General features: G+C 53.8%; 60 protein-coding genes (1 of these 60 cut by a window edge). 39 read left to right on the top strand and 21 right to left on the bottom strand.

Features of this window, described 5'->3' with window-relative positions; genetic code table 11:
* The 3 genes from ACN0RL_RS12080 to ACN0RL_RS12070 all read left to right on the top strand — a co-directional run.
* Positions 1–682 carry the 3' portion of a fatty acyl-CoA reductase gene (locus ACN0RL_RS12080; RefSeq protein ID WP_417517069.1) on the top strand. It extends 866 nt beyond the left edge of the window, so the window shows 682 of its 1,548 coding nt (coding positions 867–1,548); the start codon falls outside the window, past its left edge; its stop codon occupies positions 680–682.
* A 155-nt stretch (positions 683–837) separates the two neighbouring features.
* Positions 838–2,787, top strand: coding sequence for an acetate--CoA ligase (gene acs, locus ACN0RL_RS12075; RefSeq protein ID WP_417517067.1), 1,950 nt, complete (start codon positions 838–840; stop codon positions 2,785–2,787).
* A 40-nt stretch (positions 2,788–2,827) separates the two neighbouring features.
* Positions 2,828–3,493 carry a LuxR C-terminal-related transcriptional regulator gene (locus ACN0RL_RS12070; RefSeq protein WP_417517065.1) on the top strand — a complete coding sequence of 222 codons (666 nt, stop codon included), beginning with the start codon at positions 2,828–2,830 and terminating at the stop codon, positions 3,491–3,493.
* Positions 3,494–3,576: 83 nt separating this feature from the next.
* On the opposite strand, the gene ACN0RL_RS12065 is transcribed toward ACN0RL_RS12070, so the two are convergent.
* The gene (locus tag ACN0RL_RS12065; RefSeq protein ID WP_417517063.1) at positions 3,577–4,560 is read right to left on the bottom strand and encodes a D-2-hydroxyacid dehydrogenase; all 984 of its coding nucleotides are present in this window, start codon (positions 4,558–4,560) and stop codon (positions 3,577–3,579) included.
* 268 nt (positions 4,561–4,828) lie between these two features.
* On the opposite strand from ACN0RL_RS12065, the gene ACN0RL_RS12060 reads away from it, so the two are divergent.
* Genes ACN0RL_RS12060 through ACN0RL_RS12050 form a run of 3 tightly spaced genes read left to right on the top strand, consistent with a single transcriptional unit; the run spans position 4,829 to position 6,878 of the window.
* Positions 4,829–6,055 (top strand): pyridoxal phosphate-dependent aminotransferase, encoded by a 1,227-nt coding sequence (locus tag ACN0RL_RS12060; protein ID WP_417517061.1) that lies wholly within the window; start codon positions 4,829–4,831, stop codon positions 6,053–6,055.
* A gap of 9 nt (positions 6,056–6,064) precedes the next feature.
* The gene (locus ACN0RL_RS12055; protein WP_417517059.1) at positions 6,065–6,256 is read left to right on the top strand and encodes a CPXCG motif-containing cysteine-rich protein; all 192 of its coding nucleotides are present in this window, start codon (positions 6,065–6,067) and stop codon (positions 6,254–6,256) included.
* A gap of 49 nt (positions 6,257–6,305) precedes the next feature.
* Positions 6,306–6,878 carry a DUF1439 domain-containing protein gene (locus ACN0RL_RS12050; RefSeq protein ID WP_417517163.1) on the top strand — a complete coding sequence of 191 codons (573 nt, stop codon included), beginning with the start codon at positions 6,306–6,308 and terminating at the stop codon, positions 6,876–6,878.
* 55 nt (positions 6,879–6,933) lie between these two features.
* Here the strand turns inward: ACN0RL_RS12050 and ACN0RL_RS12045 are convergent, their stop codons facing one another.
* The gene (locus ACN0RL_RS12045) at positions 6,934–8,100 is read right to left on the bottom strand and encodes an isocitrate/isopropylmalate dehydrogenase family protein (RefSeq protein ID WP_417517057.1); all 1,167 of its coding nucleotides are present in this window, start codon (positions 8,098–8,100) and stop codon (positions 6,934–6,936) included.
* 193 nt (positions 8,101–8,293) lie between these two features.
* Here ACN0RL_RS12045 and ACN0RL_RS12040 point away from each other — a divergent pair, with 193 nt between their 5' ends.
* Both ACN0RL_RS12040 and ACN0RL_RS12035 read left to right on the top strand, forming a co-directional pair.
* The gene (locus tag ACN0RL_RS12040) at positions 8,294–9,055 is read left to right on the top strand and encodes an EAL domain-containing protein (protein ID WP_417517161.1); all 762 of its coding nucleotides are present in this window, start codon (positions 8,294–8,296) and stop codon (positions 9,053–9,055) included.
* Between the two features lie 14 nt (positions 9,056–9,069).
* A complete protein-coding gene (locus ACN0RL_RS12035; RefSeq protein WP_417517055.1) occupies positions 9,070–9,426 on the top strand; it encodes a hypothetical protein in 357 nt (118 codons plus the stop codon).
* Here ACN0RL_RS12035 and ACN0RL_RS12030 read toward each other — a convergent pair.
* Positions 9,420–10,313, bottom strand: a complete 894-nt coding sequence (locus tag ACN0RL_RS12030; RefSeq protein ID WP_417517053.1) for a LysR family transcriptional regulator — start codon at positions 10,311–10,313, stop codon at positions 9,420–9,422. The two genes, ACN0RL_RS12035 and ACN0RL_RS12030, sit on opposite strands and share 7 nt — an antisense overlap.
* A 149-nt stretch (positions 10,314–10,462) precedes the next feature.
* On the opposite strand from ACN0RL_RS12030, the gene ACN0RL_RS12025 reads away from it, so the two are divergent.
* The 5 genes from ACN0RL_RS12025 to ACN0RL_RS12005 all read left to right on the top strand — a co-directional run bounded on the left by ACN0RL_RS12025 (position 10,463) and on the right by ACN0RL_RS12005 (position 15,256).
* Positions 10,463–11,674 carry an acyl-CoA dehydrogenase family protein gene (locus ACN0RL_RS12025; protein WP_417517051.1) on the top strand — a complete coding sequence of 404 codons (1,212 nt, stop codon included), beginning with the start codon at positions 10,463–10,465 and terminating at the stop codon, positions 11,672–11,674.
* A 187-nt stretch (positions 11,675–11,861) separates the two neighbouring features.
* Complete coding sequence (locus tag ACN0RL_RS12020; protein ID WP_417517049.1) at positions 11,862–12,683, top strand: SDR family oxidoreductase; 822 nt, start codon at positions 11,862–11,864, stop codon at positions 12,681–12,683.
* Between the two features lie 31 nt (positions 12,684–12,714).
* Complete coding sequence (locus ACN0RL_RS12015) at positions 12,715–13,779, top strand: phosphotransferase family protein (protein ID WP_417517048.1); 1,065 nt, start codon at positions 12,715–12,717, stop codon at positions 13,777–13,779.
* Entirely contained in the window at positions 13,779–14,468 is a 690-nt protein-coding gene (locus tag ACN0RL_RS12010) for a histidine phosphatase family protein (protein ID WP_417517046.1), read from the top strand. The genes ACN0RL_RS12015 and ACN0RL_RS12010 overlap by 1 nt, the downstream gene beginning before the upstream one ends.
* 17 nt (positions 14,469–14,485) lie before the next feature.
* Positions 14,486–15,256, top strand: a complete 771-nt coding sequence (locus tag ACN0RL_RS12005) for an SDR family oxidoreductase (RefSeq protein ID WP_417517044.1) — start codon at positions 14,486–14,488, stop codon at positions 15,254–15,256.
* Here the strand turns inward: ACN0RL_RS12005 and ACN0RL_RS12000 are convergent.
* Positions 15,253–16,167, bottom strand: coding sequence for a DUF6279 family lipoprotein (locus tag ACN0RL_RS12000; RefSeq protein WP_417517042.1), 915 nt, complete (start codon positions 16,165–16,167; stop codon positions 15,253–15,255). The two genes, ACN0RL_RS12005 and ACN0RL_RS12000, sit on opposite strands and share 4 nt — an antisense overlap.
* A 142-nt stretch (positions 16,168–16,309) precedes the next feature.
* Here ACN0RL_RS12000 and ACN0RL_RS11995 point away from each other — a divergent pair, with 142 nt between their 5' ends.
* Both ACN0RL_RS11995 and ACN0RL_RS11990 read left to right on the top strand, forming a co-directional pair.
* On the top strand, positions 16,310–16,576 hold the full coding sequence (locus ACN0RL_RS11995; protein ID WP_417517040.1) for a DUF2798 domain-containing protein: 267 nt from the start codon (positions 16,310–16,312) through the stop codon (positions 16,574–16,576).
* A gap of 135 nt (positions 16,577–16,711) precedes the next feature.
* Positions 16,712–18,130, top strand: coding sequence for a DUF4397 domain-containing protein (locus ACN0RL_RS11990; RefSeq protein WP_417517038.1), 1,419 nt, complete (start codon positions 16,712–16,714; stop codon positions 18,128–18,130).
* 121 nt (positions 18,131–18,251) lie between these two features.
* Here ACN0RL_RS11990 and ACN0RL_RS11985 read toward each other — a convergent pair whose 3' ends face one another.
* Both ACN0RL_RS11985 and dacB read right to left on the bottom strand, forming a co-directional pair.
* Positions 18,252–20,084, bottom strand: a complete 1,833-nt coding sequence (locus ACN0RL_RS11985) for a transposase (protein ID WP_417517036.1) — start codon at positions 20,082–20,084, stop codon at positions 18,252–18,254.
* A 111-nt stretch (positions 20,085–20,195) separates the two neighbouring features.
* Positions 20,196–21,764 carry a D-alanyl-D-alanine carboxypeptidase/D-alanyl-D-alanine-endopeptidase gene (gene dacB, locus ACN0RL_RS11980; RefSeq protein WP_417517034.1) on the bottom strand — a complete coding sequence of 523 codons (1,569 nt, stop codon included), beginning with the start codon at positions 21,762–21,764 and terminating at the stop codon, positions 20,196–20,198.
* A gap of 305 nt (positions 21,765–22,069) precedes the next feature.
* Here dacB and ACN0RL_RS11975 point away from each other — a divergent pair, with 305 nt between their 5' ends.
* Entirely contained in the window at positions 22,070–22,837 is a 768-nt protein-coding gene (locus ACN0RL_RS11975; protein WP_417517032.1) for a glutathione S-transferase N-terminal domain-containing protein, read from the top strand.
* 100 nt (positions 22,838–22,937) lie between these two features.
* Positions 22,938–23,351 (top strand): GFA family protein, encoded by a 414-nt coding sequence (locus ACN0RL_RS11970; RefSeq protein ID WP_417517030.1) that lies wholly within the window; start codon positions 22,938–22,940, stop codon positions 23,349–23,351.
* On the opposite strand, the gene ACN0RL_RS11965 is transcribed toward ACN0RL_RS11970, so the two are convergent.
* Positions 23,345–24,448, bottom strand: coding sequence for a PQQ-dependent sugar dehydrogenase (locus ACN0RL_RS11965; protein WP_417517159.1), 1,104 nt, complete (start codon positions 24,446–24,448; stop codon positions 23,345–23,347). The genes ACN0RL_RS11970 and ACN0RL_RS11965 overlap by 7 nt on opposite strands.
* Positions 24,449–24,657: 209 nt before the next feature.
* Complete coding sequence (locus ACN0RL_RS11960; protein ID WP_417517028.1) at positions 24,658–25,119, bottom strand: YaiI/YqxD family protein; 462 nt, start codon at positions 25,117–25,119, stop codon at positions 24,658–24,660.
* 147 nt (positions 25,120–25,266) lie between these two features.
* On the opposite strand from ACN0RL_RS11960, the gene ACN0RL_RS11955 reads away from it, so the two are divergent.
* The 4 genes from ACN0RL_RS11955 (at position 25,267) to ACN0RL_RS11940 (ending at position 27,432) form a co-directional block, all read left to right on the top strand.
* Positions 25,267–25,839, top strand: a complete 573-nt coding sequence (locus ACN0RL_RS11955) for a histidine phosphatase family protein (protein ID WP_417517026.1) — start codon at positions 25,267–25,269, stop codon at positions 25,837–25,839.
* A gap of 40 nt (positions 25,840–25,879) precedes the next feature.
* A complete protein-coding gene (locus ACN0RL_RS11950; RefSeq protein ID WP_417517024.1) occupies positions 25,880–26,218 on the top strand; it encodes a zinc ribbon domain-containing protein YjdM in 339 nt (112 codons plus the stop codon).
* Positions 26,219–26,260: 42 nt separating this feature from the next.
* Positions 26,261–26,776 (top strand): phosphate-starvation-inducible PsiE family protein, encoded by a 516-nt coding sequence (locus ACN0RL_RS11945; protein WP_417517022.1) that lies wholly within the window; start codon positions 26,261–26,263, stop codon positions 26,774–26,776.
* Positions 26,777–26,922: 146 nt separating this feature from the next.
* On the top strand, positions 26,923–27,432 hold the full coding sequence (locus ACN0RL_RS11940; RefSeq protein WP_417517020.1) for a copper chaperone PCu(A)C: 510 nt from the start codon (positions 26,923–26,925) through the stop codon (positions 27,430–27,432).
* A gap of 90 nt (positions 27,433–27,522) precedes the next feature.
* Here the strand turns inward: ACN0RL_RS11940 and ACN0RL_RS11935 are convergent, their stop codons facing one another.
* Positions 27,523–27,699, bottom strand: coding sequence for a CCGSCS motif protein (locus ACN0RL_RS11935; protein WP_417517018.1), 177 nt, complete (start codon positions 27,697–27,699; stop codon positions 27,523–27,525).
* 266 nt (positions 27,700–27,965) lie between these two features.
* Between ACN0RL_RS11935 and ACN0RL_RS11930 the strand changes: the two genes are divergently transcribed.
* Complete coding sequence (locus ACN0RL_RS11930; protein ID WP_417517016.1) at positions 27,966–29,039, top strand: GGDEF domain-containing protein; 1,074 nt, start codon at positions 27,966–27,968, stop codon at positions 29,037–29,039.
* A 70-nt stretch (positions 29,040–29,109) separates the two neighbouring features.
* Here ACN0RL_RS11930 and ACN0RL_RS11925 read toward each other — a convergent pair whose 3' ends face one another.
* Positions 29,110–29,316 carry a cold-shock protein gene (locus tag ACN0RL_RS11925; protein ID WP_071266268.1) on the bottom strand — a complete coding sequence of 69 codons (207 nt, stop codon included), beginning with the start codon at positions 29,314–29,316 and terminating at the stop codon, positions 29,110–29,112.
* Positions 29,317–29,609: 293 nt separating this feature from the next.
* Here ACN0RL_RS11925 and ACN0RL_RS11920 point away from each other — a divergent pair, with 293 nt between their 5' ends.
* Both ACN0RL_RS11920 and ACN0RL_RS11915 read left to right on the top strand, forming a co-directional pair.
* Positions 29,610–30,461, top strand: a complete 852-nt coding sequence (locus ACN0RL_RS11920; RefSeq protein WP_417517014.1) for a crotonase/enoyl-CoA hydratase family protein — start codon at positions 29,610–29,612, stop codon at positions 30,459–30,461.
* Between the two features lie 3 nt (positions 30,462–30,464).
* Entirely contained in the window at positions 30,465–31,067 is a 603-nt protein-coding gene (locus tag ACN0RL_RS11915; protein WP_417517012.1) for a CPBP family intramembrane glutamic endopeptidase, read from the top strand.
* Here the strand turns inward: ACN0RL_RS11915 and ACN0RL_RS11910 are convergent.
* Positions 31,064–31,930 (bottom strand): LysR family transcriptional regulator ArgP, encoded by an 867-nt coding sequence (locus ACN0RL_RS11910; RefSeq protein ID WP_417517010.1) that lies wholly within the window; start codon positions 31,928–31,930, stop codon positions 31,064–31,066. The genes ACN0RL_RS11915 and ACN0RL_RS11910 overlap by 4 nt on opposite strands.
* An 88-nt stretch (positions 31,931–32,018) precedes the next feature.
* Between ACN0RL_RS11910 and ACN0RL_RS11905 the strand changes: the two genes are divergently transcribed.
* On the top strand, positions 32,019–32,627 hold the full coding sequence (locus ACN0RL_RS11905) for a LysE/ArgO family amino acid transporter (RefSeq protein WP_417517008.1): 609 nt from the start codon (positions 32,019–32,021) through the stop codon (positions 32,625–32,627).
* A gap of 15 nt (positions 32,628–32,642) precedes the next feature.
* Here ACN0RL_RS11905 and ACN0RL_RS11900 read toward each other — a convergent pair whose 3' ends face one another.
* Positions 32,643–33,143 (bottom strand): C40 family peptidase, encoded by a 501-nt coding sequence (locus ACN0RL_RS11900; protein WP_417517006.1) that lies wholly within the window; start codon positions 33,141–33,143, stop codon positions 32,643–32,645.
* Positions 33,144–33,237: 94 nt separating this feature from the next.
* Here ACN0RL_RS11900 and arfB point away from each other — a divergent pair, with 94 nt between their 5' ends.
* On the top strand, positions 33,238–33,651 hold the full coding sequence (arfB, locus tag ACN0RL_RS11895) for an alternative ribosome rescue aminoacyl-tRNA hydrolase ArfB (protein ID WP_417517004.1): 414 nt from the start codon (positions 33,238–33,240) through the stop codon (positions 33,649–33,651).
* On the opposite strand, the gene ACN0RL_RS11890 is transcribed toward arfB, so the two are convergent.
* The gene (locus ACN0RL_RS11890; protein WP_417517002.1) at positions 33,642–34,718 is read right to left on the bottom strand and encodes an alpha/beta hydrolase; all 1,077 of its coding nucleotides are present in this window, start codon (positions 34,716–34,718) and stop codon (positions 33,642–33,644) included. The genes arfB and ACN0RL_RS11890 overlap by 10 nt on opposite strands.
* Positions 34,719–34,855: 137 nt before the next feature.
* Here ACN0RL_RS11890 and ACN0RL_RS11885 point away from each other — a divergent pair, with 137 nt between their 5' ends.
* Together ACN0RL_RS11885 and ACN0RL_RS11880 are read left to right on the top strand one after the other, a co-directional pair.
* Complete coding sequence (locus ACN0RL_RS11885; RefSeq protein ID WP_417517000.1) at positions 34,856–35,170, top strand: DUF2007 domain-containing protein; 315 nt, start codon at positions 34,856–34,858, stop codon at positions 35,168–35,170.
* Positions 35,171–35,217: 47 nt separating this feature from the next.
* Positions 35,218–35,919 carry an SDR family oxidoreductase gene (locus tag ACN0RL_RS11880; protein ID WP_417516998.1) on the top strand — a complete coding sequence of 234 codons (702 nt, stop codon included), beginning with the start codon at positions 35,218–35,220 and terminating at the stop codon, positions 35,917–35,919.
* A gap of 28 nt (positions 35,920–35,947) precedes the next feature.
* Here the strand turns inward: ACN0RL_RS11880 and rluF are convergent, their stop codons facing one another.
* Entirely contained in the window at positions 35,948–36,898 is a 951-nt protein-coding gene (rluF, locus tag ACN0RL_RS11875) for a 23S rRNA pseudouridine(2604) synthase RluF (protein WP_417516996.1), read from the bottom strand.
* Between the two features lie 137 nt (positions 36,899–37,035).
* Between rluF and ACN0RL_RS11870 the strand changes: the two genes are divergently transcribed.
* Together ACN0RL_RS11870 and ACN0RL_RS11865 are read left to right on the top strand one after the other, a co-directional pair.
* Positions 37,036–37,758, top strand: a complete 723-nt coding sequence (locus tag ACN0RL_RS11870) for a substrate-binding periplasmic protein (RefSeq protein WP_417516994.1) — start codon at positions 37,036–37,038, stop codon at positions 37,756–37,758.
* A 33-nt stretch (positions 37,759–37,791) separates the two neighbouring features.
* Positions 37,792–38,454, top strand: a complete 663-nt coding sequence (locus ACN0RL_RS11865; protein WP_417516992.1) for a class I SAM-dependent methyltransferase — start codon at positions 37,792–37,794, stop codon at positions 38,452–38,454.
* Between the two features lie 38 nt (positions 38,455–38,492).
* Here the strand turns inward: ACN0RL_RS11865 and ACN0RL_RS11860 are convergent, their stop codons facing one another.
* From ACN0RL_RS11860 to ACN0RL_RS11835, 6 genes are all read right to left on the bottom strand, one after another.
* Positions 38,493–39,938, bottom strand: a complete 1,446-nt coding sequence (locus ACN0RL_RS11860) for a phospholipase D-like domain-containing protein (protein WP_417516990.1) — start codon at positions 39,936–39,938, stop codon at positions 38,493–38,495.
* Between the two features lie 26 nt (positions 39,939–39,964).
* Positions 39,965–40,699 (bottom strand): glutamine amidotransferase, encoded by a 735-nt coding sequence (locus ACN0RL_RS11855; protein WP_417516988.1) that lies wholly within the window; start codon positions 40,697–40,699, stop codon positions 39,965–39,967.
* Positions 40,696–41,421, bottom strand: a complete 726-nt coding sequence (locus ACN0RL_RS11850; protein ID WP_417516986.1) for a YebC/PmpR family DNA-binding transcriptional regulator — start codon at positions 41,419–41,421, stop codon at positions 40,696–40,698. The genes ACN0RL_RS11855 and ACN0RL_RS11850 overlap by 4 nt, the downstream gene beginning before the upstream one ends.
* Before the next feature lie 94 nt (positions 41,422–41,515).
* A complete protein-coding gene (locus tag ACN0RL_RS11845) occupies positions 41,516–42,316 on the bottom strand; it encodes an MBL fold metallo-hydrolase (RefSeq protein ID WP_417516984.1) in 801 nt (266 codons plus the stop codon).
* A 147-nt stretch (positions 42,317–42,463) separates the two neighbouring features.
* Positions 42,464–42,892, bottom strand: a complete 429-nt coding sequence (locus ACN0RL_RS11840; RefSeq protein WP_417516982.1) for an SRPBCC family protein — start codon at positions 42,890–42,892, stop codon at positions 42,464–42,466.
* A 103-nt stretch (positions 42,893–42,995) separates the two neighbouring features.
* Entirely contained in the window at positions 42,996–43,871 is an 876-nt protein-coding gene (locus tag ACN0RL_RS11835; protein ID WP_417516980.1) for an AraC family transcriptional regulator, read from the bottom strand.
* A 165-nt stretch (positions 43,872–44,036) separates the two neighbouring features.
* On the opposite strand from ACN0RL_RS11835, the gene ACN0RL_RS11830 reads away from it, so the two are divergent.
* From ACN0RL_RS11830 to ACN0RL_RS11795, 8 genes are all read left to right on the top strand, one after another.
* A complete protein-coding gene (locus ACN0RL_RS11830) occupies positions 44,037–45,527 on the top strand; it encodes a CoA-acylating methylmalonate-semialdehyde dehydrogenase (RefSeq protein ID WP_417516978.1) in 1,491 nt (496 codons plus the stop codon).
* A 93-nt stretch (positions 45,528–45,620) separates the two neighbouring features.
* A complete protein-coding gene (locus ACN0RL_RS11825; RefSeq protein ID WP_417516976.1) occupies positions 45,621–46,787 on the top strand; it encodes an acyl-CoA dehydrogenase family protein in 1,167 nt (388 codons plus the stop codon).
* Between the two features lie 24 nt (positions 46,788–46,811).
* On the top strand, positions 46,812–47,591 hold the full coding sequence (locus ACN0RL_RS11820) for an enoyl-CoA hydratase (RefSeq protein ID WP_417516974.1): 780 nt from the start codon (positions 46,812–46,814) through the stop codon (positions 47,589–47,591).
* A 31-nt stretch (positions 47,592–47,622) separates the two neighbouring features.
* Positions 47,623–48,705 (top strand): enoyl-CoA hydratase/isomerase family protein, encoded by a 1,083-nt coding sequence (locus ACN0RL_RS11815; protein WP_417516972.1) that lies wholly within the window; start codon positions 47,623–47,625, stop codon positions 48,703–48,705.
* A 69-nt stretch (positions 48,706–48,774) separates the two neighbouring features.
* A complete protein-coding gene (mmsB, locus tag ACN0RL_RS11810) occupies positions 48,775–49,662 on the top strand; it encodes a 3-hydroxyisobutyrate dehydrogenase (protein WP_417516970.1) in 888 nt (295 codons plus the stop codon).
* A gap of 209 nt (positions 49,663–49,871) precedes the next feature.
* Positions 49,872–50,804, top strand: a complete 933-nt coding sequence (locus ACN0RL_RS11805; RefSeq protein WP_417516968.1) for a DMT family transporter — start codon at positions 49,872–49,874, stop codon at positions 50,802–50,804.
* Positions 50,805–50,932: 128 nt separating this feature from the next.
* Positions 50,933–53,140 carry an OsmC domain/YcaO domain-containing protein gene (locus ACN0RL_RS11800; RefSeq protein ID WP_417516966.1) on the top strand — a complete coding sequence of 736 codons (2,208 nt, stop codon included), beginning with the start codon at positions 50,933–50,935 and terminating at the stop codon, positions 53,138–53,140.
* 6 nt (positions 53,141–53,146) lie between these two features.
* The gene (locus tag ACN0RL_RS11795) at positions 53,147–53,443 is read left to right on the top strand and encodes a YkgJ family cysteine cluster protein (protein WP_417517157.1); all 297 of its coding nucleotides are present in this window, start codon (positions 53,147–53,149) and stop codon (positions 53,441–53,443) included.
* Between the two features lie 22 nt (positions 53,444–53,465).
* On the opposite strand, the gene ACN0RL_RS11790 is transcribed toward ACN0RL_RS11795, so the two are convergent.
* Positions 53,466–53,714 carry an RNA recognition motif domain-containing protein gene (locus ACN0RL_RS11790; RefSeq protein ID WP_417516964.1) on the bottom strand — a complete coding sequence of 83 codons (249 nt, stop codon included), beginning with the start codon at positions 53,712–53,714 and terminating at the stop codon, positions 53,466–53,468.
* Positions 53,715–53,900: 186 nt separating this feature from the next.
* Between ACN0RL_RS11790 and tssI the strand changes: the two genes are divergently transcribed.
* On the top strand, positions 53,901–55,117 hold a 1,217-nt coding region (gene tssI / locus ACN0RL_RS11785), incomplete at its 3' end, for a type VI secretion system tip protein TssI/VgrG (protein ID WP_417516962.1).

Below are 55,117 nucleotides of genomic sequence, written 5' to 3'. Positions count from 1 at the left end.
TGTTAAAGTTGCTGACGCCATCATTCTTGCTTACGCCAGAGAAAAAGTAACGGTATTCCCCGGAAAACGCTCCGGAACGATAGATGTCATTCCCGTTGACCTTGTTGCGAATTCGATTGTCCTGGCCGTTGCAGAGGCGCTTGGTGAGCCCCCCCGTCGGCGTTTCTATCAGTGCTGTAGCGGTAGCTCCAATCCGGTGTCTCTGGGTGAGTTTATTGATCACCTTATGGCTGAGGCCAAAACCAATTTTGCAGCCTATGAACGACTGTTCTATCGCCAGCCGGTCAAGCCCTTTATTGCTGTGAACCGTTCGGTGTTCGATGCTTTGGTAGGCGGTGCGCGAATTCCTCTGACTATGACGCAGCGTATGATGCGCAGGCTGGGTATGCTGGGAAACGAACGTGACCTTAAAGTATTGCGAAACCTTGATACTACCCGCTCGTTAGCTACTATTTTTGGGTTCTATACCGCGCCTGATTATATTTTCCATAATGATGATTTACTGGCTCTGGCGTCGCGCATGGGAGAGGTAGACGAGGTTTTGTTCCCGGTGGATGCGCGCCAGATCGACTGGGAAGTGTATCTGCGCAAGATCCATCTCGCAGGCCTGAATCGCTTCGCGCTCAAGCCCAGGAGCAAGGCTCGACTGCGCTCATCAAGAGCCCGGCAGCAAGCAGCATGATGATAAAGTTGGAGCATGTTAGGACGTTCGTCTAATTCATTGTTTAGTAGTACACATGGTGAACTACAGGCATGTGTCCGCGGGGCAGGCGTGCCCTGTCGCTTTGAATTAATGGTACCGACAAAAACAACAGACTCTGATCAAGGGGGAGCACAATGACTGATAAGCATCTTTATCCGGTAAGCCCGGAAGTGGCCAAACGCGCCTTGCTGAACCGGGAACAGTATGACGAAATGTATCGTCAATCGGTTGAGGATCCAGATACTTTCTGGGGCGAGCATGGCAAACGCCTTGACTGGATCAAACCGTATTCCAAGGTCAAGAACACCACTTTTGATTACAACAATCTTTCCATCAAGTGGTTTGAAGACGGGCAGCTGAATGCTTCAGCCAACTGCCTTGACCGTCACCTCGCGACGCGCGGCGACCAGACAGCCATTATTTTCGAAGGCGATGATCCCGCCGATTCCCGTCACGTTACCTATCGCGAATTGCATGAAGAGACCAGCAAGTTTGCCAACGTTCTGAAAGGCCTGGGTGTGAAGAAGGGTGACGTGGTCACTATCTACATGCCGATGATCGTTGAAACGGCCGTGGCGATGTTGGCGTGTACACGTATTGGCGCGATCCATTCGGTTGTTTTTGGTGGTTTCTCTCCAGAAGCTTTGGGCGCCCGGGTTGCCAACGGCAAATCCCGCTATGTAATTACGTCCGATGAAGGCCTGCGTGGAGGCCGCAAGATACCGCTGAAAAAGAATGTGGATGCTGCGCTGAAGAATGAAAGCGGCGCGAGCGTAGAGAAAGTCATCGTTGTCAGCCGCACCGGCAATAAGGATGTGCCCTGGAACGAAGGTCGCGACGAGCGTTATGAAGACCTGATGAAGTCTGCCTCTGCAGACTGTCCTCCAGAGCCCATGAACGCGGAAGATCCTCTGTTCATGCTCTATACGTCCGGTTCAACCGGCGCGCCCAAAGGCGTTTTGCATACGACTGGCGGTTACATGGTGTATGCCTCCATGACTCACCAGTACGTGTTCGATTATCACGACGGTGACGTTTACTGGTGTACTGCAGATTTTGGTTGGGTGACCGGCCATAGCTATATTCTCTATGGGCCGTTATGTAACGGTGCGATTTCCGTATTGTTCGAGGGTGTTCCGAACTACCCGGACAGCTCGCGAATGGGGCAGATTGTCGACAAACATCAGGTCAATATTCTGTACACGGCGCCTACTGCAATCCGGGCTCTGATGGCTGAAGGTGAAGCCTGCATGGATGGTACAAACCGGAAGAGCCTGAAATTGCTGGGCTCTGTCGGTGAACCTATCAACCCCGAGGCCTGGGAATGGTATCATCGTGTTATCGGCAACAGTGAGTGCCCCATCGTGGATACCTGGTGGCAAACTGAAACCGGCGGCATTCTGATTTCACCATTACCGGGCGCTATTGACTTGAAACCGGGCTCTGCGACAGTGCCGTTCTTCGGCGTTCAGCCGGGGTTGGTTGACAGCGAAGGCAATGTGTTGGAAGGCAAAGCCGACGGTAACCTCGTTATCCTGGACAGCTGGCCCGGGCAGATGCGCACCATTTACGGCGACCATGATCGTTTCATCCAGACTTATTTCAGCGCCTACAAGGGTATGTACTTTACCGGTGACGGCGCGCGTCGTGATGAAGATGGCTATTACTGGATTACCGGTCGCGTTGATGACGTACTCAACGTATCGGGCCATCGCCTGGGCACAGCTGAAGTTGAGAGCGCCCTGGTAGCCCATGACAAGGTTGCCGAAGCAGCGGTTGTTGGCTTCCCTCACGACATCAAGGGCCAGGGCATCTATGTCTATGTGACACTGATGCAGGGCGAAGAGCCTTCAGACGAGCTCAAAAAGGAACTGGTACAGTGGGTGCGTAAGGAAATCGGCCCGATCGCGTCTCCGGATGTGATTCAGTGGGCGCCGGGCTTGCCAAAAACACGATCAGGCAAGATTATGCGTCGGATATTGCGTAAGATTGCTGCAAATGAACACGACCAGCTGGGCGACACCTCTACACTTGCAGACCCGGGTGTGGTGGACGAGCTCATCGGCAGTCGCGAGTTCAAATAAGGTCTGAAAGCAGGCCATAAACCTGTGAGGAATCGTTTTAATGACACAAACAATTATCGTCGCTGATGATCACCCATTGTTTCGGGCTGCCCTGAAACAGGCGGTCAATCAAGCGGTGCCTGATGCTGAAACCGTAGAAGTTGAAAGCATCAAGGCGTTGCAGGCGTCGGTAGATTCGCACCCGGATGCAGACCTGGTTCTGCTTGATCTCAATATGCCGGGTGCCCATGGTTTTTCCGGATTGGTGTTCATGCGTGGGCAGTATCCCGGGTTACCGGTGGTGGTTGTGTCAGGATCGGAGCAGCTGCAGGTGATGCGGCGCTCCATTGATTATGGGGCGTCTGGCTTTATTCCGAAGTCGGCGCCGTTGCCTACTATCACAGAGGCAATTCGTGCCGTACTCGAGGGTGATGTCTGGCTGCCGGAAGGTGTGGCAGACAAGCTTGAGCGCATGCACTCCGATACCACTGATTTCTCCGAAAAACTTGCATCACTTACCCCGCAACAGTTCCGGGTTCTCGGTATGCTGGCGGAAGGGCTGCTGAACAAGCAGATTGCTTACGATCTGGATGTGTCCGAGGCTACCATCAAGGCACATATTACGGCTGTTTTCCGTAAGCTTGGGGTTCGTAACCGCACTCAGGCGGTTATTGCGATACAGCAAATGGAAATCGATCCTTCAGACCAGTCGTTGTCAGGAAGCTGAATATCAGCTTGATGGCCTGAATAAAAAAACGGGAACCCGCAGGTTCCCGTTTTTCTTTATATCTATACCTGCCTCGAGCCTGATTATTTACTTCCTGCGTAACCCAACTCCTTATTGACCAGATTGAATAGCTCTTCGCCTTTATGCCAGCGATCAAAGTTTTCAAGAAACTGATCGGTAAGGGCCCGCTTCCAGCCGATAAAGTCACCGGCCATGTGCGCCGTCATGGTAACGTTTTCCATGTCCCACAGAGGATGATCCTCGGGTAGAGGCTCCTCTTCAAATACATCAAGCCCTGCACCCGCAATCTCACCGCTTTCGAGGGCGGCAATCAGGTCGTCGGTTTTCACAATCGGCCCGCGCCCTATATTGATCAGGCGCGCCGTGTTTTTCATGGCTTTGAATGCTTTTTGGTCAAACAGGCCCTCGGTTTGCGGCGTAAGCGGTGCCGCGATAACCACATAGTCAGCATGCCCCAGCTGCTCGTAAAGATCGTCGTTACCGTGGACTGCAACAAAATCGGGATCATCTGTGCGGGCTGTTCGGGCAATGCCGTGAGGTCTCAGGCCTGCAGCCGCCACAAGGCGCCCGATCTGACGGCCTATGGAGCCTGCACCCACGACCAGAACTTTCTTACCTTCGGCTCTTTCGGTGTCCCGATGTTTCCACTGGTGCTTGAGTTGCAAACGGATAGACCCCGGGAAATCCTTGGCAAACATCAGAATGGTGCACAGCACGTATTCGGCGATGGTCCGGTCGAATATGCCTCTGGCGTTAGTGACCACAACCTTACCTTTGGTCAGGGCCGGGAACATCAGAGCGTCTACCCCGGCACTGGTCGCGTGGATCCATTGCAGCTTGTCAGCGCAACCCCACGCCGCCTCGAGAGCCTCGGTGCGGAAATCCGTCACCATCATTACATCGGTGCCCGGCAGGCTGCTTCTCAGAGTTGCCTCGTCACTGGCGAAGCGCACTTCTGCGCGCGCTCTGAGTGAATCCATTCCCGGCGGTTCCTGCTCACCGGGGGCGGTGAGAACCGTTACCACAGGCTTGCTGCGCTGAGTCATTGAACCTCCGCTTGGTCAGATGGCTGGTGATTGTATGTGTGTTTTCTGAGGCTTGTTATTCCCGCTGCCAGGCCCTCAACACAGTCTGGTAGGCAGATGCCATCGGGTCAACCCTGGCTTGAATTGGTTGGGGCCGGACAAAGCTGTATCGGCACGTACTTTTACCTACGCAATGTTTGTCTGTTTTTGTCTTGTATGCCCTGGTCTTACTGACTAACCTGCAGTGGTAGTTCTTTATTTGCCCCCGTTCCCGTTGCAGGAGGTTGTTATGGCAGACGCCGCCAACAGAGACACCGGCCAGGAAACACCGCGAAAAGTGAAGTACCGGAAGACCAAGGCCAGCTGGAATCCTGCCATGCAGGCAGTTCCGGTACCGGGAATCCGGCGCATGGTTAATATGGCGGCTACCATGAAAGATGTGATTCATCTCTCCATTGGTCAGCCGGATCTGCCGACACCCAGGCATATTGTTGATGCTTACATCGACGCTCTGAACGCAGGGCAAACCGGCTATACCATGGATGCAGGGCTGCCTGAGTTACTGGTAGCGCTGAGGGACTATTACAGCAAACGCTATAACCGCAAGCTGACCAGGGACAACATACTGGTTACCAGCGGTGCCACTGAGGCTATGTATCTGGCAATTGCAGCTACGGCGGCACCGGGGCGCCAGTTCATCGTAACGGACCCCTCCTTCCTGTTGTATGCACCTCTGATCCGTATGAACGGGGGCGAGGTGAAGTTCGTATCGACTCAGGCAGAGAACAATCATCAGCTTGATCCTGATGAGGTGATTCGTGCCATGGGACCACGTACCTTTGCGCTTATCCTCAACAACCCGAATAATCCGACCGGCGCTGTGTACCCCCGCAGTACCGTGGAAACTATTCTGGAAGAGTGCGCGTATCGGGGCATCCAGGTTTATGCCGACGAGGTTTATGACCACCTTATTTTTGATGACGACGATTTTGCCAGTGTTCTGAACTGTTCCATGGATCTGGACAACATCATGTGCATCAGCAGTTTTTCGAAAACCTATAGCATGGCGGGGCTGCGTGTAGGTTGGGTGATTGCCAGCCAGGCTGCGATCAAATCCTTGCGACGTTTCCATATGTTCACGACCTCGGTTGCCAATACGCCTTCTCAGTTTGCTGGTGTGGCGGCGTTGACGGGTGATCAGCAGTGCGTAAAAGATATGCTGGGTATCTACAGGGAGCGTCGGGATAAGGTTGTGGAACTGATCGAACAGACGCCCTACATGACCGGGTACAAGCCGGGCGGTGCATTCTTTGCATTTCCGGCTTTGCCGCCCAATGTTGATGGGTCAGATCTTGCGCTGCGCATGCTCAAGGAAACCGGAGTATGCCTGGTACCGGGAGATGCCTTTGGTGAGGGCTCTACCAACGCGGTTCGTATCAGTTTCTCCACGACCTGTGAGAAGCTTGATGCGGCGTTTGATCGAATTATTCCGTGGATGGCTAAACAACAGTTCTGAGGAGGGTCTATGTCAGCTCTGGATTCTTTGCTTATCCAATGCCCTTACTGCGGGGAGACGTTGGAGATCAGCGTTGATCCGTCAGTGGCGGAGCAGGAATACGTGGAAGACTGCCAGGTGTGTTGTCAGCCCATTCTATTGAAGGTTGTTTTTGATGATAATCTCATCCCTCACGTAGACGCCCGTGCCGAAAATGAATAAACAGCCCGGGTTTGCCGCTGGATAGTGGCTTAATCAATGGAGAGTGATGATGAATAAACTGCACCTGAGTCGCCTTTGGGGCATGGTGTTTCTGGTGCTTGCTTTATCCAGTGGCTGCGCCAGCATTTCACCTTATGCAATCTCGGAAGGAGAACTTGAGAGGCATCTGCAGGATGCGGTTCGTGATTACGACCGCTTGCAGTTGAAGAATGGTTCACCGCTCAGCCTCAGTCTTGATGGCGCCGACGTTACCCTGGGGCCGGACGGTCGGGATGTCGCGGTGATTGATTTGAAAGGGCAGGTTGCGCTGAATGCATTTCTGGCCAAACTCCCGGTTGATATTGCTTTTAAAATTGAGGGCGCACCGGTCTATGACAGCACGGAAAAGGCGATCTATATCCGCAGAATAAAACTGCTGGAAAGCAGTGTTGATGCGGGTTTCTTCAAAGGCGATCTGGCGCCGGTCACCGACAATGTGATGCGGGTAGTGGCCCAGATGCTTGAAACCATGCCTGTTTACCGTCTGGATGACACCAACCTCGCCCAGCGTATGTTTGGCATGGTGCCTATGGATATCCGGGTAGCGCCGGGCCGTCTGGAATTTGTGATGGCTGATAACTGAAGGCTTGTAAATGAATCAAAGCCAGAAAATTTTTTCTGGCTTTGATTCTTCTTTTTCAGGCTGACAGTCTTTGACAGATTGCATCGCCGATTTCCTTTGTTTCCCGCCTGGCTCCGGCGCTCTCCGCCAGATCTGCAGCTACCGCATCAAACAGCGCCTTGCCAGCCGCCGCGACAGCGGGATCTTTCCGCCCTAACCATTCCAGCATACGTGCTGTCGTAAATAGCATGGCTGTGGGATCTGCCAGGCCCTGGCCGGCAATATCCGGAGCACTGCCATGGGTAGGCTCGAACATGGAGGGCATGTCCGGATCTGTGGGGTTCAGGTTGCAGGATGGGGCAACGCCCATGCCGCCCGACAGCACGGCTGCAAGATCCGTAAGAATATCCCCCTGCAGGTTGCTGGCGACCACCACATCGAAGGCCCAGGGGCTCTGCACGAACTTCATACAGGCCGCATCTACCAGTTCGTGGTGCGTGGCGACATCCGGAAACTCCTTGCTGATTTCTTCGAATGCCTCGGTGTACATGTCACCCCAGTAGCGCAATGCATTCCGCTTGGTGATCAGGCATACCTGGCTTTCGCAGGCACGCCCATCCCGAGTGCCATCAAGGGATCGAAAGGTTCGGGTGCGGCCTTCCTTGACGCGGTCTGCGGCCCGGGTGCGGGCCTGCTCGAAACCGTAGCGAATAATTCGGTTGGTTGCCTTGCGGGTAAACACTTCCATTTGTGTCGCAATCTCATCTTCGGTGCCTTTGCGCAGGCGTCCGCCCTGGCTTACATACTCACCTTCGGAATTCTCCCGAATCACCAGCATATCAATGTCTTTAGCGCGCTCATCTGCAAGGTATTGGCGCGCACCCGGTAACAGGCGGGCAGGGCGCTCGCATACCCATTGGTCAAAGCCTTTACGCATGTCCAGTAAAGGTGCCAGTGAGACGCTGTCGGTCAACAGATAACGATTCGGATCATCCAGCGGGCCCGGATCACCCAAAGCACCAAGCAATATGGCGTCATAGGCTTTGAGCTGGGCGAGGGCGTCGTCGGGCATGGACTCCCCATGCGCCTCATGCCATGCGTGGGAAGGCCAGGGGAAATGGGTCCACTCAAGGGCGAGGCTATGCCGGGTACGCAGGGTTTCGAGGCAGCGTATTGCTTCACCCACGACTTCCGGACCAATACCGTCACCCGGGGTTACAGCGATGCGGATATTTTGGGCCATTCTGGAGACTCCTTTGATTGGCGGGCTCTTGGAAATTGAAACTCCAGTGTAGTTGGGTGTCCCGCGGATGCCAGTGAATGGGGCGCTTAGTCCTTATTCTGTTTTACCGACGAGCTGCTGGCGGTTATAGTAACTTGAGCCGACGCTGACCAATTGAGCGATAAGACCGACCTGTATTTCGGGAGAGAATTTTATTAAGCCGGACATTTTATTTGATGAGTCCCACTGTGCGGAATGTGCCTGTGGAGAAGGTCTCGATTTTGCCTTTACCTTTGCTTTCCAGCCTATTGTCGATGTGCTCAACAAGACTGTATTTGCGTACGAAGCTCTTGTAAGGGGCCCTGAAGGCGAGGGTGCTCTGAGCATCCTCAGCAAGGTGAACGAACGGAACCGCTACACCTTTGACCAGATCTGCCGGGTGAAGGCCGTGAAGCTGGCATCCAGGCTTGGGATGAGCACCAGGTTGAGTATCAATTTCATGCCCAACGCCGTCTATCAGGCGGAGTATTGCATCCGGACGACTCTGGCGGCTGCAAGGACGTATAATTTTGATACCAGCAAGATCATCTTCGAGCTTACGGAAGATGAGGATCTGACATCGGTTGATCACCTTGCTTCGATCATCGAAGCCTATCAGGAGATGGGGTTCAGCACGGCGATCGATGATTTTGGTGCGGGTTACTCGCGGTACAACATCATGATCGCAAGTCCGCCAGACCTGCTTAAACTCGATATGGCACTTGTACGCAACATCCACCAGGAGCCTAACAAACAGGCTGTGGTGTCCGGCATTATTACCATGATGACGCAATTGGGCGGCAAGATAGTGGCCGAGGGTGTGGAAACCGTCGAAGAGTATTTCTGGTTACGATCTCAGGGGATCAATCTGTATCAGGGCTACCTCTTTGCAAGGCCCGGTTTTGAATGTTTGCCCGAGCCCGTTTTCCCAACCTGACAGGAAATTGAAGCGTGCTTTATCGAGTTCTCACTATTATTGGCGGCCTGGTTTTTGTCATCGCTCTGTATGCTCTGGTCTGGTTTTTCTGCAAGAAGTTTCTTGAGCATCACGGCGTGACAGATCGGGTATCGGATCGTGCAACTGCGCTTGCGACCTGGACATTTGCGGGCATCAGCATCGGGCTCGTGTTTGCGGTGGTCGGCGCGTTTTTGCTCGGACCCTGGGCGTTTTATCGCACACTGCGCGGCCATGGTGTTGCGATTTCTGATGGCGCGGCCATCTGGTGGGGTTTTGGTATTGTAATGGCCTCGCTAGGCATTACGGCCATCGGCTTCTTCGGTTTTCTCGTCGCCGTCGGAGCTTATTGAATAGCCTTGAGCTGCTTCCTGAACCAGATTAACGCCGGCTCCTGACCATAAGCCCTGTGCCAGTATAGGTGCACGTCGAGAGAGGGCAGGTCTGCCGGTGGGTTCATTATGGTAATGCTGGCCCGTTCTGAAATGATTCTGGCGTAGGTTTCAGGCATTGTCAGCAGTAAATCAGTTGCTTCTACAACCCGGCAGGCCGCGTAATAATGCTGGCACCTAAGCCTGATGCTGCGCTGAACTCCGAGCCGCGATAGCTCAAAATCCTCAATTCCGGGCCCTTCCGTGCGTGATGAAACCAGTACGTGACGCGCTGAGAGGTATCCCTCCATATCCAGAGCCCGTGATGCCAGCGGGTGACCCTCCCGGGCCAGAACTACAAGCCTGTCCTGCCTTAGTAGCTCATGAGACGTCTGGCTGCTGATTGGTAGTAACACATCGACAGCGAAATCCAGCTTGCCCGCCGCGAGCTGGGTTTCCATATCCCGGCGGGGAATGCGCTTGCTGACAATCTCCAGTTCCGGATACGGATCCAGCCGTTGCATCAGTTGCGGCAGAAAAGTCGACTCCAGAACATCTCTCAAACCCAGTGAATAGGTTTTACGCTGGTTAGCCGGGTCAAACGCATGAAACTGATTAACCGCGCCCTGAATCTGGGTAAGCCCGGGTTTCATGGATTCCAGAAAGCGACGGGCAAGAGGTGTAGGCACCATCTGGTTACCCTGGCGCGTGAACAGCGGGTCGTCGAAATGATCCCGCAGGCGCGACAGAGAATGGCTCACGGCCGGCTGCGTAAGGTGCAAGGCCTTAGCAGCCCGGGTAAGGCTGCCTTCCCGGTAGATAGTGTCAAAAACGTGCAAAAGGTTGAGGTCGAGGCGAGTGCCGGCCATAACGTGCGTGCTCTTATTGAATAAATATTGTTGATAGTAAACGATAAGAATAATTCAGTCGTGTAATAGTTGGTGCAGCCTTAGACTGGTTTCATCGTGTGCGCATGTGACGCACATTTTTTGTGCCTAATGTTTGCGAGGATTCAGCAATGGATTTCAGTATCTCCGAGAAGGGTCAGGATTACCTCGAGCGTGTAAAAACGTTTATGGCTGAAGAGATTTTCCCGGTTGAAGCCCGGTATCACAAAGAACTGGCGTCCCTGGAAAATCGCTGGGTTGTCCTGCCAATCATCAAGGAATTGAAGGAGAAAGCCAAAGCGCAGGGCCTGTGGAATATGTTTTTTCCAGACGAGAAGCATGGCTGTGGTCTGCTTAACTCCGATTACGCTCTGATTGCGGAAGAGACAGGCCGTAGCTTTATTGCTCCTGAAATATTCAACTGCAATGCGCCGGATACCGGCAACATGGAAGTACTGATTCATTACGGTTCGGATGAGCAAAAAGCCGAGTGGCTGCCACGCCTGCTGAGTGGTGAAATCCGCTCTGCATTCTGCATGACCGAGCCTGCCGTGGCCTCTTCCGATGCCACCACCATGGAAGCAACCGCCGTGGTTGAGGGCGATGAAGTGGTGCTCAATGGCCGCAAATGGTGGAGCACTGGCATTGGCCACCCGGACTGTAAAGTAGCCATCTTTATGGGGCTGTCTGATCCCGACGCCCACAAACACCGCCGTCACTCCATGGTTCTGGTGCCACTGGATGCACCGGGTGTGAAAATTGAGCGTATGCTTCCTGTGTTCGGCGAATACGACGAACCTTATGGCCACGGCCAGGTGCTGTTCGAAAACGTTCGCTTGCCGAAGAGTGCTTTTATCGCAGGCCCCGGCCGTGGTTTTGAAATCGCCCAGGGCCGCCTTGGGCCGGGCCGTGTACACCACTGTATGCGTGCGATTGGTGCAGCAGAGCGCACTCTGGAACTGCTGGTCAAGCGGGCAATGAGCCGCGAAGCGTTTGGTCGCCCGCTGGCCAAGTTGGGTGGTAACCCGGATATTATTGCCAACGCCCGTATGTCCATCGAGCAGGCGCGTTTACTGACTCTTAAATGTGCCTGGGCTCTGGATACCAAAGGTATTGCCGGCGCGATTCAGGAAGTCGCAATGATCAAGGCGGTGATTCCCAATATGTTGCAAACCATTGTGGATCAGGCGATTCAGATTCACGGCGGTGCCGGCGTGAGCGATGATGACTTCCCGCTGACCCAGTTATTTGCCTATGCCCGTGTGCTGCGCTTGGCAGATGGCCCGGATGAAGTGCACCGCGCCACGGTTGCTCGCCTTGAGTTGCGCAAATATAAAAATTGATGATAGAGCGCCATTGATGAGAGGAGCCGGCGGGGTGGCGTATTCTGAAACTGTGCGGAGCCATGGATGGCGGAGCCAAGCGTACATGGACGTATTCACAGCGTGTTTCAGCATACGCCACCCCGCCGGCTCAGCCTTACTCCAAGGCTGAAGCATCCATTTTAAATAACAAACAACGGACAAACCCATGACACAAAGAGTATTCGTAACAGGCGGCGCAAGCGGCCTTGGTCGGGCCATAGCGCTGCGTTATGCCAGAGAGGGCGCCAGGGTCTGTATCGGTGACATCAATCCCGAACAGGGCGTTGGTGTTGAGCAGGAAATTAACAACGCGGGTGGCGAAGGCTACTTTGTGGAGTGCGATGTCCGGCGGCTGACGGATCTGGAAAAGGTCTGCGCGGATCTCACGGACAAGTGGGGTGGCGTGGATGTGGTGGTGAATAACGCCGGTGTGGCCTCTGCGGGCTCCATTGAAGATACCACCATGGGCGATTGGGAATGGATTCTCGATATTAACGTGCTGGGTGTTGTGCGTGGCTGTAAGGCATTTACGCCACAGTTCAAGAAGCAGGGCTCCGGAACGTTTGTGAACATTGCGTCTATGGCGGGCCTGATGCTGGCGCCGTTGATGGACAGCTACAACGTGTCCAAGGCCGGAGTGATCGCTCTGTCGGAGACCCTGAGTCAGGAGCTTCGCAGCGACGGTATCCATGTCAGCTGCGTGTGCCCGGCGTTTTTTCAGACCAATCTTACCAACAGCATGCGTTCAGACATTCCCGGCATTCAACAGAACGTGAACAAGCTGATGAAACGCTCCAATATTTCTGCAGATCACGTTGCAGACGATATTGTGCGTTCGGTCAAGAACAGGGATTTCTGGGTGTTGCCCCATGTGAAGGAACGCCGCATGTGGATACTCAAGCGTTACGCTCCCTGGGCTTTTGACAAACTTATGTTCGAAGAGAGCAAGCGCTGGATGAAAAAGATGGGCGGTAAGGCCAAGGCCTGACCGGAACGCTGGAATAAAAGGAGAGCCATGAATGACCCAGATTGATCAGGCGGAATTCATCCGCGAAGGCGAGGAGCTGGATCTCTCGGCAGTCGACCGGTTTATGAAAGGTGCCATTCCGGACCTCACGGGCGAGCCGATGATCCGCCAGTACCCGGGTGGTGCTTCTAACCTGACGTATCAGGTTGACTATGGTGACCGTTCGTTTGTTCTGCGCCGTCCGCCTTTTGGCAAGATTGCAAAGTCTGCCCACGACATGCTGCGCGAAGCAAAAGTGATGCAGGCGTTGAAGCCCGTCTATCCATACGTGCCCGATATTATCGCTATCTGTGACGATCACGATGTGCTGGGGTGCGATTTCTATGTGATGGAGCGAATGAAGGGCATCATTCTGCGTCAGGATTTCCCGAAAGACCTGGAACTGAATGAAGCCGACACACGCAAACTGTGCCTGAGCGTGATCGACAAGATGGTGGATCTGCACCGCGTTGATGCCAAAGCTGCGGGTCTGGAGTCGTTGGGCAAGGGTGACGGGTATGTTCAGCGGCAGATCGGCGGCTGGAGTGATCGTTTCCGCAAGGCTCGCACAGACGATGTCGGCGATTTTGAAGTGGTTATGTCCTGGCTGAACGACAAGATGCCAGGTGACGTTGCTCAGGTTGTTATTCACAACGACTTCCGTTTCGACAATGTTGTACTGAGCCCGGACAACCCCTTTGAAGTAATCGGAGTGCTGGACTGGGAAATGGCGACGATTGGCGACCCTTTGATGGACCTCGGCAACACACTGGCTTACTGGATTGAGGCGGATGACGAAGGCCCTTTCCAGATGCTGCGGCGTCAGCCCACCCATCGCCCCGGTATGCTCACCCGCAAGGAAGTGGTGGCGTATTACATGGAGTCGTCTGGTTTTCGGGCAGATAACTTCGATTTCTATGAAATCTACGGGCTGTTCCGGCTGGCGGTGATCGTGCAGCAGATCTACTACCGCTTCTATCATGGACAGACCAAAGACAAGCGTTTTGCCGCTTTTGGCCATGCCGCCAACTATCTTGAGAAACGCTGTCAGCGGCTGATCTCAGAGAGTTCTCTTTAATGGCTACTGTGTACCTTGTGCGTCACGGCCAGGCCAGTTTTGGTAAGGAGAACTACGATCAGCTTTCGCCCAGAGGCTGGGAACAGGGCAAGGTTCTTGGTCGCTGGATGGTTGATAAAATAAGGCCGGCGGCGATTTTCGGCGGTGATTTGCAGCGTCACCGGGAAACGGTTGAGGCGGTTGCAACCGGCTACGGTGCGGAGTTGCCGGATATGCAGGTGGCACCCGGCTTCAACGAATTCGACCACATCTCCGTTGTTAATCGCTACAGGCCCGAATGGAGCGACCGGCAAGTCATGGCAAGAGATCTTGCCGCCTTTCCGAAACCCGCTGCAGCCTTCCAGCACGCCTTCGTTGAAGCAGTGCGTAGGTGGGCTTCCGGGGAATATGATGCGGAATACGACGAGACCTGGACGGATTTCAAAGCTCGTGTACTCAAGGCTTTTGATGAAATGATCGAGTACGCAGATTGCGGCGATGTGCTCGTGTCTACGTCTGGCGGCCCCATAGCGGTGATGTGTCAGCATCTGCTGGGCCTGGAAGACGAGCGGGCACTGGCCCTGAACTCGGTAATCGCGAATACCAGCGTTACCCGTGTTCTCTATTCTGCTGGCCGTCGCAGCTTGTCTGTCTTCAATAATTACAGCCACCTGGAAGCGGAAGACCCCGCCCTGGTGACGTTCCGATAACACATTGAGGTGAACGAATGAGCAAGAAAGACCTGTTTGATCTGACCGGCAAAACGGCCCTGATTACCGGTGCCAGCCGAGGCATCGGCGAGAGTATTGCCCGTACTCTGGCGGACTATGGCGCTCACGTGATTGTTACCAGTCGCAAGATCGACGGCTGTGAGGCCGTGGCCAGCAGCATTCGCGATGGCGGTGGCAGCGCTGAGGCCTATGCCTGCCACATTGGGGAAATGGATCAGATCGAGGCGATCTGGGCTTATATTGAAAAAGAACATGGCAAGCTGGACATTCTGGTCAACAACGCTGCGGCCAACCCGTATTTTGGCCCTGCTGAAGACACAGATCTCGGGGCTTTCCAGAAAACGGTCGATGTGAACATTCGCGGTTACTTTTTCATGTGTGCCCGTGGGGCGCAGCTGATGAAGAAAAACGGCGGTGGTTCAATCGTCAACGTGGCTTCGGTTAACGGTGTAAACCCCGGCCACTTCCAGGGCATTTACTCGGTAACCAAAGCCGCCGTTATCTCCATGACCAAATCCTTCGCCATGGAGCTGGGCCAGCAGAAGATTCGCGTAAACGCTCTGCTGCCAGGGCTGACAGACACCAAGTTTGCCAGCGCCCTGACGACCAATGAAGCGATCAAGAAGCAGGCTATGGCTCACATTCCCATGAAGCGTGTGGCAGACCCGAGCGAGATGGCGGGTACGGTTCTGTACCTGGTGTCAGACGCTTCCAGTTATACCACGGGAGCCTGCATTAATGCTGATGGCGGCTACCTTACGATTTAACGACTCGTAAGGGCTCGTGACGCGACTTCGGAGCCTGGTTGGCAGGTGAGGGCTTTGAAGTCGCCGCTCAATTCTGATGCGCGGCGGGTGAGGTGGTCCAGATGTGAGGGTTGGCTCGCCAGTAACAGATCCTGAATCAGCGACGTCATGGCTTCCATACTTCTATCCATCATCTCTGCATAGGCCTCGCCCCGGCCGGCCTCCGGATTGGTGATCAATTCGCTTATAGATGCTTCAAAACCCGGCTCCTTGCGGTCTTCCAGGGCCTCCAGCAGGGCTCTTTGCCAGTTTTTACGCCCTTCCAGCCAGATTTCGGTTTGCCCTACGCGATTTTCTGACCAGTTATTGATGCTGTTCAGTTGCTGGCCATTCAGGCTTCCCAGCCAGCGCTCAGCTCGCTCCGCCGTCCGTTCCGCTCTTGCTTGCGCAACCTGTTCCGAGTCGCCGGTCAGAAATTTCTCTTCCAGTTCCTGATGATTTTTCGACATGTTGTTTGCCAGCTCGCGCACCTGTTCGTCACTGAGGCTGGAAAGCAGATTGTTCGCAATGGGTGTTATCTGGTTCAACAGTGGCGGAATAAAAGTTGTCAGCCGGGTTTGCAGGCTACTGACTGCGGCCGGCCCGGGATCGCCTGCAGCCAGGTCGCTTTGAAGGTTTTCCAACCATGTGCGATAGCGCGGAAGCTCATTGCTGCAGTGCCATCCTTTCAGATTCTCTATGTCTGCATTCAGTTGCTGTTTCTGAGGTTCAGTGAGCGTAATGAAGTCTTCAACCCACCAGATGATTCCCCAGTCTGCGTAACGGTATGCGAGTTTCGTGGAGCTGCATCCGGAGACAGCAAAAATGGTAACGAGCAGCAAGGCGACAGCTCGTTTGGCTTGTACCTGAAATGAATGTCCATACTGATCCATATTGCGCCTGACTCGGTAAACAAACCTATCGAAAAAAGATCGCTAGCTCATTAATATTACGTATCCATGCACATCAATGTACGACATACCCGGGTTTTCGGATGCGGCTGTCCCTGAACCTGTAATCTGACGAGGAGCATTCATGAGTCGAATTAAACCCGCACGCCTGCGCCAGCTTGTGTTCGGATTTTACATGTCCGGTATGATGTCGCTGCTCATGTCCGGTGTGATTACTTTTATTAACACCGGCATAGACAGCGAGTTTGTCTATCGCTGGCTACCCGCCTTTCTGGTCGCCTGGGCTGTGGCTTTCCCGCTGGTCACCTTTATAGCACCCGTGGCAGTGAAACTAACCGAAATGACGTTAGGGCGACCCGGTGAGGATAATAAGCGTACACCTGTAAACTGAAATGTAAAATTTTACAATCCGTTTTTATTGTCTCCCCGTAAGTAGTTTTTACGCACAATGTGTCAGCAACTGAACATGTGCCGATTTGAACCACTTCATCCTGGTAGTCAATCTTGGAACAGAGGGCACGAGACAATGAAAACAAAATTTGCACTGACTATGGCTTTGGCCGGCAGCGTTATGCTGGTGGGTTGTAGTGATAACGATAATGATGATCCGGCAACACAGGTCAGGGTGCTGCATGCATCTTCCGATGCGCCGGCGGTAAATGTAAAAGTCAATGGTGATGTTGTTGTTGCTGGCGCTGATTATAAACAGGCTGCCGTTCTCACCCCAACTGCCGGTGTTGCGTCAATTGCCGTCGACGGCTTGCTGCCGGGTGGCCAGACAGCTACCGTGATCTCAGCTGATGGCGTTTCGCTGCGTTCCGACACCAAGTACGACGTGATTGCGGTCGGAAACGTGGGAGACGAAACCATTGCGCCTCTGATTTTGACTGACGACGGTGCTCGCGAAGATGCGGACAGCGCTCGCCTGCGGGTTGCTCACTTGTCTCCGGCAGCCCAGGTAGCGGCCGCGGGGCCAGTAGATGTATATGTAACAGCTTTTGGTGAAGAACTTGATACGTCGGCTTTCAGCTTTTCTTTCAAAGAGAGTGTTGGTCCTCTGGAATTGCCGGCAGCAAACGATTATCAGATCCGCGTGACCCCTGCCGGATCAAGTACCGTTGTGTTTGACAGTGGTCAAGTTGCTTTGCCGGCGGGCTCTGATCTGCTGATTGGCGCTGTTGATAACACCGGCGCGAATGGCGATGCCAGTCCGATCAGCCTCGTTGTTCTGAACGGAGCTGACGTCTCGGAGATCTATGACGCTGGCCAAGCCGCTGGCGTACGTATCGTTCATGCGTCCTCTAATGCGCCAAACGTCGACGTTTTTGTCGACGGAACCGTAACGCCATTGGCCAACATCCCATTCGGTAGCATTTCTCCGTTTGCCTTCCTTGATGGCTATGCTGCCTTGCCGGCTGGAGATACTCGCGTTCAGGTCGCAGCTGCTGGAACTGGGCTTGATGGTGGGTTGGTCGTGATTGATGAGACACTTCCGCTCGCTAACGGTCAAGGCTATACCGCTCTTGCGGTTGGTCAATTAGATAGCATTGAGGCACTGGTAGTCGAAGATAAAGTGCGCAGCATTGCTACACAAGCTTCTCTGAGAATCGTTCATGCCTCCACTGCTGCCGGCAATGTTGATATTTATTTGGTGCCGAGCACTCAAGATGGCATCGGTAACTCAGATCCGGCTCTCTCAAATGTGCCCTTCAAGGCTGTGACAGATTACCTGCCGATAGCGGATGGCACTTATAACGTTTATATTGCGCCCACAGGTACGGGTACACCGGCAATCACCGCCGAAGGTGTTGAGCTGAATGCAGGTGGCGTTTACACAGTGGTCGCGCGGGATGCTGATGCAGAAGCCGAGGCTCCTCTGAATCAATTAGGGCTAATTTTGTTTGACGATTTTGCTGCTCAGCCGCAGCCTAATCAACCATTGTAAAAAATTTAGATTTGTAGCGTAAAAAGCCCCGGTCTTCCGCAAGCCGTTCACTTAAAGTGGATCTAGTTTGGCAAGGCCGGGCGACAAAGAGGGTCGGTGGATTTATCCACTGGCCCTTTTTTTATGCGCTGGTCTTCACGTATTTGTCGAGATAGATGATCTTTTCTAGGTCTACTGGGCCTTTTGCAAGCCCCAACCGCATCGCCGGAGTCTTGCCTTTATCATTGGTTTTGCAGAAGTTGTAATAAACCCGGTAGATGTCTCCAAGTTGGCTGTACCTGTCCGGATTATATGGTGAGTATCCGTACCAGATGCGTCTTCCGCTGGTGCCCGATCCAAATGGGCGTTCAAAACAACTTATGGCCCGCCGAATTTGCATAAAGAATCGATCTACCGCATGCAGTGACCCCATCTGAAGAAGACTCGCTTGATGGTCAAGAGAGTAACGGTCGATCCCAGTGATGGCCGCGATCATTTTTTCCGATTCCACCATTGTGGCTTCTGGATGTTGAACCCATTTCTCAGGGGAATTCGGAAACGACAGTGGTTTTTGAATTCGGTCGATCAACATTTGATTGATAACTGCCTTTCGCTCCTTCCGAGACATTTTCAGGAAGGCAACTCCAGCATACTCGCTGATCATTTCTTGAGCATCACGAACCAATTGCCGTTTGGCATCGACGGTCTTATCTTTGCTTGCCCTAATCAGGAATCCATCCGATTCCCCATTCATTATTTTGTCGCGGAATGCTGCAATATATGCACCACGCATTCCGGTGTCCTGGTCCATATAAAAACGAGTTCGCTTTACAGATCCCAGTAGATTCCTCAACAAAAAGAAATGGGCTGCCATGGTGTATTCGTTGTGAATCAAGACGCCTTTAGCCGGAAGGCGTGTTGTGGTATCAAAATCCTCAGATGAACCACTCACATTCACGCTGCTATCGAAGGCGGCCTTGCGTTGCACCTCTTCCGCCAAGGACCCTGCTGCCAGGCGCTCTAAACGGCTTGAGGAGCGCTTGGTGGCATCTGCAAACTCTTGCTTCAGCCACACCCTTGCGTAATTTCGATGGTATTTGGGGCGGTCATAATCACCAATCTGGATCGCATGTTTTTCTATCTGATCTTGATCGACGCTCGCATCAAAATTGAAATTGAAGGCGAACACATAACCGGTTCGGAGACAGGCCGTAGCAATTCCATAAACCTCACAGTTCCGTTTATCTTTGCGCTGCGTCCAGTTGCTGATTTGCACCTGACGATCTGTCGCCAGATACAGTCGATCACGGTCCATTTTTTTAAGCTCAGCTTCTCGCCGACTTGCAAAGTCCAGGCACTGACGGTGCAGGAAATCTATTTTCCCGTAGAGTGTTTTTGGATGAATAGACAGGATTTCAGCGATTCGGCGCAAAGGAACGCGATTAACGAGAAGCTTGAAGAATTGTTTGTTCGTTTCGGGTCTTCGATGGGCGCGGTTTCTCTTTTTGGGTGTAAATGTCTTCCGGCAGGAGAGGCATTGATAGCGTTGAGAGCCTGAAGCCGTTTTCCCACGTCGCTTTATTTCGCCGCCCTCGTTCGTGCAGCCGTTGGGACAACTTAAGTCAGGACCCGAAAGATATCGGCTGATGCGGTGAAGTTCCTCAGCGACCGCCTGGTTACTTTTAAGTGCAGAGGTGATGCTGCCGGAATAATTACCGAATTGTTTTCTGGTTTCACAGGATTTGCAGGCTAGCGCGGCAGAATTGAGACCCGTTCCCTGAATTCTGAAAGGTTCCGGCATCTCCAGAATTTGACGATCATCCGTTTCTCTATTAGATTCCTTGCATATCCTTTCTTCGGGGACAGGCGAGAGACCAAAATTCTCGCAATCCGGTGCCCCACAGCCGTTTACTTGAATTCCCTCGAACCTTTCCGGAACTCGCGGCCAATCCTTCTGGCAAGATTTCTTTCTCATGAAAAAAGGCACCATACTGTCTGGATATCCAGTAGTATAGCGCCTTTTCGGGCTAGGCCAAGCCGTTCAGATCCACTTTAGGTGAACGGCTTGGGTCTTCCGGGGCTTTTTTTATTGAACGGAAGTGCGGTGTTGGCCTGAGTCCACCCGAGAAAGCGCAGTGCCCGTAGGCGGCCGGAAATGCAGAGAGTAAAGAATTCGATCCAGCACAGCCTGTCCATTCCAGGCTGGATCATTGTTCACCATGCCCACAACAGCCCAGGTTGTATTGTTCTCATCCCGCGTAAAGCCAGCTATAGACCGCACGTTTTCCAGATAGCCGGTTTTAATCCGGCCTTCGCCATCCATGCCGGTATTGCGCAGGCGGCGGGCCATGGTTCCATCCATGGCAATAATCGGCATGGAGGCCATGAGGTCTGAAGCGTAGGGGCTGTTCCAGGCGTGTTGCAGAATTTTCGTGCCTTGCCGGGCAGTGATTTTGCCATGGCGGGTCAGACCCGCACCGTTGTCGATGACCATCCCGGCGGTGTCGACGCCTTTTTTCTCCAGCCACTCATAAATAACGCGTATGCCGGCTACCCGGTCGTCGTTTTCGTTATCCAGCCGGTTTTGTGCGCCGATGGTCAATAACAGCTGCCGTGCCATCACGTTGCTGCTCCACTTGTTGATGTCCCGCACCATAGTGACCAAATCTGGCGACGTGGTTTTCATAACCAGTCGCGCCGTTTCCGGAGTTAATCCGCTCAGGTTTCCACCGGAAACTATGATGCCCATCTCTCCAAGCAGTGAACGGATCATGGAGCCGCTGTATTGCTCATGGGGCAACAGAGAGAGGTAGGTTGTAGTACGGCAGCCTTGCGGCAATTCGCCGGTTACCCGCACGGTGACTCTTCCACCTTCCTGAAATACCGGCTCCCACTCAAAACTGCGGCGCGACGGGCAGGCGCCGTCGGCCACTGCGGTTACCCGGTTGTCGATAACGATTTCACTCAGCGCCGGCGTACTCCAGGCCTGGGTGCCGCGTTCGTCTGCACGCACCTGGAAGTGCATCAGGTTGAGGTTGGTCAGATAGGCTGATGGCTCGACCAGAAAGGGCGCGTATGGGTTGTCGCCATTATCTTCGAATGCGGGAAAACCACCATCAACTTCAAAATAGCTGCCATCCAGCACCAGATTGCCATCGATGCGGGTAATGCCCATATCCCGGAGTTCCCGCAGGGTTGTCCAAAGTCTTTCGAAGGTGAGTTTCGGGTCGCCGCCGAAGCGCACGTAGAGGTTGCCTTTGAGCGTATCTCCGATCATTTCGCCGTCGGTCAGAAAATCTGTGTCCCAGTGATGGGTAGGGCCGAGAATTTCCAGGGCTGCGTAGGTGGTAACGACCTTCATTATCGAGCCGGGGCTCATGGGCACATCTGCATTGATGTTCTGATCAAGCCCGGGGCCATTCAAAGGCACCGCAGCCATGCTCAGCGCTTCCTCACTTTTAAGGGATTTGGTTGCGTAGTCGCGCATCTGGCTGGCCCAGAGCCGATTGCTGCTGTAGCCGGTGCTGTCGCCATCAGCAGCCAATGTTGACGGGAAGTATGCCAGAACAGGTGTCAGAACAAACGCTGCGGCGAGGGTCAGCGCCTGGCGCTTTTGCCGAAGAGTGACTTTCCCTGCGCTGTTTGAATACGGCATACCCGGCATCACCATAGTGTTTGTTTGAAAAGCTGTGAAAATAAGACTTCTAAGATTAACAATAGCCCATCTCTGTTGATTGTACTATGCAGAAAACCTCTACATGACGTTAAAAAATGCCAGTAGCCTGCTTGTTTATAATAGGGTTTTGTGACTGAGTGTAAGTCAGCTTGCCCGAAGTGACGAGGCAGCCGCCAACAGGATACCGGCTGCGGCACTGTTGCCGATATTTTCCGTTATCGTAAGCCAATGGAAACACGTGTTATTTAATGATAATGGTCGGGTTACCAATTGAGGATTTGATTATGTTTAATAGACTCGCTCACCATGCGCACGTACTGGGCTCCGTCGCAACCTCATCGTTTACAGCTTGGCGTGGATGCCTGGTGGTAAGCGATGTGCCACAGCCGGAGCAGCCTCTCGTGCTTTACGACATGGAAGGTTGCCCCTACTGCCGCCGGGTGCGTGAAGCTCTGACTGCGCTCAATCTCGATGTGGAGATCCGCCCCTGTCCCAAAGGTGGCCGCATTTTCCGGAGCCAGGCAGAGGCAGCCGGGGGCAAACAGCAATTTCCTTTGCTGGTCGACCGGAATACTGAGACGGTGATGTACGAGTCGGAAGCAATCATCAAGTATCTGTTCCTCCAGTATGCGGGGCGACCGGTGCCCGGCTACTACCGTGAGCGTGTCTGGCAGCCGGTGTTGGGTTCATTTGCGTCTGTAGCCAGCGCTATGAGAGGGCTGCGGGCAGGTTCGGGAAAACAGCCGAAGAAGCCGCTACATTTGTGGAGTTTTGAGGGCAGCCCTTTCTCCCGGTTGGTACGAGAGAGGCTGTGTGAGCTGGAGATTCCTTACACCCTGCATAACCTGGGTAAGGAACACTGGACGGAAATCGGCCCCGCGAAGCAGCGCATCAAGCCCGGGCCCTACACGCCGGCACCCGGCGGAAAGCGCGATGCTTTCTTCAAGGCGCACGGCAGGGTTCAGGTGCCTTACCTTGAGGATCCGAATACCGGGGAGGGTTTGTTCGAGTCTGCCCGCATACTGGATTACCTGAACGCGCAATATGCCTGAAACAAACGTCGACTTCGCTGTTTAGAGGGCCTCATGGCAGGTATCATGGTCGGCTATTGAATAGCTTTAAAACTCCCGGGAAATGATCAGCAGGAAGTCCATGTATACCGGCCAGTGTCTGTGTGGTGATATTACATTTGAATATGAGGGCCCGCTGGGCCCGCTTTCCCTTTGCCATTGCAGCCAGTGCCGCCGCGCTCACGGCAGTGCATTTTCTGCGAGTTCCCCGGTGCAGAAAGTGCGCTTTCGTTTCTTGTCAGGCGAGGATCATCTGACCGAATACGAGTCACGTCCGGGAAAATACCGTGCCTTCTGCAGCCGCTGCGGGAGCCATTTGTACAGTCGCGTGGATGCGATTCCCGGCATTCTTCGACTGCGTGTTGGTGTGATTAACGAGCCTCTGGAAAAGGGGCCGGCACAGCATGTCTACACCGGTTCAAAGTCGAACTGGTTTGAAATTACAGACACTCTGCCTCAGTACGAAAAAACCGAGCGTACCGGCGATCCTCACTGAACCGGCACTATTCGGTAGACTTTCCCCTGTGAGGAGTCCGTTAGCAGCCATAAGCTTCCGTCCGGGCCGGTTCTGACGTCGCGAATGCGTTCTTCCAGATCGGTAAGCAGGTCTTCTTCCGTGGTTACTTCTCCGTTTGTTACTTCCAGACGAACCAGTTTCCGTAATTTCAGAGCCCCGACGAACCAATTGCCTTGCCATTCAGGGAACTCGGAGCCGTTGTAAAATGCCATGCCTGAAGGTGCAATGGACGGATCCCAGTAGTGCAGGGGCTGCGCCATGCCTTCCTCTTCGGTTCTCAAGCTAATCGGAATGCCGGAGTAACCAATACCGTAGGTTATCTCCGGCCATCCATAGTTGGTGCCGGCTTTTAAGATGTTGATCTCGTCGCCGCCCCGCGGGCCGTGCTCATGGGTCCAGATATCACCGGTTTCGGGATGGACGGTCATGCCCTGAATGTTGCGGTTTCCCCAGGTAAACAGAGTGTTGTTAACGCCCGGGTCATCAAGCCCCGGATTGCCTGGTGCCGGCTCACCATTCACAGTGATACGGTGGACTCCACCGGCGTCGTCTTCAGTGTCCTGAGCCCGATCCTTATCGCCACGGTCACCAACGGAAATATAAAGATAGCCGGATGCGTCGAATGCCATTCGCCCCCCGAAGTGGCGAGAGCCACCGGAGCGCGGGAGCGCCTCAAAGATGACTCTCACGTCTTTTAGCCTTCCTTCCTCATAGATTGCACGTGCTACACGGGTTGTCATTCCGTCGCCGGAGCGGTGTGCGTAGCTGAGGAACAGTGTTCGGTTTTTTGCAAACTCCGGATGTAGAGCTATATCGAGCAGCCCACCCTGGCCTGATACCGCAGGTGCAGGAAGCCCCTGAACCGCTTGCGGCAAGAGCTTTCCATCCTGAATGACACGTAGCCTGCCAGCCCTCTCTGTAACGAGCATGGAGCCATCGGGAAGAAAGGCCAGGCTCCAGGGGTGCTCGAGATCAGCGGCAACGGTTTCCAGCTTGAAGCGAGCATCCTCGCTGTTATAGGTCTGGCTTGCGGCTGCGAAGGATAGCCCCGAAAGAAACAAGCCGATGAGCATCATCAAGGATCGGGCAGGTTGCATGTGAACCTCTCTTTGTATTGCAAATGATAATCAATATCATTAATATAATTGTGCATCTGCGAAAGCAAGGCAGATTTTTTTCATACGATCTGTTTACACCATTAGGCCAGGGAGATACAGCCATGACGGCAGAACAGGAAATGATTGAAGGGCTAAAGATTGCGGCGGGCGCCGGTCTTTTTGTTACCTTAGTTATTGTCGGGCTTGCAGTTGCGCTGTAACCACCGGTCCAGCTTGTCAGCGAATTCTTTTTTGTCGGTCTGGCTGAAAGGGGCCTGGCCGCCAGTAACTTGTCCGGCGTTACGCATCTCTTCCATAAAGTTCCTCATGGCGAGGCGCTGGCGGATGTTTTCCTTTGTGAAAGCCTGTCCTCTCGGGTTGAAAACATCGGCACCTTTCTCTATGGCTTCGGCCGCCAGCGGAATGTCCTGAGTGATCACAAGATCGCCGGAGCTGAGTTGATCCATAATCTCGTTATCCGCCACATCAAAACCCTGCATAACCTGCCTGGCCTTAATGTAAGGGCTGGGCTGCAGCTTGATCACATGGTTGGCAATGAAAGTCGTTTGAACTTGCCAGCGAGAGGCTGCACGGCAGAGAATTTCCCGAATGGGCACAGGGCAGGCGTCGGCGTCGACCCAGATTGGCATGGCTGGCTCCTTTGTTGATTCAGTTCTTTGAGAGTCTACCTTTTGTTGTTGTGAACCCGGTAGTGGAGGCCCACGTATCCACACAGTGAGTTTTGATTTATTCGCGGCCTCTTGTTGGGTGCGCTGTCATTGCGGGGAGGATGCTTTATGGCTCTGAGAATTCTGGCTTCGGGCTTGTTGGCACTTTTATTTTCCTTGCCAGCAAACGCAAGTGATAGTGATGCCAGGGCTTGGGAGGCGCTGCGTCAGGGGAACGCGGTTTTGATGATGCGACATGCGTTGGCCCCCGGAACGGGCGACCCAGCTAATTTCAGGCTCGGGGACTGCAGCACTCAGCGAAATCTGAATGATACCGGTCGGGAGCAGGCGCGCGCCTGGAAACCGTTTCTGGCGGAGCGTGGGATATTTGAAGCGCGGGTGTTCTCCAGCCAGTGGTGCCGGTGTATGGACACCGCGGTGGGAATGGATGTTGGTGTCGTGTCGGAGTGGCCATCGCTGAATTCGTTTTTCCAGAACCGAAGCGATCGCTCCCCTCAGACCCGGGAAGTTATTGAGGGTGTTAATAATATGGCAGCGGGGCTGCCGATATTTCTGGTTTCCCATCAGGTCAATACAACCGCATTGACCGGGATTTTTCCGTCATCAAATGAGGGAGTGATTATCGCGTTGCCATTGTCGGAATCGGCCGAGGTTCTTGCAAGGGTCTCACCGGGTCGTTAATGGTATAATCCTGCGCAAATTCAGCGATCAGGAAACACCGATGTCCAAACTCCCTCCTTGCCCCCAATGCGGTTCTGCCTACACCTATGAAGATGGAGTTCAGCTAGTCTGCCCCGAGTGCGCCCATGAATGGACAGAAGCAGAGACGGCTGCGGCTGCGGCAGGAAAATTGGTGCGCGATGCCAACGGTAACGAACTTCAGGATGGCGATACTGTTACTGTTATCAAGGACCTGAAAGTTAAGGGCTCAAGCTCGGTTGTAAAAGTTGGCACCAAGGTTAAGGGTATCCGCCTGGTAGACGGTGACCACGATATTGATTGCAAGATCGATGGTATTGGCGCCATGAAGCTTAAATCCGAGTTTGTAAAAAAAGTCTGATATTCTCGGCAATGGTCTTGAGTGATGCCCCGGAGGCGTTCTATGTCAGATAAAGAACTTGAAGCGGCCGCAGTTCAGCCTGAGGTTGAAAAAAAGCACGAGCTGCATCAAGAGCTTCCTGCAGACTTCCCCGATCCTTTGTTTCGCGGGCTGCATCTGATTATACGGTTTGCAATCCGTGTTCTAGCGGTTTTGATGGTAGCGGTCATCCTGTGGGGAGTGGGGGATGTTATCTATATCATCTACGACCGCCTCGCGACGCCGCCTTTTCTGCTTCTGGATATCAATGATATTTTCTACACCTTCGGGGCCTTCATGGCTGTACTCATTGCGGTAGAAATTTTCATCAATATTCGGCTTTATCTGGGCACGAATGTGTTTCCGGTCCAGCTGGTGGTTGCTACAGCATTGATGGCGATCGCGCGAAAAGTCATTGTGCTGGACTTCGACACGCTGACTCCCATGTACCTGATTGGTATCGCAGCTACAACGCTGGCACTTGGTATCACTTACTGGCTTCTGCGGCAGGGTAATCAGTACCACGAGTGGGATGACTGAAGTGGTTTGTGCTGGCGTGCTTGCTGCGACTATTCGACGCAGCAAGCCGCTTGCGTTGAACCGGGCTGAGCGCAACACTGTTGGCACTGAAGCTTCAAAAACTGATATAAATCATCATCCGTTCAACAGTAGCGACGCGAGACACCATGAAAAAACTAATGACACTGCTGCTTGCCAGTAGCGCACTGATTGCCCAGATTTTTACTACTGCTGTAACGGCCAATGAGCATGTTCATGGAAACATTGCGATAGAGCACCCGTGGAGTCGGCCAACGCCACCAGGCACGCCTATGGGTGTCGGCTATATGATCATCAGAAATCATAGCGACAGGGATATCACATTGGTCAGCGCGAGCACGCCCAGAGCGGGTCATGTTTCAATTCATGAAACACAGATGAAAGATGGTGTCATGCGCATGCAGCCGCTGAAGAACGGGCTGACAATATCGTCCGGCGAAACCGTGGAGCTCAAGCCCCATAGCTATCATTTGATGCTGGAAAAACTCCCGGAACCGCTGAAGGAGGGAGAAAGTATTCCTCTGACGCTGGAGTTTGAAGGCGCAGAAACAATCGAAGTGGAGCTAAGCGTGCAGTCGCTGGACGCTGATATGAAAGAGCCTGAAATGGACCATTCCGGGCACAAGATGGACCACTGATGTTCTCCGGCTTAAGCGGGCAGTGACACTTTCAGCCTATGTAATATGCACTGATAGCGTCACTGCCGGTATTCTTGATCTGGCTTGTTTTTAAGAACAGCCACCGCAGCAGACGCCTGAGTCTCCGTGTTTACCTTTCTTTACAGTTTCTTTTTCGATGCTGTCGGACGCTCCGGCGGCTTGCTCAGCAATCCCTTCTTTGAGTTTTTCAGCTTCTGTTTTATCGGCGGTTTTGGGGCTGGCCACTTCTTTAAATAACTGTGTCATCAGGAATATCTCTTTTTGGCTTCAAATAAGATTCATGTGTTATGTATCTTATTTGGCGTAAAGCGGCTAGTCAACGGATGTTTCTGATATGTGAGTAGGTAACGACCGCAAGTCTGTTGAAAGGGATTCACAGTTTCACTTTTGTGCTAAAGTCGTGCGCGAATATACCTATAATCAGTTTTTGTTCCTCGGTGTTTTTGCCAGGGAACTTAATGGCAGGATTTCAGGTAACACTGGCCGTTCTGTCGCAGGGGAATTTGCAGTATATGAATAACGACAATAGTGCGGTGAACCCTGCATCGCGGCGTGAACGTGGGCTGAAGTTCTGGCGGGTTGCCCGCCGGACATGCCAGCTTGCAGCGGCAGTCGATATTTCTTTTTTCTTCCTGTTTCATTTTCTCGGATCGCCTATCCTTGCGTGGATAAATGTTGGCAGCGTCGCTCTGTATGCCGCCGCTTATTACGCTATTGAGCGCAGGCAGAATCGCCTGGCTATCGCGTTGATCTGGCTGGAGGTGATTATTCACTCGGCGCTCGGGACGATAATGCTCGGGTGGGGTAGTGGCTTTCATTATTATTTGCTGATGTTCATCCCGGCTCTGTGCATCAGCTCCGTACGTCGTGGCACGATATACTCTTTACTGCTGGGGCTTTGGGGCTATTACATAGCGCTCGATATTCTCATGTGGTTTATCGATCCTGTTCAGCCTATCTCGTCTGAAGCCTTGCTGGGCGTTCACTTGTTTAATCTGAGCGTTGTATTCGGGATGTTCGCCTACCTGTCTTTCCTCTATATGAGTATGGTGGTCTCGGCACAACGCAAGCTTCGTAAGCTGGCTACGGTTGATTCGCTGACGGGGCTGTTTAATCGTCGCCAGGGAAGTGATCTGGCGGATAATGAAATCGCACGTTTTCGCAGGGCGGGGCACCCTGTTACCTTTATGTTGCTCGATCTCGACCATTTCAAATCAATCAATGATCTTTATGGCCATGAAATGGGTGACAAAATACTGGCAGAGATCGGGCAGTTAATTCCGGCCCAGCTGCGAACTCAGGATATGGTTGCGCGCTGGGGTGGAGAGGAGTTTCTGGTTATTCTTCCTGATACCAGGCTCGCAAGTGCGCTGGCAAGTGCAGAGAGGATCAGGATTGCACTTCGAAGTCACGATTGGCAGATCACTACAGGTGAGTCGATCAATGTGACGGCAAGCATCGGTGTGAGTGAGATGTGTGAAAATGACGACCGTGGTTCTGTTATCAGTCGCGCAGACAGGGCGTTATACCGCGGTAAGGCCGGGGGGCGAAATCGGGTAGAGCAGGAGGAAGCTCTGGAGCGGTAAAGCGGGAGTAATAAAATGAAGGCAATAAAAAAGGCAGCTGAAGCTGCCTTTTTTTAGCGTTGTCTGTTAATTAAACAGCAACAACGTTCTCAGCCTGAGGACCTTTCTGGCCCTGAGTCACAGTGAAGTCAACCTGCTGGCCTTCAGCCAGAGTCTTGAATCCGCCGCCCTGGATAGCGCTGTAGTGAACGAATACGTCGGGGCCGCCTTCACGAGTAATAAAGCCAAAACCTTTTGCTTCGTTGAAAAACTTAACAGTACCGGTAACAGTAGACATAATATAATCCTGATTTCAATCATTTAAAGTGCCGCCAGGTCATCATGTTGATGGCTGGTCAGCGGTATGCGGAAACAAAAAACGGGCGTGATCAAAAACAGGACGTACAACTACTGAAATGCGTCTTATTGATGAAGTGCTTTGCTAAATCTTTCCAACGAGGGCCACTGTACCTGTTGGCCGATTAAAAGCAAAGAACTTTCTTGTACGCATAAACCCGACATTTTCAGCAACATGAGGTATGTTTGCCTCAGCATTTCAGAATTTGCATAAATTAATTGAGGAGTTTTGTCTTGTCTGAGCTATCCACCTACGAAAGTTTTTCCATCACCGTCGCAAACAAGGTTGCCCATGTGCAGTTCAGTCGCCCGGAAGCGATGAACACCATGACAAAAGCTTTCTGGCTTGAGTTGCCCAGGTGCATGCAGGAAATCGAGTCGAACACCGATGCACGGGTTATTGTGGTGTCATCCACGGGCAAGCATTTCTCTGCGGGAATGGATCTTGGTGTGTTCACGGACTCCAAGGCTGTCCCCATGAGCGGTGATCCTGGCCGGATGGCGGAAAACCTGCGACGAGTTGTACTGCAGCTGCAGGATACGCTGACGTCTCTGGAGAACGTTCGCCTGCCGGTATTGGCGGCCGTCCACGGAGGCTGCATAGGCGGCGCTCTGGATTTGGTGTGTGCAGCGGACAGCCGTTACTGCACGGAAGATGCGTACTTCACGATCAAGGAAACCGAACTCGGCATGACGGCCGATGTGGGCACTCTTCAGCGTTTGCCCAAGCTGATGCCGGAAGGCGTTGTGCGAGAGCTGGCCTACACCGGTCGTAAGCTTTCTGCGCAGGAAGCAAAGGATCTGGGTTTTGTGAACGCTCTCTATGCAGATCAGGAAGCGCTGATTGCCGGTGTTATGGGCGTTGCTGCCCAGATTGCAGCCAATTCACCGCTTGCGGTTACCGGCTGTAAAGAGATGCTGAATTACAGCCGCGACCACACCGTAGCCGACAGCCTGAAGTACATGGCAACCTGGCAGGCCGGCATGTTCCGCCCCACGGATATGATGAAAACCTTCCAGGCAAAAGCGCAGAAACAAGCGCCCAAGTATGATGACCTGTTCGCCGTAAAAGGCCTTTTTGAATAATAGATGACCTTGAGTAACAAGCGTAAATCGAGAGTGTCTCCGATTACCGCCCTGGTATTTCAGGGTGGAATCGGGGTGGTGGGGCTGTTGGCAATCCTCCTCGCGGACATTCCGGTACAGATATCAGGAGACGGGCTTCTATCCAGTGTGCTTTATGGCGTTCTGGGCGCCCTGTGTACCTATGGTGCGCTGCTCCTGCTCACTCAGATTCCGCGCCTGTTGCCCGACAACCTTGATCAGCAAATGCGCGGCTTGCACAGGTTTGCGTCCGGTTATTCCTGGCATGTGCTGTTTTTGCTCTCGGTTTTTGCCGGTGTAGGCGAAGAGTTGCTGTTTCGGGGCGCTGTGCAGGGCTGGCTTGCCGAGCACACGGATACCACTACCGCTGTGTTGGTTGCGTCAGTGCTTTTTGGCCTGGTGCACTACGCGTCCTTTACTTACTTTGTGATCGCGACAAGCCTTGGGTTGGTGTTCGGACTGGTCTATGCGATAACGGACAGCATCCTTCTGGTTATGGTCTGGCACGGCGTTTACGACATGATCGCGCTGTTTTTTCTGCTTCGGTTTCCACATTGGTTTGGTATCAGCACGCGATCGAAAGATTAAGAGCGTGCCGCTTTCAATGCCGCTGTGAGTCGCTCCATAACCGCTCCACTGTGGCGCCAGAAGTGCCAGTACAACTCAACCTCAAGTGATTGGCCGGGAGCAATGCTGACCAGTTGTCCTGCCTCGATTTCACGTTTCGCCTGAACCTCCGGAATCATGCCATAACCCATGCCTGCCAGCGCCAGTTTTACAAAGCCTTCAGAAGAGGGGCATAAGTGATAGGGGAAGGCGCCGTGGTAGCCACTCTGGGCCAAAAAACGATGCTGTAGCTGATCATTTGGCCCGAATACGATAGCGGGTGCAGATTGCAGGCTCCATTCATTAAAGCCCTGACTGAAATACCGCTTTTTGTAAGATGGTGTCGCCAGAGGCAAATACGTCATGTTGCCAAGTGGCACGCAGCGGGCCCCGGCGACCGGCTGCGGATTGCTGCACAGGCAGGCGGCGACGTCGCCTTCGCGCATCCGGCGCAGCGCGATGTCCTGGTCTTCGACCACCATATCCAGCAACAGCGATTCTTCCCGGCAGAAGTCACCCATGGCACTCGCCCACCAGGTTGCGAGGCTGTCGGCATTGATGGCGATGCGCAACCGTGCAGCAGGCTCGGAAAGGGTCGGAAGTGATTTCGCCAGGTCCCGCTCAAGCAGTTGAACCTGCTGCACGTGGTTCAGCAGCTGCTGCCCCGCTGGTGTTGCCCTTGTAACAGGGCCACGTATCAGAACCGGTTGTCCGATGCGTACTTCCAGGGTTCGGATGCGCTGCGAAATAGCGGACTGGCTCAGGCCAAGCACGGCGCCTGCACGTTCGAAGCCACCGGTCTCGATAACCGTGGCGAGGGCTTCCAGTAATTTATAATCGATCATAAGTAAAACTGATGCATCATTACCAATATGAATTTCAAGTATAGCTGTCAGCGGCTATTCTTGCCGCATCAAAATGGAGCGAAGGGCCGTGGTTGAAAGTTATTTGACGGGTTTGATTGTAGGTGGTGGCATTATCGTTGCCATTGGAGCGCAGAATGCCTATGTGCTTAGCCAGGCAATTCGGCGTGAACATCACTGGTGGGCGGCCGGTTTGTGTATGGCGGCAGATATTGCCCTTTTCTCGCTTGGTATGTTCGGGGTAAGCGCGGCGCTGATGGCCATGCCGCAGGCACTGGAAATTCTGCGTGGGTTGGGAGTGGTGTTCCTCGGGTGGCTCGCACTCCAGGCATTTGTGCGGGCCAGTCGCGGCCGCGCGGCACTTGAAACTGCTGAGGTAACACGCCGCAGCTTGAAGGGTGTTCTGTTTACCACGCTGGCAGTCACCTTGCTGAACCCGCATGTGTATCTGGATACCCTGTTGCTTATTCCGGCGGTGGGCGCACAGCAGGAGAACGCAACGACCTTTGTGGCTGGCGCCAGCAGTGCGTCTATTCTCTGGTTTGGTTTGCTGGCGTGGAGTGGATCGGCGCTGGCACCTGTTCTGTCACGTCCGCTGGCCTGGCGTATTATTGACGGTGTAATCGGTGTGATGATGGCGGCTATTGCACTTCAACTGGCGCTCAATGGCAGCCTTTAGTGTCAATAGGGTGGGTCAGTCGAACCGCCGAGCGCCGGAAAAGCGATCTCTCCAGTAGTAGCCGTCGAGCTCCGACATGATGACGCCAGAAGACGTTGACGCGTGAATAAAGCGGTTGTCACCCATATAAATACCCGCGTGCTGGTCCTTCCCCGCAATTCGAAAGAACACGATATCACCGGGTTCGACGTTATTCGGATGCACCACGTCACCGTACCTCAGCATTTGCGAGGTTGTGCGCGGCAGTTGTTGCCCCAGGCTTTCACTGTAAGCTGTTGTGATGAATCCTGAGCAGTCGAAGCCGCGGCTTGTTGTGCCGCCGTACTGATAAGGTGTGCCCTGATAGCGTTCAAACACTTGCCACAGCTTTTCAGCCTTCACAGAACCCGGTGCGGACTCAACGGGGGAGTATTGCCGTGCGGCACTCCCGGGCTGCAATTGCTGATTACTGGCGCAGCCACCCAGAACAAGAGAGGAGAAAGCCAGAATGAGGACGTACCTGAAAACCTGAATCATGCAAATTCCCTGAGACGCTATTCTTTGATTCCACTCTATTACCGAATCCCCCGGAAGTCAGGTTACGGTTTCCGGGATTTGATAACATTAACGAATGCTGAAAATATCCAATGCTGTTGAAATCGCTGACTGGGAAATAGAAATCACTCAGATCCGGGCCCAGGGCGCCGGTGGCCAGAACGTCAATAAGGTAGCCTCGGCGGTGCATCTGCGCTTCGATGTGCTGAATTCTGCGTTGCCGCCGTTTTACAAGGAGCGCCTTATGGCGCTGCAGGATCAGCGCATAAGCAAGGAAGGCGTGATCGTGATCAAGGCCCAGTCGTTCCGTACGCTGGAGCTTAACAAGGAGGATGCGCTTGAGCGCCTCAAGGAATTGATACAGGAGGCGGTCAAGGTACATAAGGCGCGCCGTGCTACCCGCCCCTCAAAATCTGCCCGGCGTAAGCGGGTCGACCGCAAGACACAAAAAGGCAAAACCAAAGCTCTGCGCGGCAAGGTTCAGGTCTGAGCCACCTCGGGTTCGTGCTTGTTGGATTCGATTTTCCTTATAAACGATTCAATATCTGCGAATGCTTCTTCGGCCTCTGGCAGCACCGGAGTGAAAATCTGCCACACGTGAACCATTCCCGGCCAGGTGTGCAACTCTACCTTCGAACCCTGGGTTTTTGCTTTCGCTGTGTATCGCCTGGCGTTATCCAGAAGCATTTCGGTGTCACTGGCCTGAATCAGTATGGGCGGTAAGTCGGCAAGATTGCCTAGCAGTGGCGACGCGACCGGGCTGGTGGGCGAAATCCGGAATGCAGCGAGCGTTGCCCACCAGATAACCGGTCGCGGAATTTTTGACAGGCCGCCAAACATCGGCCCCAGCATTGGGTCTGTTGCGATATTGCCGCGGTTGCTCGGCGCGCTCAGGGTGAGGTCGGTGGAGGGGGAAAACGCTATGGCACCATCGGCCTGACGCAGGCCGCTTTCACGGATCCAGGCCAGCAAACCCAGGGTGTGACTGCCGCCTGCGGAATCTCCAGCCACCAGAATAAAAGCGGCTTCACCCGGGCCATCGGGGCCATTTTCTGCCAACCAGGTGTAAGCTTTGCGACAATCACGCACGCCGTCCATAAACCGGTACTCCGGCATGAGGCGATAGTCCAGGGCAAAGACAGCTGCATTGGCAATGTGTGACAGGCGGTCCGTAATAGATCTGTGGCTGCGGGGGCTGCCCGCGGCCCAGGCGCCGCCGTGAATGTAGAGAATTCGCCGCCGGGTGTCGACATCCGGTGCAATGACCCACTCGCCGTTCGGGCTATTGCACTGTCGGAATTCAGACTCGAACTCCAGGCCGTCACTCAGGCTGTCCATATGCTCACGCAATGCTTTCAGCCGCGCTTTGCCGTGAAGGCCTTTTCCGGCCCTGCCCATTTCCCGGATGCGCTCCAGAACTTTCTCATTCTCTGCGCTGGGGCGTGCCTCGCTCGCGAAGTAATCGTCCTCGTCCAGATAGGACAAATCTTCAATGCGAAACAGAAGCAGCGTCAATGCGACGATCAATAAAACAACGACGGCGATAATCCAGAACATAAGTTGTCCGTATCCTGAAGATTGGCTCTGTTAATGCGTGGGCACTAAACTCTGAGTACAGAGCATCGCAGATTTTCGCGATTTTTGCTCCTTAAGGCGTGTCAGAAGCGCCTTGATCTCACAAAAGGAGAAGGGTGATGCAAATAGCCTATCGGGCCAGAGACATCACTGAAGCGCATATTGTGGCCGGATTACTCAATGCCAACGACATTGAAACTTATGTAGGTGGTCATTACCTACAGGGTGCAATGGGTGAGATTGGCGCAGCTGGATTCAGCAATGTCCATGTAGAAGATGAGGATCTTTACCCGGCCCGGCAGTTGATTGCTGAGTATGAGGCAAGTAACCGTGTTACTCGGGTAAGGGAACGCAATGATGACAGGCCGGACTCTTATGCACGTTGGTTTTTGCTGGTTATAGCAGTATTGGCAGTGATCTGGCTGACCCTTTGAGAAGTGCCCGTACATCATAGTTAATTGATAAATGGAGCATAAAGCTTATGGTAGATAGCCCCTCGAAAAATTCCGTAATGTTGATCACCGGCGCATCCTCAGGCATTGGTGCGGCAACGGCCCGGGCTGCGGCCAAAGAAGGTTACAGGCTTGTTCTTGCAGCGCGCTCAGCAGACAAGCTGAAAACCTTGCAGGCGGAGCTCGGCGGTGACAGCAGAGTATTGATTGCAGAGTGCGACGTGCAGAGCGCTGATGACCAGAAAGCGATGGTGGAGCAGGCCCTGCAAACCTTCGGTCGCATCGATTCGGTTTTTGCCAACGCTGGTCGCGGCGGGGAGCCTGGTGGCTTCAGCGAAGCCGATCCTGATGTCTGGAAAGATATGATTCTTACCAACATTTACGGGGTTGGCCTGACCATTCAGCATTGCCTGCCAGCCCTTCGGGAAAGCAAGGGGCACTTGTTGCTGACAGGCTCTGCCGCGGGCCGGGTGACGATTCCCGGTTCAATGTACAGCGCAACCAAGTGGGCGGTTTCAGCGATCGGATATAACGTAAGGGAGGAGCTGCGAGGCTCCGGAGTGCGGGTAACCCTGATCGAGCCAGGTATGGTTGATACGCCGTTTTTCGATAAACAACCGGAACATGCATTGATGCCAGACGATATTGCCCGTGCGGTCATTTACGCGGTATCCCAGCCTCCCCATGTGGATGTAAACGAAATTCTGGTGCGGCCAACGCCCGCCGAATAGGGGCGCAGCCCGGTACCTACGGCCCTGATTAGCGCTTTACGCTGCGCTGCCGTGGTTTTCCAGCTTTGGGACGCTTTGACGATTTGGGTTTTTTGCCGGTTTCAGGCCGCCTCCCTGGTGGTTTCGGCCTGGCTCCCGACGCTTTAGGCCCGCTTTTGCGTCCTGATCCCGGTGGCCGGGGGGATTGATCGGGTGAGCGCCCGGTTTTTCCGGCGGGCTTTTTTTTAGCGGCTCCTGGCTTATCCGGTGCGGCATCGGACGATGAATCACGAATCGCCTCAAACAGGCCGGCCAGCTCTTTCTCCGTAAGATCTCGCCATTGGCCCACGGCCAGCCCTTTCAGATCGACGTTCATAATACGAACACGCTCCAGCCGGGTGACTTCAAACCCGAAATGTTCGCTCATTCTGCGAATCTGGCGGTTCAGTCCTTGAACCAGTGTTATGCGAAATACAAAACGACTCTCTTGCACCACTTTGCACTTTTTGGTCATGGTGCCGAGAATGGGGACGCCTCCCGCCATACCCTCAATAAACGATTTTGTGATGGGTTTGTCGACGGTCACCAAATATTCTTTTTCATGATTATTGCCGGCGCGCAGGATTTTATTCACCAGGTCGCCATTGCTGGTCATGAAAATCAGCCCCTGGGAGTCCTTATCGAGGCGGCCGATCGGAAATATCCGCGTGCTGTGGCCAACAAAGCGCTGAATATTGTGTTTTTCAGCGTCGTCGGTGGTGCTGACAATGCCCACTGGCTTGTTCAGTGCTACAAACACCAGATCTTCTTCTGCGCGGGGTTCGATAACCTGGCCATTTACTCTGACTGTGTCCGACGGTAATACCTGGTCTCCGACACTGGCCCGCTTGCCATTAATATAGACATTGCCCTGTTCAATGTAGCGATCTGCCTCCCGGCGGGAACACATGCCGCTTTCACTGATGTATTTGTTAAGGCGAGTAGAGTAATTGCTGGTCATCGATTATCCGGTTGCGTATCTGGGTGCTGGCATCATAACAGGCCGCTGATACTCCCGCAGCTCGTCGGTTGGCGCTTTGGTGTTGAGTCTGTCATTCTTTTACACAGCAAATCTCCGTTTTAAGGTCGTTCTGAACCATGAGTCCCCCTCGTTTTATTCGGTCACTGAGTTTCTTCAAAGTCTGTGTCGCCCTGTGCCTCGCGTTTACATTACCTGTCTCGGCACAGACGATTCACTTGGTGACTGAGGAGTGGCCAGGGCTGATTAACGACACTCCGCAAGGCCCCGGTGGTGCGCTCTGGGAAATCTCTAGAGACGTTCTTGAGAGCATGGGGTATGTGATAAAGCTGGATTTTGTGCCCTGGAAGCGGGCTCAGCGCCTGGTTCTCCAGAATGAACGTGCCGGCATTGTTGGTATTGGCCTTACGCCCGATCGAGAGACAATGTTCCGCTTTCCTGAGGAGGCTCTTCTGGTGAGTGAAACAGCCGTATATTCAAAGCAGGAAGGGGCTTTTCAGTACGAAAATCTGGACTCTCTGAAAGGTATGAGGGTCGGTGTCTCTCCCGGCTACACCTATTCATCTGAAATCAAGTCTGCGACCCATTTTGAACAAGTTGATATGCCCTCTATTGAATCAGGATTGAAGATGCTGCTGCTCGGGCGGATCGATGCGATGCTGGCTAACCGTTATGTTGTCTGGATTCAGGCGGAACGGCTGGGTGTTGCAGATCGGATCAAGGCTTCCGAAAAGCCCGTCAGCAGCGGGCCGGTTTATCTGGCCTTCAGCCCCGAAACATCTACAGAGTTTCTGGAGGCGTTTTCCAGCGCTCTGAAGCACTATAAAAGAGCTGAGGATTAAAATACGGGAGAGTGCTTGCGGGGGCCGTCTGTTGTGTCAACGATCAGCGTTTGTGAAGGCGCAGCCTGCAATGTTTGCGGGCAGGGCCTGCTGGCCCGCTTTCGTGTAGTGCAAAAGCGGGAATACCTGCGTTGCCCGCACTGCGAAGCAACAATCATGGCGCAGGCGAGCTGGCTTGCACCGGGAGAAGAGCGGGCGGTGTACGATCTTCATGATAATGACCCTGGAGATCCAGGTTATCGTGCCTTTCTCGGGAAGCTTGCGGTGCCCCTGCTTGACCGTATCAAGCCGGGCGCTCTGGGCCTGGATTTCGGCTGCGGGCCAGGGCCGGCGCTGGCAGATATGCTGCGCGAAGCAGGAATGAAGGTGACACTTTACGATCCTTTTTTCTACCCTTCTCAGGCCGCACTGGGTTGTCAGTATGATTTTATTACCTGCACAGAAGTGGTCGAGCATCTGCACAGGCCGGCAGAGGTGTTCAGCCAACTTGATGGTTTATTAAAGCCCGGAGGGTGTCTTGGCATAATGACATGTTTTCAGACCTGTGATGACCGGTTTGATAACTGGCATTACCGGCGGGATCCCACGCATGTTGTGTTCTATCGGGAGAAGACTCTGGCACTTATAGCCGATTGCCTGGGCTGGAAACTGTCGGTGCCCCGAAAGGACGTAGCAATCTTCCATAAGCCGTTATGAAATCGAGGGCGATACGCCCCCCATCCCCATGATATCGATCAGAAGGTCGAAAGCCCGGTTGCTTCCATCAGGCGGTAGCGCCAGTAACGGAGTTTCGAATTATCAGCCCAGTGATCATAGGGCAGGCTCATGACCGGATCACTACCGGGTCCGGACTGCCACTGCACTTCAAAGAATCTGGTGGCTTTCGAGGCGACTGCAGAATCGCTCGATACGGAAACCCACACATTTGTTTCCAGATTGAGGTCATCGAGATTGCGACGCGTGAAGTTTGCTGAGCCAAGCAGAAGCTCGATATGGCCGGTCAGAGGGCGCAGGATGAGCAATTTGCTGTGGCACTGTTCACCAAAAGTATTGCACCAGCGTATGGGGATGCCTGCATTGTGAAGCTCAAGTGCAACCTGCCTGTTCGGTATGCCGCTTTTCTGGTGGCCGAAGGCTTCGTTGTTGGCGTCGAGAAGCACGCGCACCTTTACGTCGCGTTCATGAGCATCGAGCAGGGCGGCAACAATTTCCCGGTGTGAGAGATAGAAAAACGCGAGATCCAGCTGGCTTCCACTTTGGGCTCGGGAAATCATCTGAAGAGCTGAGTCCAGAATGGCTGATTCCGTTCTCACAGCAATCCTGCCTGCATTGTTCTGCTCTGCAAACTGGCGGGTATTTGCTGCGCTGATCAGGCTGTCCAGAGTCGGGTTGGCCTGGCCTGAAAGGGCCAGAACCGCTTGCTCTGTTTTCAGAATGTCAGTTACCGCCGGGCCGGTAAAACTTAGGGCTGTGTTGCTGTGACGGCTGCTGCCATCATGAGGGTTGGCGGAAGTTACCAGGGCACGCAGGCTTTTGCCTTCATCCGTTACCAGAATTTTCCGGTGGTTTGCCTTGAAGTTGGGCAGCGCAAGGTAACTGCGGATGGTGACGGGTTCTGTTCCCAGAGCATTCGGCAGCCAGCCTCCGCCTGAATTATTTCCGAACCACTGGCAGCAGAGCCGCCAGATTGCTGACCAGGCCGGGTTGCTGTCACGAAGCGGTCGCAGATTGGTTTCCGTTACCGGAATACCTGCCTCGCGCAGGGCCTGAAACCAGGGCGAAACAGAACCTCCGTAGAGAGTGTTCAGCGGGTCAGAAATAACAATAATCTCCAGTTCCGGCTGCTCAGCTTTCCGGTTGATCAGTGCTTCGGTAAGTTGTTCAGCAAGATGCCGGTGTTCAACGGTTTCAGGGCGGCTGCTGTTGAAGAGGAACATGTCTACAAGGATGAAAGATCTGGCCTGATTGATGAGGCGCAGTATTTCGTCGAAGATTTCATGGTCGCGGGTTTCTGAACCATCGCTGTGATGGTAGGTCCCGTCCACCAGCATTACCGCATCGCGCAGGGGGTGTTCGTTACCGTTGTAGCTGATGCCTTGAGGCAAGGGCTTGTAGCTATGATAAAAGCCTATGCCAATGAGCGTCAGAACAACGAGTGCAAACAATACCTTCAGAGACATAAGGCTCCCGTTTTTACCATGCGGTATTAGCTGGCTCGGTTCTCAATCACCACAGTGGAGAAACGCTTCAGAAGCCCTGATGCGTCAGGAGAACTGGTAACCGAGTCAATCATGGCTTGTGAATCAAACCCTTCACGCTCCAGATCCGGTGCCTGTACGCCCAGATAGGCTCTCATAATGGCTTCCGAAAATTCAGGATGGAATTGCACGCCCCAGGCGCATTTGCCCACCCTGAACGCCTGGTGTGGTTCGAATTCGTTACGGGCAAGCAGAATGGCGTCCGGGGGAAGACGCAGCACGGATTGTTTGTGGGTGAGCTGTGCGTTGAAGCTGTCTGGCATGCCGTGGAACAGCTCGTCATCCAGCGCGCTGTCGAGAAGTACGACGCGATGTGTGCCGCTCTCCCGACCATCTGGGTGATAGTCCACCTCACCGCCCAGGGCGTGGGCCAGAAGTTGGTGTCCGTAACATACACCAAGCAATGGAACGGACTTGTCTACGGCCTGCGTCAGCCATTCTGCGGCCTTTTCGCTCCAGGGTTCGCGGTCACTGACCATCGCCGGGGAGCCTGTTATAACAATGCCGTCCCAGTCGGCGGGGTCCCCGGGCAACTCTCCCGCTTCCGTGTTGAGTACAGTGATATCAAGCCCGGGCGATAGCCCACGCACGAACCATTCGTCGAAATCACCGAACTGGTCCTTGATACCCGGATAGGTAGTGCCTGTTTTAAGAATCACTACTCTTGGGCTGGACTGGTTCACTGGTCTGGTAATTCCGCGTTATGGAAGATGTTCTGCACGTCGTCCAGTTCGTTCAGCATGTCGCAAAACTTCTCGAACATGGGAATATCATCGCCCTCCACCGGAGTGGTGGTTTTCGGCAGGAACTGGATTTCGTCGACTTCGAAATCAATGTCGGCAAAAGCGTTTGTCAGTGCCTCGCGGGCTTTGGCGTATTCGGTGTTTGGGGTAAACACCGTGATCTGGCCATCTTCATTCTCTATGTCCGTAACGTCGACGTCGGCTTCCATCAGTGCTTCAAGCACAGCTTCCTCGTCTTGACCCTTGAACACGAATATCGCGCTGTGATCAAACATGTGGGCGACGGTGCCGGGTGTGCCGATCTTGCTCTTGGTTTTGGTGAAGGCCAGGCGAACATCGCCAAAGGTGCGGTTAGGGTTGTCGGTGAGGCAATCCACAATCACCATGCAATTACCCGGGCCATAGCCTTCGTAACGGGCGGGTGAATAATCCTCGCCGGCACCACCCCGGGCCTTATCGATGGCTTTCTCGATAACGTGGGAAGGCACCTGGTCTTTTTTGGCGCGATCAATAAGACCGCGCAGAGATAGATTGCCATCCGGGTCTGTGCCGCCGGCTTTGGCGCTCATGTAGATTTCGCGACCGTATTTGCTGTAGACCTTGGTCTTGGCCTGAGCTGTCTTGGCCATGGATTCTTTGCGGTTCTGGTAGGCTCTGCCCATTTTGCGCTGCCTTTTACTTGCTGGGGAAAAGGCCGGATTTTACGCAAGAATAGCGATTTGGGACAGGCCTATTTGACGGACTGCCCCTCAGCGCTCAGATGTAGTCGACCGGCACGCGGTAATTGTCCTGGGCCATCAGGTCGATGCCGCACTCAATATTACTGACCCAGTTCAGGAATCGATCCACCATTACGGGGCCTTCGAAGCGTTTCCCATGCTGCGGCACGATCATCGAAACATCCATTTCCCGGATCATGTTCGCCCACAGTCGGCATACTTTTTGGGAGGCAATGTAGCGCCGGTGGAACCCGATCATGTGGGGAATGTGTCGATCAAAATCGCTTACCGGCATGTGGTCATCTTCACCGCCTATGGACGCGCCGAGATCCCCGGAGAACAGGATTTTTGATACCGGATCGTAGAACTGCAGGTTGCCGACCGAGTGCATGAAGTGAGCAGGCAGGCACTGCAGATAGGAATCGCCAAACCTTACGTTGGCGCCTGCATCCGGAATACTGATGATGCGGTCGTAAACGCTGCCGCTGAGCTGATTGGTAACATAGCTCGACACGAGGTGCGGGAGAAATCTGGCCCACAGCTTCGAGGTTACAATCTTTGCACTGGTATGCACGATCCACCGGTCAATGGCGCCGATGATGTCAGGATCCTGGTGCGACGCGAATACAAACTCCATATCCCGGATATTCATGTACTTGGAGGCGGCCACGGCAAGTGGCGTGTAGGTAAGATCGCCGCCCGGATCGATCAGCGCTTCGTGCTTACCGTCAACAACCAGAAACTGGTTGGACTGGACACCCTCGCCGGTAACCAGGGAATCGAACATCAGGCATTTATGGTGCCCGTTATCAAACAGAACAATTGGCTCGTTTGCCATTTTGATCTCCGCAGGGTGAGTGTCGGCTTGGGTAGCCGGATAGTGCAAGTTGCGCGGAGATTACAAAATTGATGGATAACAACCATTGCGTCAGGTCAATTATCTGATATCCATCAAGTAACGTTTTGTGTCCTTTACGACCCCGGATTATGCGAACTTGGGTACCTGCCTGATCCCACGGCGAATGGCTTGTTCCAGAGCGGCGCTGACCAGTTTGCCGGTAAACGGAACAACATCGTCAAATGAAATGCGATAGCGCACGCGAGTGTGCCCCTCAGGTGTATCTTCAAAGCGGATGCGTCCGAGGTGATTTCTGATCGGGCTAAAGCTTGTGACGGTGTACTCGATCAGCAGGTCCGGCTCAAAGCAGGTTATCGTTTCTTCGAGTCCGATTGGGCCGATGCCAAGCCTGCGTACGGAACCCAGACCGTTCGGGTCGGCCTGGTTGCTGTCCTTTATCCGCTTTACTGGCGCCCCGAGAAGTTTTCCGAAGCTGTGGTGGTCGGCAAACAGCGCAAAAACCTTGCTGCGTGGTATGTCGAACGTTTCATCAATTTCAAAGGTATGTGTGGCCATCGGTCTGCTCTTGTTGTTGCTTATGACACCTAGACTAGCGGTTTAATATCTCCAACAAAAGTTGCAGACCGTTGAAGGTTGATCACTGGCCCTCTGTGCGGGTTCAGTGCCTTGGAGTATGCCGGTAGTCTCTGGGTGACTGGCCCATGACTTTTTTGAACAGGCGGGAGAAATAATAAGCGTCGTCGTAGCCAAGGCGATGGCTTATTTCTGTAAAGCTCAGGCTTGTGGCATCCAGCATCTGGCAGGCTCGTTCTACTTTCAGGTGCAGGAAATGCTGAATGGGCGAGGTCCCTGTCTGCTCTTTGTAGCGTGTAGCAAAATGGGTTGGTGTAAGCCCGGCAAGATCAGCAAGCTGTTCCAGCGTAATCCGCTCATCAAGGTGTTCGCGCATATAGTTATTGATGGTTTCAAGTTCGGCCTGCCGTTCATGGCTGGTTTGATCAACGCTGATCGGAACGGCTGCCAGCAGCTGCCGAAGCCGGTTTGCCGCATGAATCAGGCCGCGGGCGCGGAAACCTGTCTGGCGAACCGAGAGCAGGCCGTTGAAGTCAACTAATAGTCTGGGTTGCCGCCCCAGATGGCGGATTGGGGTCGAGTCGTTAAATCCCATGTACTTGTGAAACTCACCTGCCAGTGGCCCGGTGTAATGCACCCAGTGAATCGTCCAGGGATTCTCGGGGTCGGCGGTGTATCGGTGGTTGGCGCCGGCTGGTAATAACAAAAGATCCCCCGCTTCGATGGTGTAGGGTTCACCTTTTACGTTCAGAAAGGCTTTCCCTTCGGTGCAGTAGATCAAAAGACTGTCGCGATGGTGTTCGCGATGCATGTGATGACCCGCGGCTCGCCGGTAATGACCGAAAGCCAGCGGATACAGGTCACGGGTAAGAGGATGTTCAGACAAAAGCCTGATGATGGGGGCTGGTACCACGTAACGTATGCTGTCTCTGGGTACCGGCCACATGGAGGTCTGTGTCATATTTTTCGCAGTCGTTTTTTATTTGGCGATCGAAAGATAGTCCATCAAGTGCGAAATTTAGTCAATCTTCAAGTGCCGGAGGGCGTGCTATGGTCTTATCCATACATTGCCAAAGCCAAGAAGCTTTGGCCCACCGCTCGCACAACAACAAACGGGGATCTCGAGATGAAAAACGTTCCACTGTATCTGGCAGGTGAATTTGTTCAGAGCCAGACCAACGAATGGATTGACGTTACCAACCCGGCCACCAATGAGGTGATCGCCCGGGCACCGTGCACCACAGACGCTGAAATGCGCAAAGCTATTGATACTGCCGGTGAAGTATTCAAAACCTGGAAAGAAGTCCCGGTTTCCGAACGTGCCCGCGTAATGCTGCGTTATCAGGCGCTGTTGAAACAGCACCATGATGAAATTGCTGAGATCCTGTCACAGGAAACCGGTAAAACATTTGATGATGCAAAAGGTGACGTTTGGCGTGGTATTGAGGTAGTTGAGCATGCAGCCAACGTAGCGTCCATGATGATGGGTGAGACCGTTGAGAACGTTGCCCGTGAAGTGGATACCCACTCCTGGATTCAACCGCTGGGTGTGTGTGCAGGTATTACACCGTTCAACTTCCCGGCGATGATTCCGTTGTGGATGTTTCCGATGGCTATTGCCTGTGGTAACACATTCATTCTCAAGCCCTCCGAGCAGGATCCGCTTACCCCGACACGTCTGGCGGAGCTGTTTGAAGAGGCGGGTGCACCCAAAGGTGTGCTGCAGGTCGTTCATGGTGGCAAGCAGCAGGTTGATGTTCTGCTTACCGATCCTGCCATCAAGGCGGTTTCCTTCGTAGGTTCTGTTCCGGTTGGCCGCTATATCTACGAAACCGGTACCCGCAACATGAAGCGGGTTCAAAGCTTTGCCGGTGCCAAGAACCATATGGTTATCATGCCGGATGCGGACAAGCAGCAGGTTATTAATGCCCTGGTAGGCGCTTCCGTAGGTGCGGCTGGCCAGCGCTGCATGGCCATTTCGGTAGCCGTATTTGTAGGTGAAGCTCAGGCCTGGATTCCGGAGTTGAAAGATGCAATGGCGAAAGTCCGCCCGGGTGCGTGGAACGATTCCGGTGCCAGCTATGGCCCTGTGATTTCGCCCAAGGCCAAGGATCGTATCGAATCTCTCATTGCCACAGGCGAAGCTCAGGGCGCCAAATTGCTCCTGGATGGCCGCGGTTGCACGGTTGATGGTCTGCCTGATGGAAACTGGGTCGGGCCTACATTGTTCTCTGGTGTGACCACCGAGATGGATGTCTACAACGAAGAAATCTTTGGCCCCGTGCTGACTTGTATGGAAGAGGAAAGCCTGGCGGATGCCATCAAGCTGATTAACAGCAGCCCTTATGGCAACGGTGTATCCATCTTCACCGGCTCCGGCGGCGCTGCCCGCAAGTTCCAGCATGAGATTGATGTAGGTCAGGTCGGCGTTAACATTCCCATCCCTGTGCCCCTGCCGTTCTTCTCGTTCACTGGCTGGAAGGGATCCTTCTATGGTGATCAGCACGCTTACGGCAAGCAGGCTGTGCGTTTCTACACCGAAACCAAAACCGTTACGTCACGCTGGTTTTCCAGTGAGGCGACAGCGGAAGCGAATTTCTCTATCCAGTTGCGTTAATTGCGTTGAAGGTGGGATGACTTGGGCCGGAACCTGTTTCCGGCCCCTTTTTCATCCTGCGTGATTCAAGACTCTTGAACCTGGAGCCTGACGATGGACTTTAATCTGACTGAAGACCAGCTGGCCTTTCGTGAAGCAGCTCGTTCCTTTGCTGAAAAATCCATGGCACCCCATGCGGCCAAGTGGGACGACGAGCATATATTTCCGGTAGACGTTCTGAAAGAAGCCGGTGAAATGGGGTTTATGGGGATTTACACCCCGGAAGCGCTCGGTGGTATGGGCCTTTCTAGGCTGGACACGTCTGTCATTGTTGAAGAACTTGCCGCTGCATGCCCTTCAACAGCTGCGTTTATAACCATTCACAACATGGCAACCTGGATGGTCGCAAGCTTTGCGTCTGATGACCTCAAACAGGAAGTTGTTCCAAAGCTGGCCAGCGGTGAGTGGCTTGCATCTTATTGCCTGACAGAACCCGGTGCCGGCTCCGATGCGGCGAGTCTGCGAACCAAGGCGGTTCGTGATGGCGACAATTATGTGATCAACGGCAACAAGGTATTTATCTCTGGTGCCGGTGACACCGACATTCTCGTGTTAATGGCCCGGACCGGTGCGGTGGACTCTGGATCCAGGGGTATTTCCACGTTTGTAATTCCTGCGGATGCCGAAGGCATTTCATACGGCAAGAACGAAGAGAAAATGGGGTGGCACAGCCAGCCTACCCGCACCATCAACCTTGAGAACGTTCGTATTCCGGCAACCAACCGGGTAGGTGAGGAGGGTGACGGATTCGCCATTGCCATGAAAGGCCTTGATGGCGGGCGCCTCAATATTGCTACCTGCTCACTGGGCGGCGCACAAGCTGCGTTGCTGAGAGCCCGTAACTATATGCACGAACGCGAACAGTTCGGCAAACCTCTGGCCGCCTTCCAGGCGTTGCAGTTCAAGCTGGCAGATATGGCGACCAATCTGGTTGCTGCCCGACAGATGGTTCGCCTGGGTGCGTTCAAGCTGGACAGCGGCGATACCGAAGCCACGCTGCACTGCGCCATGGCCAAACGCTTCGCAACCGACGTCTGCTTTAATGTGGTAAACGATGCACTGCAGTTGCACGGTGGCTACGGCTATATCCGGGAATACCCGCTGGAGCGCTTTTTGCGCGACCTGCGTGTGCACCAGATTCTGGAAGGTACCAACGAGATTATGCGTTTGATTATTGCCCGTCGCCTGCTGGATGACGGTGTGGCCGAAGCCATTCAATAACTCGCAAAAAACAGGAGACGGATGATGAGCGACCTGATTCAGCTCGAAAAACGCGGACACATAGCGATACTGACCATCAATAACCCGCCGGCCAATACCTGGACCGCGGATTCCCTGCCTGCACTGACAAAAATCGTTCGTGAGCTTAACGGAGACCGGAATATTTTTGCGCTGGTTCTTACCGGGCAGGGCGAGAAGTTTTTCTCCGCCGGCGCCGACCTTAAAACTTTCGCAGATGGCGACAAGGCCCGTGCCAATGAAATGGCGCAACTCTTTGGTGAAGCTTTTGCCGCGTTGACGGCATTCCGCGGCGTGTCCATCGCCGCAGTGAACGGCTACGCCATGGGCGGCGGCCTTGAGTGCGCGCTGGCTTGTGATATCCGCATTGCTGAAGAACATGCCCAGATGGCACTGCCGGAAGCGACAGTAGGCTTGTTACCTTGTGCTGGCGGTACCCAGAACTTGCCGTGGATGGTAGGTGAGGGCTGGGCGAAGCGCATGATTCTGTGTGGCGAGCGGGTCAAGGCCGAAAAGGCGCTGCAGATTGGTCTGGTTGAGGAAGTAGTTGCAAGTGGAAAGAGCCTGGAGAAGGCGCTTGAGTTGGCTGAAATGGCGTGCAAACAGAGCCCGTCTTCGGTTGCCCGCTGCAAGACTCTGGTAATGAGTTCCCGTGATGGCCGCAGCCACTCCGATAGTTGGCGCATGGAGCGTGAGCTGTTTGTTGAGCTGTTCTCAACCGAAGACCAGAAAGAAGGCGTTAATGCTTTCCTGGAGAAACGCAAACCGGAATGGAAAAACCGCTGAAACCCGCAACCTACCGGGTCAAGGATTTTTTATGAGCAACCAGCCGATTGTTTTTGAAGAGTGGCAAACCGCTAACGGTGAACTGATTGCCGTCGCCCGGCTGAATACGCCTAAAGCGCTTAACTCACTCTCCCTCGAGATGATTCGGATGTTGACGCCGCAGCTAAAAAGCTGGGCCGATGACGACCGGGTTCGTGCGGTCTGGATCGAGGCCGAAGGCGACAGGGCATTTTGTGCCGGCGGCGATATTGTGGCCCTATACCGCAGCATGACCGAGCCGCAGAACGTGGGCGGTACGAGTGAAGGCGAGGCCTTTTTCACAGAAGAATACGAGATGGATTATCTTATTCACTCGTTTCCCAAACCGCTTGTTTGCTGGGGTCACGGGATCGTTATGGGTGGCGGCATCGGCATCATGGCCGGCGCGTCGCACCGGGTGGTTACCGAAGCATCCATGCTGGCTATGCCGGAGAGCAGTATCGGGCTCTACCCGGACGTAGCCGCCGGCTGGTTCCTGAATCGCGCCCCCGGGCGCACAGGACTGTTTCTGGGGCTGACCGGCGCCCGCATGAATGCAGCCGACGCACTGTTCGTGGGTCTTGCCGATCGCTTTATCAAACACGAGCTTAAAACTGCTGTGGTTGCTGATTTGACTGCTCAGAACTGGCAGGACAAAGACGCGTTTGCCGTGGTCGGCAGCGTGCTCAGGCAGCATGAAAATCAAAGCGCGGATGAGTTACCGGAGTCTCAGGTGCGAACCCATTTCGATGAGATCAATCGTGTTACCGATGCGGACAGTCTCACCGATATGGTTGCACAGATGAAGGAGCTTTCGAGTGGGGAAGGTTGGCTTGCAAAGGCAACGCGACCGCTGGAAGCAGCTTCACCCACCTCATTGGCACTGTGCTGGCAGCACCTGCGTAATTGTCGCCAGGATAGCCTCAGTGAAGTACTGGCCAAAGAGCTGACATTGTCGGTCAACTGCCTGAGCAAAGGGGAGTTCGCCGAGGGTGTTCGTGCGCTTCTTATCGACAAGGACAAACAGCCGCGCTGGCGGTACGCATCGCTGGCGGAGATGGACAGCGATTGGATCGACAGCTTTTTCGAAAACTAGCCAAACAGGCCGTCTGGCTTGATAAGAGCAGCGGCCTACTCAACCGAATACAAGAACAAGGGGATGATTATGGCAACGATTACCTTTATTGGCCTTGGCAACATGGGCGGCCCTATGGCCAGCAACCTCGTAAAAGCCGGGCACGATGTAACCGTTTTTGACCTGTCGAAAGATGCGGTTGCTGCGCTGGTTTCCGAAGGCGCAAAAACTGCAGCTACGGCTCATGAAGCCGCCAAGGGCGCAGAATGCGTGATTACCATGCTGCCTGCAGGCAAGCACGTTGAAGCTGTTTACCTGGGTGAAGACGGTTTGCTGGCTGCGCTGCCCGAAGGCACCCTGGTTATTGATTCCTCTACTATCGCGCCGGAAACCGCTCGTGGCGTGGCAGAACAGGCTGAGGCCAAACACATTCCGTTCCTTGATGCACCGGTCTCCGGCGGTGTGGGTGGTGCCAAAGCGGGCACTCTGAGCTTTATCTGCGGTGGCGATGAAGGCACCTTCAATAAAGCGAAGCCAATACTCGAAGACATGGGCAAGAACATTTTCCATGCCGGCGATCACGGCGCGGGCCAGGTTGCCAAGATCTGCAACAACATGCTGTTGGCCATCCTGATGGCAGGCACAAGCGAAGCCCTGGCTCTGGGTGTGAAAAACGGGCTGGATCCGGCAGTTCTTTCTGAAGTCATGAAGCAGAGCTCTGGTGGTAACTGGGCGTTGAATGTCTACAACCCCTGGCCCGGAGTCATGGAAGCGGCGCCAGCATCACGGGGATACGAAGGTGGTTTTCTTGTTGATCTGATGAACAAGGATCTTGGCCTGGCGTTCGATAATGCCGTGACGAATCACGCGGCAATTCCTATGGGCTCTCTCGCTCGCAACCTGTTTGAGCTCCATGCGGGGCAGGGCAACGGAGCGCTGGATTTCTCCAGTATCCAGCGTCTTTACAAGCCGGAGTAAAAGCCTGCCGGGGCACGGTCTTTCGTGCCCCGAACCTCCTCTTCAAGCCTTCCCAAAGCTCATCTTTTCCTGCCTTTCACATCTTCTTGTGCCAGCATAAAATTGTTGAGCAAGATAACTATAAGTAGGAGAATGAATTTCCTGAATGTTGGATCGGCAGCGAGTTGAACGTAGCCGGTTTCTGATAACGGTTGCAGGCTGTTTTACCTATGTTGACGAATACCTTTGTACTCTACTTATCCACAGTTCTGATCTGGGGATCGACGTTTATCGCGATACCTCTGCAGTTGGGTGAGGTCCCCGGCGATGTTTCCATTGCCTACCGGTTCGGGTTATCTGCGCTGGTGCTGATGCTCTGGTGCAGTCTTACCCGGCGGCGTATGAGGTTCGGCTTTCGTCAGCATCTCTGGATGGCGGGCCAGGGCCTGATGTTATTCGGGTTCAACTATATGCTGGTTTATCAGGCTTCTGCCGACATCACCAGTGGATTGATTGCCGTCGTGTTCTCCACAATTATTGTAATGAACATCATCAACGGTGCCCTGTTTTTCGGAAATCGCGTGCCGCGCGCGGTTATTGGGGGAGCCGCTCTCGGGCTTGTAGGTATTTGCCTGGTGTTTCTGCCTGAAGTTCGCGCACTGGACGCCGATGGCACCACCTTGCGCGCGATTATCGTGAGCCTGGTGGGAACGTTTATCACTTCTTTCGGGAACATGATCTCCGCCCGTAACCAGTCCTCAAAATTGCCAATCATGCAGAGCAATGCCTATGGTATGGCTTATGGTGCCCTGACACTGGCGCTCATTGCCTGGGGCAGGGGCGAAGCGTTTGTTTTTGAAACCACATGGACCTACACGGGCTCCCTGGCTTACCTGGCTCTGGTTGGATCGGTGCTGGGTTTCGGCAGTTTCCTCACTCTGCTTGGGCGTATAGGGCCGGAACGGGCAGCGTATTGCATGGTGCTTTTCCCGATCGTGGCGCTTGCACTTTCAACTGTGTTTGAAGATTACCACTGGACCGTTGAGGCGGTTGCCGGCGTTTCGCTGGTGCTTGCCGGCAACCTGCTGGTGATCCTGCCCAAAGAAAAATTGCAACGGGTATGGCGGATCTTTCGGCCTGTAGTCAGTCATCCGGCGGAGTGAGTGTGTTTCCGGGCTAGTGATTGGTACGAGGTATGAGTGGCGCAGGGTTAAGTCTATAATGGCCGCCCTGCATGGCCCGCACTGCACGGTAAAAGCGCGCCGAAATCTACAAACCGGATACCTTCGCAATGGAAATCAACGTCAATTACCTCGACAACCTCCGAGTCGAAGCCAAGTTTGATGACTTCTCGGTGATTGCCGACCAGCCCGTTCGCTATAAAGGTGACGGCTCGGCACCCGGTCCATTTGACTATTTTCTGGCTTCGTCAGCTCTGTGCGCTGCTTATTTTGTAAAGGTGTACTGCCTGGCGAGGGATATTCCAACTGATAACATCCGCCTGTCCCAGAACAATATTGTTGATCCTGAGAATCGTTACAAACAGATTTTCAAGATTCAGGTCGAGCTGCCCGAAGATTTGTCCGAGAAACATCGCCAGGGCATTGTGCGATCAATCGATCGCTGTACGGTCAAAAAAGTTGTGCAAACTGGCCCGGATTTCCAGATTGAACTGGTGGATAGCCTGGATGCCGACGCACAAGCCCTGCTGATTGCGAAACCGGAGGGCGACGCCAATACCTATATTGCCGGTAAAGATCTGCCACTGGAGCAAACCATCGCCAACATGACCGCCATTCTGGCGGATCTGGGCATGAAGATTGAAATCGCCTCCTGGCGCAACATAGTGCCTCATGTGTGGTCACTGCACATGCGCGATGCGGCTTCGCCGATGTGTTTCACCAATGGCAAAGGTTCCACAAAAGAAAGCGCTCTGTGTTCAGCGCTCGGTGAGTTCATTGAGCGCCTTAACTGTAATTTTTTCTACAATGATCAGTTTTTTGGTGAGGAAATTGCCAACAGCGAGTTTGTGCACTACCCAAGAGAACGCTGGTTCAAACCGGGTCCTGATGACGAACTGCCGCAGGGCATATTGGATGACTACTGCCTGGCCATCTACAACCCCGATGATGAACTCTGCGGCTCCAACCTGATCGATACCAACTCGGGCAAAGTGGAGCGCGGCATTTGTTCCCTTCCATTTGTGCGTCGCTCCGACGGAGAGGTGGTTTATTTCCCTACGAATCTGATTGAAAACCTGTATTTGAGCAATGGCATGAGTGCGGGTAATACCCTGTATGAAGCGCAAGTACAGTGCCTGTCAGAAATCTTCGAGCGGGCGGTAAAAAAGCAGATTATTCAGGAAGAGATTGCACTCCCCGACGTGCCTTTGCACGTACTGGAACAATACCCGAACATCCTGGAAGGCGTTCGGGCGCTGGAAGCTCAGGGCTATCCGGTGCTGGTCAAGGATGCTTCACTGGGCGGACAGTTCCCGGTGGCCTGTGTCACTCTGATGAACCCGAAAACCTGCGGTGTTTTCGCCTCCTTCGGAGCGCATCCGACGTTTGAAGTGGCACTGGAGCGCAGCCTGACCGAATTGATGCAAGGCCGCAGCTTTGAAGGCCTGAACGATTTCCTGCCCCCGACTTTCAACAGTCTTGCAGTCACCGAGCCGAACAACTATGTGGAACACTTTATTGATTCCTCCGGCATAGTGTCCTGGCGCTTCTTCAGTGCGCAAGCCGATTACGAGTTCAATGAGTGGGATTTCTCGGGTACCAACGAAGAAGAGGCGGCTTCGCTGTTCGGCATTCTCAAAGACATTGGTAAAGAAGTGTACACAGCTGTTTATGACGATCTCGGTGCTCCGGTGTGCCGCATGCTGGTGCCAGGCTATTCCGAGATATACGAGATAGATGATCTGATCTGGGATAACACCAACCGGGCCTTGGACTACCGCGAAGATATTCTTAACCTCCATACCCTGAGTGATGAGCAGTTGGCCGCACTGGTCGAGCGCCTGGAAGAAAGCCAGATCGACGATTACACGGATATTATTACTCTGATCGGTATTGAATTCGATGAAAACACGGTTTGGGGGCAGCTCACCATCCTTGAGTTGAAGCTGCTGATCAATCTCGCTCTGCAACAGCATGAAGAAGCCCTTGAACAGGTAGAGACCTTTATCCAGTTCAATGACAATACTGTTGAACGCGGGTTGTTCTACCGCGCTGTGAGTGCGGTTCTGGAAATTACTCTGGATGATGAACTTGAGCTGAGCGACTACCTGGTTAATCTCGGGCGCATGTTTGGTGAACAGACTATGGAGGCCGTGGTGGGTTCAGTGAACGGCAGTGTGCGCTTCTATGGTCTTACCCCGACCAATATGCAGCTTGAAGGTCTGGACAAGCATCTACGCCTGATTGAAAGTTATAAGAAACTGCACGCGGCGCGTGCAGCGAGAGCCGGGTATGGGAACAGCCAGACGGGACATTAGCGAATGATGATAGACTCGATAACCGTTCCGGACCCCGATATTAGTTGCACAAGTTGCCAGGCGTGTTGCTGTCGCCTGGAAGTGATGCTGATCACAGAGACAGGCGTGCCGGAAAGGTTTATCGAGACGGATCTTTGGGGTGGTAGAACCATGGCGCGTCTGGACGACGGCTGGTGTGCAGCCCTGGACCGCAACACCATGTCATGTTCAATTTATGAGAAACGACCGTTGATATGCCGGGAGTTCGAGATGGGCGGTTACGAATGTAAAGTCGAACGCGGCTCTGATGCACCGGTAATGTAAAGCACCGGCTATTCGTAGCCGATTACTGTTCTTTGTCCTGTGCGAACTTCACTCGAATTTTGTTTTTGCTGATACGGGCGTCGTTCAAGCGCGCTTTGGCCATCTTGGCCTCCTTTGGATCTGGCATTTCCACGAAGCCAAACCCCTTTGATAGCCCCGTTTCTTTATCCAGAACCAGTGTGCACTCGGTGACAGTGCCGTGAGCAGAAAACAACTCCAGGATTTCCTGTTCTGTTGTAGTGCGTGCGAGGTTGCGAACTAATAGTTTCATGATGAGCCATATAGAAGATAATTATGGCGCCAATTGTTTCAGTGTGGGTTGGTAAGAACAAGCTGTTTTATCTGCATGATGAAAACTGATGCATTTCTGACGCAGCGGGAGTTTGATTAAGCTCCGTTTTTGCGACAGAATCTGCGCGCGAATACTAAAAGAACCATACCTTCAAGGATTGAAGATATGCCTCAGGCAAACGGACTGCAGTTTACCGCCCGTGTTGGCGAACACCCCTCTGATCTATTTTCCGTTGTCGGCTTTACGCTGACCGAACGGCTATCGGAACTGTTTCACGGCCGCCTTGAGCTGGCCAGTCGCGATCCGGATATTGATGCGCCCGATGTTCTGGAACAATCGGTGGATCTGGTGGTCTGGCAGGATGGCGTGCCCCTGCGCCGTTTCACCGGCGTGGTGAATGAGTTTGCCCGGGGGGATTCGGGCCACCGCCGCACCCTCTATGAATTGATCATTCAGCCGCCTTTATGGCGCCTGGACCTGATGCACAACAGTCGCATGTTCCAGATGCAAACAACGGATGCCATTGTGCGTACCCTGCTGGAGGAGCGGGGCATTGTGGATACGGTGTTTGACCTCAAGCGCGCCCCTCAGGAACGGGAATACTGCGTACAGCACCGGGAAAGCGATCTGGCGTTTCTTGAGCGCCTCGCGGGCGAAGAAGGCTGGCATTATCGTTACCAGCACGGCAGTGCCGGTTATGATAAAGAAGGAAACGAGCAGCCCGGCCTGATAATTGCCGACCATCACAGCGACGCCCCCAGGCTGGAAACCGCCGAATACAATGGCAAAGCCGGTGGAAGCACCCAACAGCCCGCGGTATTCCGCTTCCGCTACGAAGAACGGGTGCGTGCCGCCTCCGTGGCCATGAAGGATTACACCTTCAAGAACCCCGCTTATGCTCTGACGCACGAACACAGCGCAGCCAGTGAAAACCAGCGCCAGGATTATCAACACTTTGACTACCCTGGCCGATTCAAGGCCGACGCCAGCGGCCAGCCGTTTACCGAAGCCCGACTGGATGCCCTGCGAAACGACGCCAGCACCGCCAACGGCGAAAGCAATCGCCCGGACTTTACCTGTGGCGCCAAAACCGAATTGACCGAACACGACAACCCAAACCTGAACCGCGACTGGCTGCTCACGGCCGTCACCCATACAGGCAAACAACCCCAGGCCATGGAAGAAGAGGGCGGTTCAGAACCCACCTCCTACCACAATACCTTCAGCGCCATACCCGCCGACAAAACCTGGCGGCCAAAACCCGCCCATCGACCGTTGATGGACGGCCTACAAATGGCCATAGTGACCGGCCCCGAAGGTGAAGAAATCCATTGTGACGAGTTTGGCCGGGTAAAAGTGCGATTCCCTTGGGATCGTTATGC

Origin of the sequence: Marinobacter sp. (assembly GCF_048259445.1) — a bacterium.
Lineage (GTDB): Bacteria > Pseudomonadota > Gammaproteobacteria > Pseudomonadales > Oleiphilaceae > Marinobacter.
Note: the sequence above shows the minus strand (reverse complement) of the source record. Positions and strands in the feature narration are given on the sequence as shown.

Coding starts and splice junctions, on each gene's coding strand:
- acs (WP_417517067.1), top strand. CDS start 838: ATGACTGATAAGCATCTTTATCCGGTAAGCCCGGAAGTGGCCAAACGC.
- ACN0RL_RS12070 (WP_417517065.1), top strand. CDS start 2,828: ATGACACAAACAATTATCGTCGCTGATGATCACCCATTGTTTCGGGCT.
- ACN0RL_RS12065 (WP_417517063.1), bottom strand. CDS start 4,560: ATGACTCAGCGCAGCAAGCCTGTGGTAACGGTTCTCACCGCCCCCGGT.
- ACN0RL_RS12060 (WP_417517061.1), top strand. CDS start 4,829: ATGGCAGACGCCGCCAACAGAGACACCGGCCAGGAAACACCGCGAAAA.
- ACN0RL_RS12055 (WP_417517059.1), top strand. CDS start 6,065: ATGTCAGCTCTGGATTCTTTGCTTATCCAATGCCCTTACTGCGGGGAG.
- ACN0RL_RS12050 (WP_417517163.1), top strand. CDS start 6,306: ATGAATAAACTGCACCTGAGTCGCCTTTGGGGCATGGTGTTTCTGGTG.
- ACN0RL_RS12045 (WP_417517057.1), bottom strand. CDS start 8,100: ATGGCCCAAAATATCCGCATCGCTGTAACCCCGGGTGACGGTATTGGT.
- ACN0RL_RS12030 (WP_417517053.1), bottom strand. CDS start 10,313: ATGGCCGGCACTCGCCTCGACCTCAACCTTTTGCACGTTTTTGACACT.
- ACN0RL_RS12025 (WP_417517051.1), top strand. CDS start 10,463: ATGGATTTCAGTATCTCCGAGAAGGGTCAGGATTACCTCGAGCGTGTA.
- ACN0RL_RS12020 (WP_417517049.1), top strand. CDS start 11,862: ATGACACAAAGAGTATTCGTAACAGGCGGCGCAAGCGGCCTTGGTCGG.
- ACN0RL_RS12015 (WP_417517048.1), top strand. CDS start 12,715: ATGACCCAGATTGATCAGGCGGAATTCATCCGCGAAGGCGAGGAGCTG.
- ACN0RL_RS12010 (WP_417517046.1), top strand. CDS start 13,779: ATGGCTACTGTGTACCTTGTGCGTCACGGCCAGGCCAGTTTTGGTAAG.
- ACN0RL_RS12005 (WP_417517044.1), top strand. CDS start 14,486: ATGAGCAAGAAAGACCTGTTTGATCTGACCGGCAAAACGGCCCTGATT.
- ACN0RL_RS12000 (WP_417517042.1), bottom strand. CDS start 16,167: ATGGATCAGTATGGACATTCATTTCAGGTACAAGCCAAACGAGCTGTC.
- ACN0RL_RS11995 (WP_417517040.1), top strand. CDS start 16,310: ATGAGTCGAATTAAACCCGCACGCCTGCGCCAGCTTGTGTTCGGATTT.
- ACN0RL_RS11990 (WP_417517038.1), top strand. CDS start 16,712: ATGAAAACAAAATTTGCACTGACTATGGCTTTGGCCGGCAGCGTTATG.
- ACN0RL_RS11985 (WP_417517036.1), bottom strand. CDS start 20,084: ATGAGAAAGAAATCTTGCCAGAAGGATTGGCCGCGAGTTCCGGAAAGG.
- dacB (WP_417517034.1), bottom strand. CDS start 21,764: ATGCCGTATTCAAACAGCGCAGGGAAAGTCACTCTTCGGCAAAAGCGC.
- ACN0RL_RS11975 (WP_417517032.1), top strand. CDS start 22,070: ATGTTTAATAGACTCGCTCACCATGCGCACGTACTGGGCTCCGTCGCA.
- ACN0RL_RS11970 (WP_417517030.1), top strand. CDS start 22,938: ATGTATACCGGCCAGTGTCTGTGTGGTGATATTACATTTGAATATGAG.
- ACN0RL_RS11965 (WP_417517159.1), bottom strand. CDS start 24,448: ATGATGCTCATCGGCTTGTTTCTTTCGGGGCTATCCTTCGCAGCCGCA.
- ACN0RL_RS11960 (WP_417517028.1), bottom strand. CDS start 25,119: ATGCCAATCTGGGTCGACGCCGACGCCTGCCCTGTGCCCATTCGGGAA.
- ACN0RL_RS11955 (WP_417517026.1), top strand. CDS start 25,267: ATGGCTCTGAGAATTCTGGCTTCGGGCTTGTTGGCACTTTTATTTTCC.
- ACN0RL_RS11950 (WP_417517024.1), top strand. CDS start 25,880: ATGTCCAAACTCCCTCCTTGCCCCCAATGCGGTTCTGCCTACACCTAT.
- ACN0RL_RS11945 (WP_417517022.1), top strand. CDS start 26,261: ATGTCAGATAAAGAACTTGAAGCGGCCGCAGTTCAGCCTGAGGTTGAA.
- ACN0RL_RS11940 (WP_417517020.1), top strand. CDS start 26,923: ATGAAAAAACTAATGACACTGCTGCTTGCCAGTAGCGCACTGATTGCC.
- ACN0RL_RS11935 (WP_417517018.1), bottom strand. CDS start 27,699: ATGACACAGTTATTTAAAGAAGTGGCCAGCCCCAAAACCGCCGATAAA.
- ACN0RL_RS11930 (WP_417517016.1), top strand. CDS start 27,966: ATGAATAACGACAATAGTGCGGTGAACCCTGCATCGCGGCGTGAACGT.
- ACN0RL_RS11925 (WP_071266268.1), bottom strand. CDS start 29,316: ATGTCTACTGTTACCGGTACTGTTAAGTTTTTCAACGAAGCAAAAGGT.
- ACN0RL_RS11915 (WP_417517012.1), top strand. CDS start 30,465: ATGACCTTGAGTAACAAGCGTAAATCGAGAGTGTCTCCGATTACCGCC.
- ACN0RL_RS11910 (WP_417517010.1), bottom strand. CDS start 31,930: ATGATCGATTATAAATTACTGGAAGCCCTCGCCACGGTTATCGAGACC.
- ACN0RL_RS11900 (WP_417517006.1), bottom strand. CDS start 33,143: ATGATTCAGGTTTTCAGGTACGTCCTCATTCTGGCTTTCTCCTCTCTT.
- arfB (WP_417517004.1), top strand. CDS start 33,238: ATGCTGAAAATATCCAATGCTGTTGAAATCGCTGACTGGGAAATAGAA.
- ACN0RL_RS11890 (WP_417517002.1), bottom strand. CDS start 34,718: ATGTTCTGGATTATCGCCGTCGTTGTTTTATTGATCGTCGCATTGACG.
- ACN0RL_RS11885 (WP_417517000.1), top strand. CDS start 34,856: ATGCAAATAGCCTATCGGGCCAGAGACATCACTGAAGCGCATATTGTG.
- ACN0RL_RS11880 (WP_417516998.1), top strand. CDS start 35,218: ATGGTAGATAGCCCCTCGAAAAATTCCGTAATGTTGATCACCGGCGCA.
- rluF (WP_417516996.1), bottom strand. CDS start 36,898: ATGACCAGCAATTACTCTACTCGCCTTAACAAATACATCAGTGAAAGC.
- ACN0RL_RS11870 (WP_417516994.1), top strand. CDS start 37,036: ATGAGTCCCCCTCGTTTTATTCGGTCACTGAGTTTCTTCAAAGTCTGT.
- ACN0RL_RS11860 (WP_417516990.1), bottom strand. CDS start 39,938: ATGTCTCTGAAGGTATTGTTTGCACTCGTTGTTCTGACGCTCATTGGC.
- ACN0RL_RS11850 (WP_417516986.1), bottom strand. CDS start 41,421: ATGGGCAGAGCCTACCAGAACCGCAAAGAATCCATGGCCAAGACAGCT.
- ACN0RL_RS11845 (WP_417516984.1), bottom strand. CDS start 42,316: ATGGCAAACGAGCCAATTGTTCTGTTTGATAACGGGCACCATAAATGC.
- ACN0RL_RS11840 (WP_417516982.1), bottom strand. CDS start 42,892: ATGGCCACACATACCTTTGAAATTGATGAAACGTTCGACATACCACGC.
- ACN0RL_RS11835 (WP_417516980.1), bottom strand. CDS start 43,871: ATGACACAGACCTCCATGTGGCCGGTACCCAGAGACAGCATACGTTAC.
- ACN0RL_RS11830 (WP_417516978.1), top strand. CDS start 44,037: ATGAAAAACGTTCCACTGTATCTGGCAGGTGAATTTGTTCAGAGCCAG.
- ACN0RL_RS11825 (WP_417516976.1), top strand. CDS start 45,621: ATGGACTTTAATCTGACTGAAGACCAGCTGGCCTTTCGTGAAGCAGCT.
- ACN0RL_RS11820 (WP_417516974.1), top strand. CDS start 46,812: ATGAGCGACCTGATTCAGCTCGAAAAACGCGGACACATAGCGATACTG.
- ACN0RL_RS11815 (WP_417516972.1), top strand. CDS start 47,623: ATGAGCAACCAGCCGATTGTTTTTGAAGAGTGGCAAACCGCTAACGGT.
- mmsB (WP_417516970.1), top strand. CDS start 48,775: ATGGCAACGATTACCTTTATTGGCCTTGGCAACATGGGCGGCCCTATG.
- ACN0RL_RS11805 (WP_417516968.1), top strand. CDS start 49,872: ATGTTGACGAATACCTTTGTACTCTACTTATCCACAGTTCTGATCTGG.
- ACN0RL_RS11800 (WP_417516966.1), top strand. CDS start 50,933: ATGGAAATCAACGTCAATTACCTCGACAACCTCCGAGTCGAAGCCAAG.
- ACN0RL_RS11795 (WP_417517157.1), top strand. CDS start 53,147: ATGATAGACTCGATAACCGTTCCGGACCCCGATATTAGTTGCACAAGT.
- ACN0RL_RS11790 (WP_417516964.1), bottom strand. CDS start 53,714: ATGAAACTATTAGTTCGCAACCTCGCACGCACTACAACAGAACAGGAA.